Genomic DNA, 57,671 nt, shown 5'->3' with positions numbered 1-57,671 from the left:
CCCATGGGTAGACCTAGAGATCTGAAGTAAGCGTCCACTTCCTCATAATTAATACCCTTTTGTAAAACTAGGCAGATGAATAAGCTTTCAGCTGCATTGATCCTATTCACTATAAATCCTGGAGTATCTTTATTCACGATTACAGGTGTTTTACCGATCTGTTTAGTTATTTCGTAGAGCTTCTGAACCACTTCAGGACTGGTATCTGGTCCTTTTATTATTTCAACCAACTGCATAAGTACCGGTGGGTTGAAGAAGTGCATTCCAACTACTCTATCCTTCTTATTCACAAATTTAGAGATCTCACTAATCCTAATATTTGACGTATTAGTAGCGAGAATAGCATCTGGCTTTGTGAATTGATCTAGTCGCTTGAAAATGTTCTGTTTTAGGTCGACTATTTCAGGAACTGCCTCTATTACAAGATCAGCGTCTTTAACTGCTTCTTCAAGGTTTATTGACTTTGTTATCCTCTTTAGTATATCCTCGGGCTCCTCTTCAATTGAGCCCCTCTTCTTTAACCTATCTAAACTCTCCCTAATCTTAGAGATTGCCTTGTCCAGTATCTCGTCTTTTATATCCACTAGGGTAACTTCGTTTTTATATATCGCCATTACTTCAGCTATTCCATGTCCCATCTCTCCAGAACCTATTACAACTACTTTCACACTTATTCTACCTCTTTTCGATTTAAGGATGGTAAAATGGCTAATAACTTTAACTCCTTTAAAAAGTTGCTTTTTTCGTCAATAAATTAAAAAGAAGATAGGAATAAAAAACTGAGGAATTGGTATATAAAGCGTTTAAAGCACTTTTAGAAGTCTTCTAGCTGTCTCCTTTAATACGACTAATTTCTGTATATCGTTTGCCCCTTCATAAATCTTCATGACCTCAACGTCTCTAAGTAGTCTCTCGACACCAGTCGAAGTTGCTACACCATATCCACCGTGTACAGTTATAGCCCTTATGGCAGCCCTCTCTGCAACCTCAGTTGCAAAATACTTAGCCATAGATGCGGCAACTATTCCCTCGTCTACTTTGCGTTGGTCTATGAGAGACGCAGCCCAGTATGTTAATAGTCTTGCTGCGTTTACTTCTGTTAATGTTTCTGCTATTTTCTCTTGAACCATCTGGAATCCTAAAAGTGGAGAGCCGAAAGCACTTCTCTGCACTGAGTAGTTTGTCATCTTCTCCAATGCAGCTTGGGCAACACCTAAGGCTTGTCCAGCAACACCAACTCTCGAAACATCAAAGGTCGTCATTGCGTACTTAAATGCAGAGCCTTCCTCTCCTACTAAGTTTTCTTGGGGAACATAAACTTCCTCAAATGCTAGCTCAGCAGTATTAGATGCCCTTAAACCTAGGGTCTCAATTCTGTTTAGTACTTTTACTCCTTTCCATTCTCTCTCTACTATGAACATTGATATTCCCTTCCACCTCGCATTTGGTTCAGGTGGTGAAGTCCTTGCAGTGACAACATAGTAATCAGCAATACCACCATTGGTGATGAATATCTTCCTTGCGTTTAAAACATATCCACCATCTACTTTCTTTGCTGTGGACTGTATTCCTGCAACATCACTTCCTGCTTGTGGTTCAGTATTTGCAAATGCAGCTACCTTATCTCCCCTCGCAACAGGTGTAACATATTTCTTCCTCTGCTCCTCACTACCAAATAGTAGTATTGGAGTCATGAACAGGTTCCCTACTGTTACTCTCGCCGTAAAGGAAGGCCAGACCCTCGACATTTCCTCTACGGCTATTGTGCTCATTAACATGTCTCCACTTTGTCCTCCGTATTCCTGAGGAACGCTTATTCCAAACAATCCTAATTCCTTAGCTTTCTCTAAGACGTTCTCAGGAACTTTTCCTTCCTTTTCACCTTTTTCCACAATTGGCGCTACATCTCTTTCCATGAACTCTCTCACTGCCTTTCTGAAGAGTTCATGATTCTCTGAGACCTTTACATTGTACACTTCCAATGTGTTAAATGGTAAAACCATTTTTATCTTTTAATTCTTCATTACTGATCAAATATAAGCCTTTTGGTATCGTTATATCTACAAAGACAAATGAATTATAAGGCATAATTTTAATGTTTTTAGAAAAGATTTTTATATATATTTATTTATTGAAATCACACTGATATAATATGGGAGAGGAGAATAAACTTTTGTTTCCCAGCAAGGAATGGGCTCAAGAGTTTTGTAGGTCATTAAATGAAAATAAGCAATTTTTAGAGGGAGCAAGGAACATTAAATGGAACTCAATTCTGTTTGTCGGAGTAGAAGCGCCAGAGAATGTAAGGGCTGCTGTAGTAAAGGGTGTAGCTATTTCTCTAGGTGTTCTAAATGAAGACTTGATTAGGCAGGCAACTGAGTTACTGTCACCAACAGTACCACCTGAAGATAGGAAAATTGTTATGGAGGCATTGGAAAATATTACAGGAAGGAAATTACCAGAAGATATTAAGAACGGATATATTAATAATTCGAGCTCTGGAGCTGTAAAATTGATTCTAGATAAGGGAAAATGTGTCGCAACCGAATTCTATGTAGATATACTAAATGTAAGTGCAGATGTCATACTCGAGGCTAGATATCAAGATTGGGTTAAAATAATTGAGGGAAAACTGGACGCATCATTGGCGCTGTTAGGTGGTATAATAAAAATTAAGAAGGGCTCCCTGTCAGAACTAGGAAAATATACTAATACTGCTCTTATATTCGCAGACGTTGCAAGGAAAATAAATGCAAGAATTCAAGTTTAAAGGGTGCACAAGATAAGTTTAACAGTCTCTATAAGGTGTACATAACCTTCTGAGAATTGAAAAAATTTATTCAGTTAGTGAATGTACAATGTATAATATGTTTAAAATATTTAAGTAACGGATTTTGTCCCTTCTTAACTAATAGAATAAAGTAAAAGTATATTTCTAATAAAAAATAAAAGAATTAGGAACAGTAGTAAAATTTATAAGTTAAAAATAAGACCTAAAATCAGAAATGAACAAAATAAATAAATTAGGTTTAATTATAGGACTTATATTACTAATTACTCTAGTATCTGCCGGAACAATGACCACTGCTCAAACTCCCAAAAACACACCAATTACCATACTCTACATAAAGAACTCAGTCCAAAGGCTATACAACTCAACGTTAACTAATGCTATACTATATGTTTATAATTCAATACTCTACACATACAATAGCAGTTTTATAAATGTGAAAATTTACATCTACAACTCTAGTATATTCGCAGATGGCTTTGGGATTAGTAACTCTACTGCAGTCCAAGTAGGTTCATTAATATCAATTACTAGGGGTGTTTTCAATAACACTAAAGTCATTGCAAACTATTCAGTTTTTGCTAATTCACAGTTTAACTTGAACAACGATAGTCTGTTCTTGTATTATAGTTCAATAAGGAATTCAATACAAAACATCCAAAGATCCAACTTAACACTACAAAATACATCATTAATAGGAGATGCTTTTACGGTTTATAATAGCCAGTTAAAACTGTTCGGTTCCTCAATAAACTCGTCAGACCAGAAAGTTTACTCTTCAAAATTATACTTGACCAATACAATTAACTTCAATGACTCCATACAGATCACGTCTAGTGATATTTACCTAGTTAACGTTCCAAATATTAAGGACACGTTTAACTTAACAAATGATAATTTCTATATGTCTAATTTCCTGTTGCGGAATACTGTAAACTATCTAAATAATGTGGACTTCTACAATAGTTCCATCAGCATTATATCTTCGTCAGTATTAACGAACGGAGGGTTACTAGATGGAGACTCACTCTACTTGTCAAACACCACCCTAACTTCAGTAGGTACCACTGTACAAAACGTAAAACAGTATGCCAATGATTCCTCTACCCTAAACTTGGAAAAGACTAACATCATTAATACATTTGTCGGTGCGTCTAAATCTTTCATAAAACTTGATCACTCAACATTGATGAATGTTGTGCAGAATATAAGTTCGTCCACAGCTCAGGTGATATACTCTAACCTTCAGAATGCTGTTGCTGACCTATACGGTTCCACTTTTACTATAACTAATTCTGTGAATGATCTAGTTAACTCGAAAATATACAACTCTCAGATAACTCTTGAGAACTCCAATTTAAGTGCTGTGAATACTGTTATACAAAATTCCGTTCAAAATATATACAGTTCAGGAGTTAACCTAAAGAATACTGTTATATCTGGTTCAACTATAACAGCCCAGAGCACTGTTATAAATGCCAATAACGTGACTATTCTAAGTTCAACTCAGTCCCTCATAGGCTCAACAGCATATGTAAGTAATTCAAAATTCTCCCAAGTAGTTCTGAAGTCATCTAACTCAAACCTGTATACGTCAAACTCAAACATAGGCATAATCAACTCAAATATAGTGAACTCATTAATGCAAATCATAAACTCTCAGAGTAGTGTTGTGGATTCCACAATATCATCTACAAACATTTACCTCTCCAACTCTGTACTAAACGCTCAAGGGTCTTCCATAATAAACTGTAACCAAAATATTCAATCGTCAACAGTCTATTTGACCAATTCGCAATTATCTAGTAGTGGAAGTGGAGTAGCTAATATTACAGGGACTAATCTTTATCTGAGTGGTTCATCAATTACGGGAGTAACACAAAATATACGTAACTCAATGGTGTCATTAACTAATACCCAAATAAGCTCTTCGAACGTAAACATGGTAGGGTCTACTCTGTCTGCCTCAGGTTCAACAATAACCAATAGTAATCAGAACATTCAGGGCTCGACAATTTACCTCAGTAACTCTCAGATAAATGGCGGAAATGTTGTCTTTAGCAGTACAAAACTATATGTTACAGGCTCAACCATTTCAGGTGTAACTCAGACCGTAAGTGGAGGCTCATTCATATCCTTGTCTAGCTCGACAATAAGTTCGTCTACTGTTAGCATAAGCGATAGCACGTTAAACGCCACAGGTTCAACAATAACTAGTACTACACAGAACATTCAGGGCTCCACGTTATACATTTCAGGATCCACCACTGTATCAAACTCAAAGCAGACCTTAACAAACACTAACGCTTACATATCCAACTCGAAACTGTTAAATGTGGTTACAATAATATCAGGCTCCAAGATATACCTCTCAGGCTCCACTTTACAGGCTTACAATTCACAAATAACTAATTCACAACAATACATAACCAATTCGAATGTATACCTAACAAGCTCCTCCATTAGTGGGTCTACGATTAACGCTCAAGGTTCTACAATAAATATAGTCAGTTCAACTATATCTAACTCGAATCAGTTCGTATCTGGCTCTGTATTAAACGCCACAGGATCAACTATATCTAACTCCCAGCAGAATATAAGCAGTAGTCAGATCTACTTGATGAACAGTAACATAAATGGTGATACCATAGGCGTAAGTAATTCACAGTTGCATTCTCAAGGTACAACGATCTCGGGTTCTACTCAAACAATATCAGGGTCTGACGTATATCTATCTAGTACAACGGTCTATAACTCGAGGCTTACATTAATCAACTCGACTCTTAATGCCCTTGGACTATCATTACACGTACCATATCTGTCACTGTATATACCATACAGTTACTTCCCATAGCTAAAGGAACGTGTTTTTACTTTTTAAGTGAGAGTGTTTTTCTTCTTACTGTTTTTCCTGTCTCGAGCTTTTTATGAAACTAGTTAAAAAACTTCATTCTGGTGTAAAATTTATAAAGGTAATAAAATAGCGCAATATATTTTCACCAACATTTTTAAACTTATTTTTTAGTATGATATAAATGTGAAAGAAAGATTATCATCAGTGTTAGTGTTGGTAATTTCAATATCATTATTAGCAATCTCAATTTATCCGTATACAGTTTTCAATTCTGCAGTGGGATACTATCCTCAACTATTATACACATTTCAATTTCCCTTGAACTCTACAAGTAGTTATGGTATAACTTATTTCAACAATGGTCTTGTTATTCCTGCAGTATCTATTAAGGGCAGTTCTCCATATGATATCAACATAAGCTATATTTACCTTTCATCAGAGAATACTGAGAAGCTAATTTTGAATTACACACTTTCATCACCGGTGATGCCAACAGTTAGCGTATCTTCATTTACAGACGGTCACTATCTCGGAATGTATTACGGGATCAAGTACTATAACAATATACAGTCTGGGACTTTCGTGAACTCGTCGTTGTACAACAGACCGGGTCAATTCATAATGGTTAGCGACGCATATACTGAAAATGTTATACTTAATTATCCCAATGAAGGATTTAATCTCTCCATGGTCCTAATCTCTTATGAGCCCAATCAGTGGTGGTTTTACTATCCTCCCTATACCACTTTAACCCCTTTAACGGGAATGCCAACAGCTGCATATGGAATAGCAATCAACCATAACTACAAGGTAATTATTCTAGGCAACTCATATCAGGGTTCAAACCAACTTATTGCCTATTTAGCTACTAACCCATCAGACCCAGTATCTCTCAGTGTCATCGCCAACTTTACGTTACCCCAAGAGATAGATTGGATCGCCAGTGTAAATAACTTAGTGTACGTTGACCTGAAAAACACTGGGATAAATGTATATGATCTTAATTTATCCTCACCGAAACCATTAATGGAAATAGGTTCGATCCAATTTCCATTATCCTCAACTCCCCTGGGAGTCATTAATTCATCCTTGTATATAATTGGTAAAGGTAATGGGACGCTAGATTTAGTCTCTATTCATGATGAAAATATTAAAACGGTATCTCAGCTCCCCCTTATTTCCAATGACGTTCAGGCATTTATGGTATCACAAAACATCTCAATAGCAAACGGAAATAAGTTATACCTGGTGAATACCAAGACAGGATATATATTCAACATAACATTGAACAACCCGCTAATTATTATAGGAAACCAGGCGTATTCTGCATATACAGAAGGCTCTTCGTTAATTATTAACGTGTATGAAATTAAATACGGTGTGATACCTACTAGTACAACTTCTCAAAGTACCCCCACAAGTACTAGCAATACATCAACGTCTATAAGTACAACTTCAGTGTCCCAGACAACGTCCTCAAATCAAGCTACCACTAGCAGTCAAGTTTCAACTTCATTATCACAGGTAGGAGAGAGCTCTTCCACATCAGTTAGTAGTACTGAGCCTTTATCAAGTGGTCTCTCACAACCTCAAACAACAAGCAGTCCTTCAATTAGCCCATTCATTATCGTCGTTATAGTGGTCGTTATTATCATTGTTATAGTTGTCTTACTCCTGGTAAGGCGTAGGTAATACCCTGAATTTTTAAGTCAAATGAAATTATTTTACTAAATTCTGAAACTTTATGACAAAACTTTAAAAACTAGTTTAGATATATCTTTAATCAGCCATGAACAGGAGAGACGCTATTAAGATTTTAGGTGCTGGGGCTATAGCAGGCGCATTAGCTACGAGAATCCCGTTAAGTATATCACAGACACCGCCTCAAATAAATTACTCTAACTTGGTTCCCAAGGAGTTCGGCTGGGCTCCAGTAAACAATATACATATTTACTATGAGATATATGGGAGTGGAGAACCACTTATAATGATAATGGGATATTTGGGAAACTTAGAGAGTTGGGGACCTATAATTATAAATGGTTTAGCGTCGCAGTATGAGGTCATAATTTTCGATAATAGGGGTACAGGAAGGAGTGGTACAGTAGGTCAAGATCCTCTTCATGATGCATTAACTTATACAATTCCGTTATATGCCAGTGATACCATAGGTCTACTAAACTATCTAGGTTACTCTAACCTGAATGTTCTAGGCTGGTCAATGGGTGGTTTTGTAGCCCAACAGATAGCCATTGACTACCCGAGCTATGTAAATAAACTAGTATTGCTATGTACTGCACCTAATATTTACCTGTATCCTCCGAAAGTCTCCCCTCAATCTATTATAACTGGATTTACAGCTTCTGATCCAACTGTTACGGTCGAGACTATAATTCCTTATTTAGTGCCAAGTGATTGGTTACAGGCTCACCCAGACGTAGCAAAGTATGTCTTATTTACACTGGAGAAATACCCGATAAGTTATACAAGTGTTTTAAAGCAGACTAATGCTTTAGCTACGTTTAACTCAGTAGGGCAACTGCAAAACATCACAGCACCAACACTTGTTATCGGAGGTGACAGTGATCTTTTACTGCCTCCTCAGAATAGTCAGTATTTAGCTGAGAACATACCAAATGCGCAGTTATATATCTTTAGCCCTGATGCGGGTCATGGACTGATATACCAGTATCCTACTCAATTTATTAACTTAGTGACGTCCTTCCTAGGATAAGAGTAGATACTTAGAGATAAAAAATCATGAATAAAAAAGTTAAACCTATGTTTTTTATCTCAAAATCCGGTTATTCTTCTATACCTATATCTCTTAAATGTAGTCTCCTTACTTGTTCAGGTCTCATTTTCACTGCTCTCTCTATTACAGCATATCTCTGCTGGAACATCCTAGTGGCAAAACTCATCACGTCTTGAAAACCTTCTTCGCTTTCCACGAAGTATTTGTAGAGAGGTCCTTTGTCTTCTTCTTTCCAGTCATATGATAACTGGATCTTTCTATTAGCTTCGATTAAAGGAAATCCTATCTCTTGGGTTAACTGCCCGAAATACCTATTGAACTCATTTAACACACTGTCACCATGCATTGATATCATTAGTGCAGCCACATATGCACCAAACGAAATATGTCTAGCTTCATCCCTGGTGATTAACTTAACCATCTTATATAGTCCAGGTAAAGCAGGTAAGATTTTCTCATAACCCTTCACATAACCGTAATATCCTGTTTCTGCTAATATTCCTTCTGCAACAAAGTTATAGGAAACTACTGCCCTTACTATGTTTTCAGGTGAAGGATCATTATATAACCTTCTCATATCTGTTGGTATTATTTCGTAGAACAATCTCCTATACGGCTCATTTTTGTAGGTGAAGTCATATATTCCTTCTGTCTCACCTACACTCTCAAACCACTTTCTAAATGCTACAGTATGATTAGCTTCGTCTCTAGCAAACTGTGTAAGATACAGGGCTTCCTCAATTAACCCCAACTCCTCCATTGCGTTGGCTAAGGGTAATATATCCCTAGCTACACACTCCTCTCCTGCTAGGAAATAAGAAGATATAATTTTGTTTTGGGTTCTGTCAGATGGCTTTAACTTTTTCCAGTCCTCTCTATCCTTAGAAAAATCTAGCTCATATGCAGTCCACCTGAATTTCTCTCCAATTTCAAATAGTCTCATGGGAAATGTGTTCCAGTCAAGTCCCTCTACAGTTGATTTAAACTTATTGTGAAGTATTTTTCCTTCCTTGGTAGTATTTCCATACTCTGAATTAATCATATCTATTTCACCCTTGATTAATATAATAAGTAATACTTCCTATTAATAAATTTGCCTTTTATTTAAGTTATTTATTTTTCTTAAACGAAATCAACTCAACATATCTAATGGATAAGTGGAAATTAAACAGTTAATAACGTTATTAATGTCGAAAGTTATAAGTTGTATTTCAAGTTAAATATATAAAATTGCTAAATGTAGTATATATTATGATTGATGGAGCTAAATCCACTACAAACGATGATTGGCAATTAAGTGTTCATAAGGTTTTGGAATACGCAGGAAAGGTTCACCCTACGACTGAGATCATTTCCGATAGAAGACTTCAGGGTGGAGAACTGCATATTCTAAACTACGGAAAGGTATTAGATAGAGTGCGTAGTATGGCTAATGCTCTGGAAAAGGAACTTGATGTTAAGCCCAGTGATGTTGTGGGTATAATAGACTGGAACGACCATAGGTTTTTCGAGTCATATTTTTCAGTTCCTTCAATAGGAGGAGTCCTGTTAGAGCTTAATTTCAGGCTTCACCCATCTGATTTAGTTTATATTGTAAAACACACCAAGGCTAAAGGTCTGTTTATAGACGACTCACTGTTATTACTTGCACAGATCCTATCCAAGGAGTATAAATTTGATTTCATTGTGGTAATGAGTGATAAGTCACTTGAGGAGATAGAGCCCCTAAAGGGTATGAGTCTAGCATCAAAAGTTTACGGATATGAGGAATTGGTAAAATCCCACTCTCCAAATAGAAGATTTGAAGAAGTGAATGAAAAGAGCGCTGCTTATGCTGCTTTTACCTCAGGGACAACAGGTCTACCCAAGGGAGTTTTCTACTCTCACAGGTCAGTGGTGCTTCACGCAATGACCGTTGCCCATGATATGAGACCCACAGACACATTACTTCAAGTTGTTCCAATGTTTCACGCCAATGGATGGGGAACTCCATTTGCTGCTGCAATGCAGGGATGTAGACAGATATATCCTGGAAGACCTACACCTGAGAGTCTAACAGACTACATCTTAAATTACAAGGTCACTAGAACTGCAGCAGTGCCCACTATAATAATTGAGCTTCTTAAAAGATTGGAAAAGATGGATCCTAAACCAGACCTTAAGGGCTTAAAGATCTCTATGGGAGGTCAGGAACCACCATCTAAACTAGTATCAGAACTGGCTAAATATGGTGTGGAAGTTTATCAGGGGTATGGTGCAACTGAGACTAGTCCAGTGGTATCTGTGGGTTTCTCCAAGTCAGAGATAGATAATTTACCTGCTGAGGATAAGTTCCTTAAAATGAAGCAGGGATTGATTGTTTTCGGTGTTGAAGTTAAGGTTGTTGACCCAATTACTAATCAGGAGTTGCCATGGGATGGTAAGAGTGTTGGTGAGATTTGGATAAGAGGACCGTGGATAACTAGAGAGTATTACAACGACCCCAGGACATCACAGTCCTTTACCCCTGATGGTTGGTGGAGGAGTGGTGATGTTGGTGTTGTTGATCCTCTGGGTTATATTAGGCTTGTTGATAGGTTGAAGGATGTGATTAAGAGTGGTGGTGAGTGGATTAGTAGTATTGATTTGGAGAACTTTTTGATGGCTCATCCTTATGTTAGGGAGGCTAGTGTTGTTGGTGTTCCTCACCCTAAGTGGGGTGAGAGACCATTGGCTATTGTAGTGCTCAAGTCGGATTACGAGAATTTGCCTAAGGACGAGGTAAAGAAGTCATTGCTTGATCACTTGTCCAAGAAGTTTGCCAAGTGGCAGTTACCAGATGATATTGTCTTTGTTGATGAGATACCTAAAACAAGTACAGGAAAGTTTGATAAGAAATTACTGAGGGACAAATATAAAAACTTATTTACTTCTTCTTAATATTATTCCTTTTTAGATAGATAAAAAGTGATAATTTAGTTTTTTTATTATTCATAGCTCCTTAAACCTAAGCTTTCCTTAACTCATATGTAATATAACCCTCAGGTTCCCTCTTTACCACTGACAGCTTAACTTTCATTCCAACCTGGATATTCTTAGGATCCTCATTCACCCATGCTAAGACATTAATCCCTTCCTTTAGTCTAGCTATACCCACTATGTAATCTTGATAATGCATAAAACTTAGAGGTTTAACTGTTATAATTGTGTATGTTAACAATTCTCCCTCTCCAGATAATTCTACGGTTGTTAGTCCAGATAATCTACAACTTGTACAATCATCTTGTGGGGGAAAATATATGGTACCGCATTTTGGGCACTTTGTCCCTATTAACTTCCCTTGGTTCAAGTACTCAAAAAACTTGTATATTTTCCCAATTGGAATAACGTAACGTTGTGTTAAATCCCTAACATCAACCCACAATGGGTTATTTGTTTTTGGTTCTCTCATTATTGGCATTCCATATATTTTAATAAGTTGATCAATCTGCTCTAAGACTCTCTTATCTATTTCATTGAATTGCTTTTCCTTAATCTCTAAGGTTCCCATCCTAATCACGCATTTGGTTTTCTGGTTGAGTATATTGTTATGTATGCGTAGTGTCCTGTTCCTCCTACGTTGTGTGTTATTCCCATCCCGTTCCTTATGTCTGCCTGTGTCCCCTTGTGTGCCCTGTATAGTAGTTGTCTTGTTATTGACACTGCCATGCTTACTCCTGTTGCCCCTATTGGGTGTCCTTTAGCCTTTAAACCACCATCAACGTTTACTGGTATTTTTCCACCAATATATGTCTCACCATTCCTAGCCATCAAGTGTCCTTCTCCCCTCTTTGCAAACCCTAAGTCCTCATATGCCATTATCTCAGCTATTGTGAAACAGTCATGTACATCTGCAACATCAAAATACCTCCATGCATCACTGAAATCAATTTTAGCCCTCTTATAAGCTTCCTCTGTGGCAACTCGTGAAGCATCTATAGTCAGAAACTCCTCTCTTTTAGACAAATTTATAGTACCTGAGGCAAACCCTTGTGATACTATCCATACTGGTGAGTCTGTTATCTTTCTTGCTACTTCCTCAGAGGCTAAAATAAGTGCAGCTGCACCATCAGTAATTGGGCATGCATCATATAATTTTAATGGATATGCGACAACTCTTGATTTCAAATAGTCCTCCATCTTTATCTGCTTTTGGAATGTGGCATAGGGGTTATAACTTCCATAATAGTGGTTCTTCACAGCAACACTACCTAAATCCTCTTCTTTCATTCCATACTTAGCCATTCTACGGGTTGCATATAGTGCATAGTAACCTGGGAATGTTAAGCCGAAGTTTTCGAATTCCCAGAAGTAGTTCCCTGCCCTTCCCATCATCTCTACCGCTACAGGATGAGGTGACTGATTCATTTGCTCCACACCAATTACTAAGGCTACTTTAGCCTCACCAGACTTAATTGCCTGATAAGCTATTCTTATGGCAGCACTCCCTGTAGCACATGCAGCTTCAACCCTCATGGTTCCCTTTGGGGCTAAATTGCAGTATTCTCCTATTGCTATTGCTGAGAGGGGCTCAGAACTCCATCCACCTGCGTTACCCACTACAAACATCTCTATGTCCTTTTGTTCTAAGTTAGCTTCCTCAAGAGCTTGCTTAACTGCTTCCCAAGTAAGCTCTTGAAGGTTGACGTCCGTTCTTACTCCAAATTTTGTATGTCCTGTACCTACTATAGCAACATTGGACATAATTAATATTTTCTGCTTAACTTAATTAGTTTTGTGGTTCAAACTAAACTTTAATATCTTATTTATTTATTTAATAATAATGTCACAAATCTCAAGAGTAGGTGTAGTCGGAGCAGGAACTATGGGTCATGGGATAGCTGAAGTTGTAGCTATAGCAGGCTTTAACGTGGTTTTAACAGACGTCAATGAAGATATCTTGAGGAACGCATTGGAAAAAATAAGATGGTCATTGGAGAAGTTAAGGGAAAAAAGACAAATTAAGGAGAACCCAAACACAGTGTTATCAAGAATTAAAACAACTGTTAGCTTTGGGGATTTTTCAGATGTAGACTTTATCATTGAAGCAGCCATAGAAAGATCAGATGTTAAAAGAAAGATTTTTTCAGAATTGGACAGAGTTGTAAAGAAAGATGCCATATTCGCAACTAATACATCAACAATTCCAATAAGTTATCTAGCAGAAGTTACTGGAAGGCAAGAAAAGTTCATAGGTTTACACTTTATGAATCCACCCGTATTAATGCCCCTTGTGGAGATAATTATGGGGAATAAGACTGCAGAAGAGACCTTGAAGACCACTATTGACCTTGCTAAGAAGATCAACAAAGACTATGTAGTCGTTAAGAAAGACGTGCCTGGATTCTTAATTAACAGAATAAATGGTCGAACTTTCCCCGAGGCAGTATTACTCTATGACGAGGGATATTCAAAGGAGGATATTGACGCAATGAGCAGGTTTAGATTAGGTATGCCCATGGGGTTTTTGGAGCTCATGGACTTTACAGGTATAGACGTAGCATATAACGCAGGGTTAGAGGCTATAAAAAGGGGTGAAGGAGAACCTCCACACTTCAAGGTATTGAAGAAGTTAGTTGAAGAAGGCAGATTAGGGATAAAGAGCGGTAAAGGTTTCTACACTTACACAAGTAAGACTTACGAAAGAGCAAGAGTAGTCCCCACAGACAACATGTATTATGTTAACCCTTTGAGGATTATTGCGCCTGCTGTTAATGAGGCAGCTTGGATACTCAGGAACGATGTCTCTTCAGCTCAGGACATTGAAAAGGGTATGGTCAAAGGTATGAATTGGCCACAGGGTCCACTGACCTTTGCAGACAAATACGGGATTGATAATGTGTTGAAGTTCTTAGAGGAGAGGTATGAGGTGACAAAGAACGAGTACTATAAGCCTGATCCCCTTTTAACCGAGATGGTCAGTAAGGGAAAGTTGGGTGTGAAGAGTGGGGAGGGGTTTTTTAAGTGGAACTATGAGAAGGCTAACTTTGGTCCTGTTAAGTACGAGAAATTACATGATTACGCTAAAATAACCATGTCAAGAGCTGATAAGCTTAACGCATTGAATGAAGCCATGTGGAGTGGTTTAACTGAAGCCTTTAAGAAGGCTAAGGACGACTCTGAGATAAGGGCTGTGGTAATCACAGGAGAGGGAAGGGCGTTCTGCGCAGGAGACGATATCGAGATGATGAATTACTGGGGGAGTGTGGCAGGCGCTATGGAATGGAACGAGAAGTTCTCTTCTCCGTTGATAAATCTACTTCTGAACTACCCTAAACCTGTAATTTCAGCAGTTAACGGTTTGGCATTTGGAGGCGGAATGGAGCTTAACATATTATTCGATATAATAGTGGCAAGTGACGATGCTATGTTTGCTATACCAGAGGGTTTAATCGGTGCGTTGCCACCTTTAGCTTCCTCCATGGGTGTAGGTTTTATAAGTAGGAAGATCGCTAGATATGCATTAACCGGAGATTGGATGAGTGCTAAACAGGCTAAAGAGTTAGGTTTAGTCGACATTGTAGTACCCCATGACCAATTGGAGATTGCAACTGTGGAGATAGTTGAAAAGGCTAAGAAGATTGCGCCATTATCAAGTATGGCAATAAAGAGAGCTGTAAATTCCATAAGGAACAGCTATCTTCAGCAATTACAGTCTGCCTCTCAAGACCTTCTAATATTGTCAGCTACTGAGGACTTTAAAGAGGGAATGAGGGCGTTTGTGGAAAGAAGACAACCGAAGTACAAGGGGAAATAATTTTTTCAATACTCCGCATAAAGACTTTTTAATTTTTTATAAAAAATAATATTATGGATATATGGTCAAAGTTTTACCCTGAAAACCTGAGTGATCTTAACATCCCTGAGATTCCAATTCATGAGGTGTTGAATAAGTCTGTGAAGGAAAAAGGTGATTTAACACTCTTGGTCTTTGAGGGGAAAGAATTCAGTTACTCGAGTTTATACTCCTTCGCTAAACGCTTCGCAAGTTACCTAAAGGAACATGGACTGAAAAAGGGAGACGCTATTTCACTTATTATGTCTAATGCTCCACAGGTTATTCCAGTGTTTTTTGGCTCCTCCATGTTAGGAGTAAGGGTAGCCTTAATTGATCCATTGTCATCAGGCAAGGACCTTGAATACCAACTTTCGTTGACTGACCCAAAGATGATAGTTACTGAGGAGGAAATATACAAGAGAGAGAAAGAGGTGATGTCACGTTACAATGTCTTTTCATTTAATAGCCTAAATGATTTAGATTCTTCCCCTAATGTTGACGAGGTAGAGATTAACCCCAAGGAAGATATAGCGGTGTCTATGCATTATGCAGGAATTATAGGGAGAACATATGAAGTTTATCATACCCATTACGGACTAATTTCCTCAAACTATGTCAGTTCCTTGGTCAGAGCTGGTGAAATAGGAGAGGAGAACACAATTCTAATATCTCTCCCCATCTCCCACATATTTGGGCTTGACGCTCTGTTAGAAACTATTATGGAGAGGGGAAAAATTGTTTTAATGAGGAGATATGATCCAAATAGGGCTCTAGATCTAATTCGAGAATATAAGGTTACTACGTGGCCTGCCCCTCCTATGGTGTTTAAGGAAATATTACCAAATCTCAAGAAGGAAAAGTTTTCGCTTAAGTTATGTATAACCGGAGCAGCCCCTGTACCTCCAGACCTACAAAAGGCTTACTTTGAGGAGTTAAACCTCCCATTAGTACAAACTTATGGTCTTACAGAGGGACTAATTGTTACATACCAACCTGCAAACCTCAAGGTATATGGTAGTGTAGGAATTCCTCTTCCTGGAGTTAAGATAAGAATTGTTGATAAGGAGACAGGTACAAAGGATGTGCCCATAGGTCAGGATGGCGAGTTGATAGTCAAATCTCCTTGGAATATGAAGGGTTATGGTAGTCACGGTATCCTAGATATTCAAGAGAGTTCTAAGGCTATCAAGGACGGTTGGCTTTATACAGGGGATATCTTTATGATGGACCAGAACGGTCTCCTATACTTTAGAGGTTTAAAGAAAAGGTTCCTGAAATACAAAGCTTATCCAATATTTCCAAGAGATCTGGAGCTACTCCTTGAGGAACATCCGGCTGTAAAGAGAGCCTATGTTGATGGTGAATGGGACCCGGAGGTCGGTCACAAGGTCTTTGCTAAGGTCTTACTAAAGGAAGAATATAAGGGAAAGGTTAGTGAAGAGGAGATCATGAACTTTGTTAATGATAAGGTAGCCTTCTATAAAAAAATAAGAAAAATAATCTTTGTGGATAGTCTTTAGCTAAAGCTAAAAATCAAACTTTCCTTTTCATCTGTGTAGTTGTTGTTTAGCATTATCTATGGCTCTAGTGATCGACTCCACTATGTCTTCTCCTTTGACCATTGGCATCTCGAAATTCTTCCTGGCGAACATACTATTCACAATATTTGAAATCTTTTCCTTATCGTCTAAGGGGACTCCCTTAAGTTTTTGTTCAAGTTCGAATAAGTACTCCGATGGAGAGCAGTAAAAATCTCCACTTATCATGATGTCTTTAATCTCTTTACCATCTGTCAGCAAATGCGTAACTATCAACTTCCTAGCCTTATATCTGGAGAAGCCTACGGCATACCCTTGAGGGATATTAGAGAATCTCTTTCCACTGGATCTAAGGAATAGGTTTTGGTCTGATTTAGCCATCTCCTTATACTTGTTAAATATTGCTTTAGCCTGATCCGAGAACTCATGGGGTTCTAACTTTATCCTTAAGGTCTCCTCTAAACTGGTTTTAAAGGCTTCATACACTTCCTCGTCGGAGGGCTTTCTTCCCGTATCTTCCTCTACAGATGTTAAGTAATCTTGGACGTTCTTTGAGGTTTTATCCGAGAACTTTTCTGGAGGGACTTTAATCACATTTATCATCTCCTGTACGTCTATTTTGCCTACACCTATCACCATGTTAAGTACCAGTATATCCTCTATTGTGGTAAATCCAAATCCTGTAATTTTCCTATAGGCTCTTGGGGATCCTACCCTAACATCGCCGATATGATCGTACCAAGCACCCTTCACACCTAACTTGAAATACGCATGAACGGCTGCTGATCCTATTTGGCAGAAGGCTTTCTCCATATTGGTGAAGAAGTCCTTTGGGAATGTCATGAACATTGCCATGCTGGATCCCTTAGAGGCATATATTGTACCACCTCCTACACCTAATCTCCTTATTACATCTACTCCCCTTCTCCTCGCCTCATCTAAGTTCACTTCAGTGTCAACATCTTGAAAGTAGCCTAAACTAATTCCACTTTTACCTGTGCTTGTGACTACTAAAATAGGTTCATTTAGCTGTTTTGTTTCATAAATTATGGCTGCTGGTATTGCAACTGTGTCAGCTAGCTCACCTTGGCTTATGAACATTGTTTTTCCTATTACACTGCTTAGAGATGCCATATATAATATAATATTTACTCTAACTATAATAACTTTGTATAATAACTTAGAGTACTAAATAATTAGTCAAATGCATGAAAAAACCAATATTCAAGTAATTTAGTGCTAAATAAAAACAAGCCATAGAGATGTTGGAAAAATTATCAGAATTTTCATTGAATGAAAAAATACATCATTTTCATGACAACGAGAAGGAGGTAGTTAAGTATTATCTTAGTTTCAACACTGCCCTTCCAAATATCTCCCTATTGGCTAGCTTTCTATAAGCTTCGTTGATCCTTTCCAGTTCATAACTCTCATATATTATTTTAATCTTGTTCTCACCAATTATCCTTATTGCCTCTTCATATTCTTCCTTAGTATATGCTGCTGATCCTACTATTTTCTGCTGTCTCATAACTGTTAAGGCTGGTCGCAGTAATGTTATTGGCTCTCCCTCGACATTCCCAATTAACACTAAAGTTCCCTCTTTCTTTAGGGATCTAAGAGAGTCATTTATAGTCTTTGAGCCCACAAGTTCAAATACCGCATCAAACTTCTCGTTCTTTATCTGTGTTATTGGAGTTGCTCCAAGTTCTTTAAGTTTGTCAACCTTGGAAGTTAATCCGTAAACCTCCTTTATACCTATGTGCTTCAGATACTGAACTAAGTGAACTCCCACTCCTCCTCCTGCTCCTGTTACTAATACTTTACTGTCCTTGTTTAGATTCGCTAGCTTAGCTGAATGTATGGCAGTAGCTACAGGGTCCAATGCAGCAGCATACTTCTCCATCTCTTCAGTTGGCAAAGGTATTAAGTTCTTTTCTGGTGCAATTACTTTTTCTCCATAACCACCCGTAATCTCTCCTTCCCCTATTATTTTTGCGTTTTCACACAAGTTTTCTTTTCCAGCTTTACAATATTCACAATTTCCACAGGATAAGTTAGGATAGACAGCTACCGGTTTTCCCTTATAATAACCTACTATCTCGTGACCTAATATCAGTGGTAATTTCAGATTTCTGAACCCTCCCTTCCATACCACTAAATCTCGTCCACAAATACCTGTAGCCGCTACATCAACTACAACTCCTGATCCATTCGGCTCTACATCTTTTCTGATTTCAAAAGGCGAGTTATATGCTGTAAGAACAGCTGCCTTCATACAATCTTATACTCCTAACAAGTTAATAAACTATTTATAGAGTTTTAAGAAGTTAGATGATAAAAATAGTCTAATTGTGGATCCTATGTTATTAAAATATTTTTAAACCTAATAATTTTTCTTCTAACAAAGGCGAGTCTTTGAAATATTTTTGAAATTACTTGCTGTAAATAAAAATAATATTTACTAACTTAGCCTCAATATTATCAATTTTTAAAAGCCATGACGATTCTCAAAAACTAGATTGCTTAAGATTGTTTTTGTTTAGCGTATATGTTCAGTGCCTCTATTAAGGCATCCTTTGGATCGGTTCCCCTGTTCAGAAGTAGTTGTATGACCTTCTCTTTAAAGTGCTTAGGAAGAAGTTCTATGGAATTGGTTGTGCTCCTATCCACTTTAGCATTTGGAAACACTTCAACAATTCTCTTCACTATTTCCTCCTCTACCTCGATCTCTAACCTCTTCATACCTCCAAGAACCTCTTTACCGTATCTTAGACCAAGATCCTCTAACTTTTTGGCAACCTCTTCACTCAGCCAAATGTACACCTTCATTGTAGATCACCTAATTCAAATATACTCTCTCTCCTATTCAGGTATTCCTCAGTAACGAACGGTGTTCCGAATCCATATTTTTTAGCTGACTCCATGAGTACATCATAAACTTCAGGTCTCATAACCATTTTAGTGGGTCTGACCTCGTCTAGTATTATGCTCCTTATTAGGCTTCCGCTAAACTCCTGCTTGTCTGAATCATGATCACATAAGATATCATTTTCTATTGTTCCACACTTTGGACAGTAGTAATTCTCCCTTATGAAAACAGGTTTGATAAGAAGATCATCCTCATTTATTTTACTGAATATTTCATGAGCCTCATAAGGTGAATAATAATTCCCTACCCCTGCATGGTCCCTTCCAAATACGTGATGTGTACAGCCCAGGTTAGTCCTAATAATTGCGTGAAGTAGAGCCTCCCTGGGTCCAGCATATCTCATATCCCATAACGTGAACGAGAGCTTATGAACTCTTTTGCTGATGTAACCCGCATCAACAAGTGCTTTATGTGTTAATAGTATTGCCTCGTCAATGTAGTCACCTATCCTCTTCTCGCCTATCACCACATTCACCAATATTCCAGTTCTAGGCTCATCAACTCTCAATCCATCATTTGCTGCAAACCAAGCGAACTTCATTAAGTACTCATGTCCAGTGTGAGGTACATTTCTGGTCTGAAACGCAACTACTTTTTTCCATCCCATCCTTTCGAATAACTCTCTGTGTTGTCTAGGTGTCAACCAAAAATCTGAATAAACTGAGGTAAACTTAGGCACGTTAACAAGGTAAACTTCACCTGAAACGAATTTCTCCTTGTATGAGAGGGTTCTTTTTACCCCCGGGTGCTTTACATCTCTGGTTTTGTAGACTTTCTCAGCCATCTTTCCCTTATCGTAACTGAATTTCTCCTCAACCCTCATTACAGCTAAAGGTTTACCCATATACGTGAATCCAATTACATCACCCTCCTTTACTTCCTCCGCTTCGCTCTCGTTTAGGTCTAGAACTATTGGTATAGGCCAAAGAACACCATTTGGTAACCTCATCTCCTCTACCACATTGTCTACTTCCTCATAATTCATGAAACCTCTCAATGGCGATAAAAAGCCGTAACTGATGCTTATAATTTCATGGGCTAACTGTCGCTTCACTTCAACTAATTTTAATTCCTTAAAATCATTAATTTTTGTAATTCTCTCACTAATTTCAATCTTTCCGTGCCCTATCATTACACTAAAACTACACTACATATATATTTATATTTCTAGTTATTTGTGCAAAAGTTGCATATATCGAAATACTAAAATTTAAACTACACTATTTTATCAGTGGTCGTTGGCAGTTATGCTTAGCCAGAAGGAGATTGAGGAACTAAATAACCACTTCGAGAATAGGGAGCCTTTAGAGGTATTGAGATGGGGTGTTCAGAAGTTTTACCCGAGGATTGCCTTAGCCTGTAGCTTACAGGCAGAGGATATTGTAATTCTGGACATGATGAATCAAGTTGTAGACAAGCCCATAATTTTCGTTATAGATACGGGGAGACTGAACCAAGAGACGTATAATCTCATTGACGAATTAAGAACTAAGTACCCAAAGACCGAAATCAGGATATATTTTCCTGATAAAGAAGAAGTTGAAGATATGGTGAATAGATATGGCGTTAACTTATTTTACAAGAGTGTGGAGTTTAGGAAGCTCTGCTGTGAGATAAGAAAGGTCAAGCCTTTACAGAGGGCTTTGAAGGGTTTAGATGCTTGGATAACTGGGCTTAGGAGGGAGCAGAATGTGACCAGAACTAAAATCAAGAAGATAGAAGTAGATCAGGTGAACGGTGGTATAATAAAAATCAATCCTTTAGCTGACTGGACATGGGAGCAAGTGTGGGATTACATTAAGAGGAATAATTTGCCCTATAACAAGCTTTATGACATGGGCTATAAGAGCATAGGTTGTGAACCCTGTACCAGGGCTGTCAAGTCATGGGAGCATCCCAGAGCAGGAAGGTGGTGGTGGGAACAGTCAGGAGATAAGGAATGTGGTTTACATTTCAGGGAGAGGTGAACTGACGTTCCTATCGAACCCCAATTTAAAACAGATCCAGGGAACTACACTGAAGAAGAGAAGATAAAAGCTAAAACTAGAGGTCTAAAAGAAGATACCGTAAACGTTAAGAACTCTCTTAAAAATTTGACAAGAGAGGATCTAGAGAACGAAGTGTCCCTAATAGCCAAAAGCTTTGGCATTTATGTGGAGTTCCACAGGGAGAAGGCTAGGGTCAGTCAGGTCAAAGACTGGATCTACATGATAAGGGTTTCAATACCTGGAGGAGGTCCAATATCTTCTAGGCAATGGAGAATGTTCGATGACATAGCAAATAAGTATACTATTAGTGATGCTTACACTGGGTTCAACCAACCCAGTATAAAGTTAACAACTAGGCAAGATATACAGTTTCATCACGTCAAGAAGAGAGATCTAGTAAATGCGATTAGGGAGATAGCAGAGACGGGATACTTTACGCTTAACGGCTGTGGAGATAACGTAAGAAACACTGTGGGTTGCCCAATATCTAGTTATTACGGCATATTCAACTCGAACGGGTTAGCAAGTAAGATAGCCAGATATTTTAGACTTCCGTCTAATCTATACATTCAAGTTTTTGAATTAAGTGAAGAAGCATCATCAACTTTACGAGAGGAAAATCCTGAGGGGCACTACGAATATGCAGACAACTTGCTACCTAGGAAGTTCAAAATAGGAATTGCTGGAGTAATGAAAATAGGAGAAGATTATTACGTGGACGACTGCATAGAAGCTAGATCCAATGACATTGGGATAGTCCCCCTGGTCTCCAGAAATGGAAAGATAGAGAAATATCAGTTGTATGTTGGTGGAGGAATGGGCGAGAATAATGGTTATCCGACATTTTCTGCTTTAGCACTTCCTTTGGGTACAGTAAGTGAGGACGACCTATTGAAAGTTTTAGACTCTATAGTCAGGATACAACAAGATTGGGGGGATAGGAAGAACAGGCATTGGGCTAGGTTGAAATACGTTGTTCATAAATTTGGGATTATCTGGATGAGAGAGAAAATAAAGGAATATAGTGGTGTGGAATTAGGTCCAGTAGTTAAGGTGAATCTAATAAGGGATTTACACTTGGGTTGGCAAAAATTTGGGGATAAGTGGGTTTTTGGTATCTTTGTAGAGAATGGTAGACTCATAGATAACCAAAACGGCAGAATTAAATCAATGGCAAGATATATCGCTGATAAATTCGAGAACCTTAAGTTCTTTATTACTCCAAACCAGCATTTAATTATTTCGGAGATATCAGATGAGGACAAACACGAAATAGAAAACATTTTGAGGGAATTTGGTTATGGTTTAAGGAATGGTAAACACTACTCTAGGTTAAGAACTATTTCAAGTGCATGTGTAGGTTTTCCGACGTGTAAGATGTCCTTTACAGATTCTGAGAGATTTCTACCCAAACTTATTGATGAATTAGAGGGAAGGGGATGGGGGAATAGTGATGTATCCATTGGTGTCTCTGGTTGTGTAGCACAATGTTCAAGACCTGCATTACATCCAATAGGATGGGTTGGTAGTGGGTATGAGTTATATATGCTTAAGATCGGTGGCGACAAGGAAAGAGTTGGGGAACCTCTAATTGACTACAACGAGAACGTAATTTACCTATATCAAGTTCCAGCAAGTAGATTAGCAGATGTTAACGAGGCGTTATTCCAGCTCTATGAGATGAATAAAGATTTAGGAAAGACTCCTGGTGAGGTATTTAGGAAATTAGGTAACAATAAAATAATTGAGTGGTTAAAGTCTCATGAAAAGGTCAAAGACCTAATGAAACCACATAAGTTTGATAAAAAAGTTGAAGGATATACTGAGTACCATAGGCTCTTGTCCATGAGACTTGAGGAGGTGGACAAGTTCAGTGAGTCTTAAAAAGAAAGTAATTGTAATTGGTGCAGGTCCCGGAGATCCTGAGCTATTAACCTTGAAAGGTTTAAAGTATTTACAGGTTGCAGACGTTGTAATATATGATAAGTTGACAGCTCAGGCTGTAGTTTATGCCAGGGAAAACAGCGTAAAGTACATGTTGTCTTCTGACGAGGATGAAATTGAAGTGATTAGAAGGTATCTAAGAGGATATGACGTTATTGTAAGGCTGAAAAATGGAGATCCATACGTATTTGGTAGGGGTCCTCAATTATGTTACAACATGATTGCTGAGGGAATTCAGTGTGAAGTTATACCTGGCGTTTCCGCAGTAAACTCAGTTCCAGCTTATGCTGGTATACCTTTAACCTCAAACGGTTTCTCTGACATGGTTACTGTTGTTTCAGGGGTCACAGAGGGAGGAAAGTTATTTGATTTCAGTAAAGTCCCAGATAAAGGGACATTAGTTGTATTAATGGCTGGTAAAAGATTGGAAGAGGTAAGTAAGGGTCTAATGTCGAGGAGATCACCTTTAGATGATGTTGCAGTAGTAGAGCATGGAACCTATGTTGACCAAAGGGTCAGTGTGATGAAGTTGAAGGATTTAGTTAATGTTAGACCTTCTTCTCCGTCAATGTTGATATTAGGAGACGTTGTTAAAATGAGAAGCTTATTATGGAAATTTTCTTAGAATGAAGTCTAAAATCAAAAGATATTTAGTCTCTCCAGACAAGTTACTAGTATGACATGGAAATTAAAGGATAATAAAATCCTTTCTACCCCGACTGAGAGTAAAGGGTGTACCGTAGACGAGGTAATTGATAAGTTGAGGATGAAGTATAAGGGAAAGATAGACGACCAAATCCTTGTTAGTATTACTTATGATGTCCTTATTAAACATATGACCGAGAAAAAGATCAGTTTGGATGAGATAAGGAGAAAGTATAGTAGTGTTAGTAATATTGACGAGGTAATTAATGAAGTTCTGGTTTTAGCCAAAGGCAGATAATACCATAAGATTACTTTACACGGTTAATGTAGGTAAAGGCTAAAATTTTTAGAAAAGACACAATATTTCCTAGACTTGCACATTTCTTAAAGGATTTAAACTCAGGGCTAAATATTTATACTTGATCAGTATGACACAAACTACAACACAAGTAATAGTAGATTATAAATGGGTTTTAGATCATCAAAAGGATCCTAAAGTTAGGATAGTAGAGGTAGACTATGATCCAAGTACTGCCTACAATGTTTGGCACATTCCTGGAGCTGTACTAATTAGGTGGAGGGAGGATCTCAGACACCCAGTTGTAAGAGACTTTATTGAGCCCTCTCAATTTGAAAAACTAATGGAATCAAAAGGGATAAACAACGACACAACTATTGTGCTTTACGGGGACTACAACAACTGGTTTGCTGTTTACGCGTTCTGGCTATTCAAGGCTTACGGTCATGATGATGTGAGAGTGCTTAACGGAGGGAGAACCAAATGGGCGAAAGAGGGCTTACCTACTGAGCAAGGACCTAAGGAGCCACAATATCCTAAAGGTAGTTACAAGGTGAAGAAAGTCGATTGGGGTAGCCATAGAGCGTTCTTCTGGGAACTGTTACAGAGATTGAACAAAGGTGAGATTGGTAAATCATTAGTGTTGGTAGATGTTAGATCTCCAAAGGAATTTACAGGTGAGGTAAGGGCACCACCAGAGTACGCTGATGAGCAGACCCAAGTTGGAGGTCACATACCAGGTGCTGCAAATATTCCATGGGCTCAGGCTGTGAATCCTGAGACTGGTGAGTTTAAGTCAGTGGACGAGCTAAAGAAAATATATGAAAACGCTGGCATAACACCTGAGAAGGAAGTTATAACTTACTGTAGAATAGGTGAAAGAGCTGCCCACACTTGGTTTGTGTTAAAGTATATACTTGGATATCCAGCAGTCAGAGTATATGATGGGTCATGGGCTGAATGGGGTAATGTTGTCGGCTCACCAGTGAAGAAAGGATCTGAACCATGAAAATAATAGAGACCGTAAAGTTGGATAAAATAGACAGTTGTGGGAGTAAAAGCCCCTTAATGATAATGTTGACAGCTATAAAAAAGATCCAGGAGTGTGGAGAGGCAGTAGAGATACTTATGAACGACTATGACTGGTATGTTAGCCTGAAATACATCTTACAGGTAAATGACCTTAACCTCAAGATAGAGGATAAAGGTAAAGAAAACGGTTTCATGAAGGTCGATGTAGTAAAAGAATGTTAATTTTTTCTTCTCCCTTTTTCCTTTAGACTACTTCTCTACATTATGTATTTATGATCCTCTCTACTAGTATCATTCTACTTCATATTTTTTAATCGCCTCATCACTTACCTCTAGTCCTAGACCTGCATCCTCTGGTAGAATAGCGTAACCATCTTCTACTATTATCTTGTTCTTTGTAATAGCGAAGAGTACATCATTGAACCACCATAATGGATCCAAGGGAGTTTCTATATACTTTGTCAGAGATTCAGGTAGAGAGGCTGATAAGTGAAGATTAGCTACCCAACCCATTCCTGGATCCCATGCATGTGGTAAGAATTCCAAGTTATGACTCTCAGCTAAAGAGGCAATAACTCTACATTCTCTTATACCGTTTGAGTAAACGGCATCAGCCTGAACTATGTCGAGAGCCTTAGAATCCACAAATGCCTTAAACCTACTCAAATCGTATTCCAGTTCTCCTCCACTGATCTTAATATTGCTTCTCTCTCTAAGCCACCTATATCCCTCTATGTCCTCTCTATAAAGGGGCTCCTCTAACCACTCCACATCGTATTGCTCTAGCTCTTTAGCGACCTTAAGCGCGGTCATTCTATCCCAGTATGGTGGTGTGAAAGTCCACGCTTGATTAGCGTCTACAGCTACTCTTATACTATCTCCAAAGGTCTTCCTTATTTCTCTCAGGAGTGCCAGATCGTCCTTTATAGAATTTCTCCTAAACCTTATTTTCACAATGTCAATTCCCTTACTATAATAATCATTTATCAAGTCAATAGTTTCCTTTACATCCATTAATCTCCCAGTACTGGCATATACCTTTACTTTCTTCCTCTTTCCTCCTAGCATTTTATATAGAGGTAACTGATTACTTTTAGCTATTAAGTCCCAAATGGCAACTTCTAATGCACCAGTCCTTTGTATTAACCATGAGCCTATTTGTAGGAATCTATCAGGTATTAATTCAAGGTCTATCTGAAGATTAATCAAAAGTGGTCTCACATACGTGTTTATAAATGCTTTGTACGTGCTTCCAAGCTCTATGGCTGAATAACCTTTTACTCCATTTTCTCCTTCTAGCTCTATTAGACTGAACGTATAATCTTGATGGGGTAAAGGCTCCCATGAAAACTGTATTGGTTCAGGCAAGGGTACCTTAAGTACGTGAACCTTGACATCTTTTACCTTCATAATTTAAGATCAATTTTTAACATATTTATGTTTATGACCACACGTGATAATGTAGGTTTATGTCACCATAATTTACAAATGGTAATATGGATATTACTGATTTATGTTGATGAAAAATATAGTTACTGTATTTTTATTTACTTTGGTAATGGATCCGTTGTTTGACATAGGCGAGTGGAAAAACAAATAAGTTACCTAGGTATACAACTTCAAATGCCATGGGCGAATGCGGTTTTAGAAGTACATATGATACATACACCAATACCGTAAGATGTAATTTATAATTTGCAAAGTATATAATAATAGTTGATGGAGTGAGAATACTATGCTAAAGCTAAGAACGTCAGCTGATGTATACTTGGAGGAGGCTGATGAGTTGTTGTCTAGGGGTGATGTTGTTCAGGCTTCTGAGAAGTATTATAAGGCTTCTGAGGAGTCAATAAAAATCCTATCAAGTGTTTTAGAGCTCGAAGTCATTAATAAGATCAGTAATGAAGGATGGAGTGGAGAGCTACTGAACAAGTGTGTTTTCTCGTTATCGTCAATTTTTGGGAAGTGGATTATTGAGAGCTGGGGATCTGCAATCGCGCTTATAACTGTAAACATGGACAGCCAACAGGTTAACGCTTATAGAGAAAATATTTTAAAATTAGTACAGGTTGCTGATGAAAGACTCAATAACAAAGTTACTAAAAGAGGCTGATGAGTTGTTGTTTAGGGGTTTTGTTGTTGTTCATGTTTATTATCTGGAGAAATCTTTGAGCTAGGTCACTTATTTGTAAGTCAACTATAAAGTCCTCATACGAGATTTCGTTGATTTCCTTGAACATTGGCTAATACGAGTAGTTTTATCTCGTCACACACCTGTCATCTAAAAATCTATTTTATGGATCACAAGGAAAAGAACATCTCTTATTGTTCCATATTCTCCACCACAGCCATAATAGCGTCATCAGATGACATTCTATACACCTTTAGTTCAGCATTACCTGTCAATGTAAATAGTTTTGCTATTGCCTCCCTATATACATAGACCTTACCTGACATGGTCAACTTAGCGTTCACAATGTCCCCGTTACTTATCTTTCCTACCATCTTGAAGTCATCTCCCTTTAAGACAAAGAATGTATTATTGAATTTCATTAAACCTCTAAGTTTCCCTATCAGCTCATTAACGTCACCACTTGCCTTAGAGATCTCAACAAGGTTGTTGCTCACTGATGGACCTAACTTACTAAGGTACCATGAGTAGTGTTTAACTAATATATGCTCTGCCATATTGCCGTACCATTTAGCCTTTTTATTGAAGGATTTCCTCTTAAATAGGTCAAAGAAACCAGAACTATACTCTATGCTCATTTTCCCTACTACGTTATCATCTTTAACATCGAAGTTGATCTCCAAGCTTAACTGTTTATCGTCTGTATGTCCTGAGTAGGTTACACTGTTTGAATTAACTTGAGGACCTTGAAGAACACCATCTAAACAATATAATATGCCTGACTCATCTTGGTAAAGAAAAGCTATCTTATATTTATCTCCAGGGTTATTAGCATCAGCCTGGGGGACAAAATCATTTAAAGTTGTATCAAAGAGCTTGTATATTGAAATGTGACCAGATATACCCGCAAAAAGATGTGCATCAGTTAATAAGTTCATTATTGTAGACCTGTCAGCCTTTATCGGAATCTCTTTTACGTACTCTTCTCTCATAGGAGTAGGATAATTTTCACTCTTATAAACTTTTTTTAAAAAAAGTTGAACATATGGATTTTTCTGAATTTTTTAGAATTGTGTTTGATCTTCTTGCTTTTTGTTCTACTTGGACGAATTGTTCTGCTTCAGTTGATCCTTTAGCATGTTGTCTATACAAAATTAGATTATATATTGCTATATACAATACTTTACGTCTCAGACAAGTTTACCTAATTTGTTAGTTAATTACTACATGGTGTATTCATACAAAAGTGAAGCCTACGAAATCTTCCTTAGGCACTCTTGCCCACATACCTCGTATCACCATTAAGTGTGTGAAATATATACTACTAACCAACACTCAGTTAGGCAACGAGTAAGGTTTTTCAGTCTCACTGATCCGTGCGGTCAGATAATGCTTATTAGTAAGATTTACCAGAATGATCACATGGCAAAAGTTCTAAGAGTGGGGAAGAAATATGCAATATACATACCTAAAGATATCGTTGAAGAAATGAAGATAAAGGAGGGAGATTTATTAATGGTTACAAGAGAAGGCGATAAAATTACCTTAGTTCCCCTTAGGAAGCCAACGGGATATTGGGCAGAAATAGACGCTGATGAGGTAGAAAAGGTTGGAGAAGAAATTACTAGATCATTCAGAATTAATGGTTGATACATCACTTTTACTCCCCTTCTTAGGTATTAAAGTTAGAGGAGTTGACGAAAATTTACTGGAAGGCAAGAACGTATACTACCCTTCCTTGATGTTGGTAGAGCTTATTGCAGTTGTAATAAAGGAGGCGAGGAAACTCGGGTTAGGACTAATACCGCAGGACGCAATTAAAGGTTTATCTTATATAAACCATACTGTGAACCTTGTTCCGATGGAGGAACTAGATTTAAATCTTGTATACGATATTATAAGTAAAGGTTGGAATGATATATTTGACGCTATATTATATTCATCCCACAACTTTACTAAAATACCGTTAGTTACTTTAGATCGAGCATTTTACGAATTTCTTAAGGCGAATAGGTTCGATACCAGTGGAATAATACTCATAACCAGATAAACATGTTACTGACATATATTAAATTAGTTTAGGTCAGTTGAAATAACAACCCTAAAATTCTTTATGAAAGATTATAAAAATGTAGGGATAGAATATTGTAGAAAAAGACTAAAAACTAGTTAGACTTTTCATTTTCTTGCTTTTTGTTCTACTTGAACGAACTGCTCTGCTTCAGTTGATCCTTTCATTGCTGTGGTTGATGCGTTTCCTCCGGAGGCTATTGTTAGTACTAGGTCGAAGTATTCGGTTCCTACTTCTCTTTGGTGGCTGACTGCGGTGTATCCTTCGCGTTGAGCCTGGAACTCCAGCTCCTGTAACCTCACGTAACCTAGCATTCCTTCGTTCTTGTAGGCTTTTGCTAGTGTAAATGTGTGGTAGTTTATCAAGTGCCAGCCTGCTAGGGTTATGAACTGGAACTTGTAACCCATGTCACCCAATTCCTCTATGAACTTACCAATCTTAGAGTCGTCCATAAATTTCTTCCAGTTGAAAGAGGGGGACAGGTTATAGGCCAACATTTTTCCTGGGAAATGGGCGTGTATAGCGTCTGCAAATTGCTTAGCCTCATCTAAGTCTGGGCGTGATGTCTCAAACCACAGTAAATCAGCATAAGGCGCATAGGCTAATCCCCTCGCGATTGTGTATTCTATGCCACCTTTAACCTCATAATAACCTTCGGGAGTTCTTTTTCCAGTCAAGAAGGCAGTATCTCTCTCATCAATATCGTTAGATAAGTATGCAGCGTTTAACGCATCTGTTCTTGCAATTAATATTGTCGGTACACCTAAGACATCTGAAGCTAGTCTAGCTGCATTTAGTACTCTTATGAATGCACCTGTGGGAATCAGTACTTTTCCACCCAAATGACCACATTTCTTTTCGGAAGCTAACTGATCCTCAAAGTGTACACCAGCTGCACCGGCTTCAATCATAGCCTTTGTTAGTTCAAATGCATGAATAGGACCACCAAAGCCAGCCTCTGCATCAGCTACAATAGGTAATAGGTAATCTACATCTCGTTTTCCTTCACTCCAAGATATTTGGTCTGCTCTTAATAACGCATTGTTTAACCTCCTTACCAGGTTCGGTACACTATTAGAGGGGTATAAGCTTAAATCAGGATAAGTCTGATTTGATAAGTTATTATCTGCAGCCACTTGCCATCCGCTTACGTATATAGCCTTTAATCCTGCTTTTGCCATCTCCACCGCTTGGGAGCCTGTTAAGGCACCAAAGGTGGCAACATAGGGCTCAGTGTTTAATAACTTCCACAACTTTTGAGCCCCTAATCTTGCTAAAGTATATTCAATTCTAACAGATCCTCTTAACTTTACCACATCAGAAGCTGTGTAATTTCTCTTAATTCCTTTCCATCTAGGGTCTTCTGACCACTCCTGTTCAATTCTCCTTGTTTCCTCATTCCATATATCTCTTATATTCAAATTTTGAACCCCAACTATTATATCAATATTTTAATATATAAGTTTTAATTCAAAATGTTTAGATATAAAAGGTATTAAAGTGGTTATATTTCAGCAATATAAGGTATATTAATAAAAACTTACTAATATTTTACGTATTTATAATTGTAGTGTCAAATTCACTTTACGCAAAAATTATTTTTCAAAGACCATCTACTAAATTGGGTCTTATGAGCATTTTTAAGGTAATTTTCCGTTTAATTAGATATATCTATCGAGTAATTTTATACTTTTTAATACGCTCTAAAGTAGGGCTATTTACATTCTTAGTCTATGCTTGCACTTACCTTAAAATCAACTTTAGGGAGAAAAGTGAAAACTTTTCAATTTAAAATCTTTACTTAAAAAATAATTTTGTACTATATTTACAAGTTCATTGAAAAACTATTTAGAATTGTTTTCATTTACAAGTTAAAAAAGAATTACAGAGAGACTTTATCTCAACTCATTTATAATCATCGTATATGTAGTCATATAGTTCCAACACTGTTGGATCAAGCTCTCCTCTTTTTACCTTATCTTGAACCATCTCCCTGAACGAGAATATACTGTCCATTACCTTCAACCTCTTCTCTGGATCTAATGGCGAGAGCACAAATAGTATCTTTCCGCTATTCATTATGTATTTAGGATATAGAAATTGTCTCATTAAAATTTCCATTATAACTGGTGCCATCTCCCTGTCAAATCTGGGTGCAAGCTTTATCAATTCCTCTTCAATCTTTGAAGGTTGAGTGTTAAGCAGTTTACCGATTTTCTCTGCAGCTTCCTTTGCCGACATCTGTCTAAAGGGTCCTGCGTTATATGCCTTTGATATTATATTGTATATCTCTTCAACTACTGAGTTATTATTAGTCTTTCCAAACGTCTCTGCCAGTCTATTGGCAACTCTCATGTCCTGCTCCTTGTAAAATTCATTAGTCCAATCGAAATGTAACTTCCATATTTCCTCAAATATATCCTTTACCTTAGTACCTTTAGCAACTTTTAGTACGTTCTCTGCAGGTATGACCCCGTCCCTTGTTAGTTTAGGAGCTTTAATATATCCTTCTTTCGTGATCACTGCATCCCTGTTCACCAGGCTCCACAGCCAAGAAGTAAATATCCTATAAGTAGCTAAGTCGTTCATGAACCTCTGCTTAAGCTCATAATCATCTATTGCTGCTGCTAAATTACCATTTAATAACTGGAAACCATAATTTGCTGCCATGTAAAATGCGTGTTGGACATGCTCAGGTGTAATCTCCCCGTCTGGTATGTCATAAAGGGCATTCCATATACTCTTTCCTCCCCATAACTCCTTATTATGAAGTAACTTCTCTGGTGTATCAATCATATCTTTAGTTATAACCCAGGGTGTTATTTTGCCATTTTCATCTATTAAACCTAGTCTCTGGAATAAAGACCTCTCCTCAGGTGTGAGTCCACTGTCAACAGTGGGCATCTTAGTACCCTCTACTGTGACGTACTCAACAGGAGCATCTATCATTTTTTGTAACTCCTCTAAGCTAGCCTTTAAGGGTTTATTTCCAGCCTCAACATAAGCCTCTTCCTTTGTAGCTACCCAACTTTGCCTAAACATGTCATATAGTTTACCTTGGACTTTCCCTTTTAAGATGTCTTCAAGTGTTACCTTCCCTTTAACGTCTCCTATAAAGATAAGTCCTATTAGTCTTTCTCTAAGTTTATCCAGTTTAATTCCTCTTAATGCCTTTAAGTTATATCTGTGTCTTTCAAAAGCGTCACTTTGAGGATAGAGCATTACGGCAGCCATTCCTCCAACCGGTGCAGCGTCAGCCTCACCATTTTTTGCTCCTGCCAGTAACATTATCAACGCATTATATTTCTGGTAAGCCATCATGTTCGGCGAAGTCATTGTTATATTTTGTGGGTCAGGAAGAACCCTCTCCTGTAACCACATCTCGATGAGACTACCTAGGTAATCCCATCTACCGTTATTCGACTTTATCAGTCTCTCCCTAAATATCCACAATATAACTGGAAAGTATCTTCCGGCATTAACTTCTTCATATAATAGCGCTAATTTAAGTGTTCCAATAGGTAACCCTAACTTCTCCTCAATTCTTCTTAGTATTTTTTCCACGATTAGAGCTTCTTCGGGTGTCTGTGTTTTGGGTAAGTAGAAGTAGACTCCCGAGCCTGCGTTCCTAAGGCTTATGTAATTATTAAGTGTATAGATTACAGCTGAGACTATGATTGCAGGTACTGGTTTTCCGTCCAGTGTAATATCAAAGTCAAGTAGATGTAGTCCTGGGAGCCTGTGGAATATAGTAGGCCACTTATCTCTGGGCTTATTCAAAGTGTATGTTTTACCCTTTTCGTAATAAGGATTTGGTGCCTTCCCTGAAAGGAAAAGTTTAACGTTCTTTCTGGCGTCCCAAACATCAGCGATACTCTTTCCTGATCCATAGGGAGTGTACCAGGCGGGTGAGGCGTCCTCTTCATCTTCCATTGCTGATGTTACATCAGTGTTTACCTGGTTGTAAGCCCTACTTAAAGGATACCAAGGTCCAGTGATTTCTAGTCCAGGGTTCTTGATCGGATGGGCATCATTTGGTATAGGCACATGATCATTTAACCTCCAGCTTAAACTAGATTGTCTCTGGAGGAAATTGTCTATCATTCCTTGGACTATCTCTCTAAAAGTCCTCCTATTACCATCTGCGTCCACAAAAACTTCGTCCCATGAGGGAAATGACCCCTTTGATGATACTGAATCCTTTGACTCTAACCATTTCCTCCTCTTACTAATTACTCTCTTTATCTCGTCGGAAAACTCTACAGAAAGTTCCTCTATTAGTCCTTCAACGCTTACAATTCTGTCATTTATAACTTTTTCACCGAAGAGGTCTTTGTAGTTATGATATATTTCATCTGGAATTTTTAATTTGGAGGGCAAAACTATACACCAAGTTTATATTTTATTCCATGTTTTTAAAACTTTACAATACAGTTTTAATCTCACATATACATTTATTGTTTTACTCTTTATCTTATGGGGTTAGAATATTTTAGTGTTTTTAAATTAATAACGATATATCTTAAGATACTGATATTTCCTGTTAAGTGTATAAGACGAATCTACTGAATTCTTACACATAACAGGATAAATTGTGAAATGACCCGAAGAAACATGAATGTAGAAATTTTTTAGAGAAATAGATTTAAACTATACTCTTGAGTTAATTGAAATAGTACAGAATCGATACCAATTTCATTGTCTGAATATTGTCATAAAAAACAGATGTAGAGGATTGAATATTTAACCGGTTTTAGGGCGTTATGATAAGAATCGAACCACTTGATTTCAGATAATTTTAAAAAAATTTTTACCATGTTAAAAACTTATGGGAGAGGAGAAGACCCTTAATACAGATAAACAACTTAGAAGAGAGCTAACCTTAATTGATCTAGTATCATTGGCGTTAGGAGGGATCATAGGATCTGCTTGGTTATTTTCAGCGTTAAGTGCAGCGTCTATCGCTGGACCTTCAGCTGTACTTTCCTGGGTAATTGGCGGTATACTAATAATATTCATTGGTCTGGCTTATGCTGAATTAGGTACTGCTGTTCCGAGAAGTGGAGGAATTGTAAGATATCCTCATTATAGCCATGGAAGTTACGCTGGTTATATGTTAGCTGTACTGTACCTGATATCTGCAGTGACTACTCCTTCAATAGAGGCTGAAGCCGTTGTTGAATATCTAGCCTCAATTAGCCCACTTAACTTTCTAACCACATCTGTTAACGGTGTGAATGTACTCACAGTATATGGAATTCTTTTGGCTATTTGTCTAATGGTGGTCTTCTTTCTTGTTAACTATTTTGGGATAAAAGCACTTGGTAAAACTAACACTGGTATAACAATATGGAAGTTAGTAGTTCCAACTGTAACTTTTATATTACTATTTTTTGCGTTTAATTCAAAGAATTTCACATCTTATGGTTTCCTACCAACCGGTAATTCAAATGGCTTAATAGATGTATTTTATGCAATACCTGCTAGTGGTATAGTATATGCTTATCTAGGATTTAGGCAACCAGTGGAGTATGCCGGAGAGGCAAAAAATCCTCAAAGGGACATCGGAAGGGCAATAGTTATCTCACTAGCAATAGCCATCATAATTTATACACTACTTCAAATAGCTTTTATTGGAGCGTTAGACTGGACCTCAGCAGGTATTTCAACACCTGGTAACTGGACCGCTCTTACTTCTAGCTCATGGGCAAGTGGACCCTTCTATAACGAACTAGAGAATAGTGGAAAAGCTTTAGGTTTAGCGTTATTAGTATATTGGGGTTATGCTTTACTCGTAGACGCGGTAATTTCTCCCAGTGGTACTGGTCTAGTGTACATTGGTACCACCACAAGGACTTTCTACGGAATAGCCGCAGATAGGTACTTTCCTGAGTTCTTCCTGAGACTTAATAAATACAAAATACCAATCTTCTCCCTCATTGCAACACTCGTCGTAGGAATACTGTTCTTACTACCATTCCCTAGTTGGTATTTATTTGTGAATTTTAGTTCATTGGCTACAGTTTTCACTTACGTAATGGGTGGCATAGGTCTACAGACATTGAGAAGAACTGCTCCTGATCTTAGGAGACCAGTGAAGCTAGCAGGAAGTAAGGTTATTGCACCCATAGCTACTGTGTCGGCAATGCTGGTAGCATACTGGTCAGGTTTTACGACCATATTTTATGTGCTGACATCCCTGTTCATTCTAGTGCCAATATTCTGGATATATTACGCAGTTAAGGAATTAAATATGAATAGAGCACTTGGAGTAACTTTAGGATTGCTTCAACTCTTATCCAACATACTCTTAGCTTATTTTGCATACGTAAATATTTTGAATTCCTCTTATAATTTGATTGGGAGCTTTATAATGTATTTCTTAGGCTTTCTTGGAATGTCAATAATTCCTAGCCTGATTGGATATTTGGCTGTTAACGAGACGGGCAGAAAGTACATAAAGAGTGGTCTTTGGCTTATAGGCTTGATTCTGGCAACATATGTGATGAGTTTCATTGGCAATTTTGGACTACTTAGTAGCCCTATAGTACCTTTCCCCTATGATACCATACTAGTGGTTATTATAGGTCTAGTGTTCCATTACTTAGCAGTTTACAGTGGCTTCAGGACTGAGGAAATTGAAAATATAGTGAGAGAACAGGCACAACAGGACTGATGTAAAAACGTTTTCATCAAAAATAACTGAAGATAAGGAAAAAATCTTTTGTCTTTATCATTTCTTATTTGTCCAGCTTAATCTCCTCTATGACCCCTAAGTCTTTTGGCGAAAAACTTTTGACCTGCTCAGGAGTCATCTTAAGAGCTCTCTCAATTACCGTTAACCTTGCGTTCACTAATTGTTTCCTATTTTCTATGGTGAAATCAGGGGTCAATCCAAAAGGTAATTTAGCTAGTGGTCTGGTTAGAGATTGAACTATCCCAACAAGTTTGTTGAATTGCTCTATTGCCTTTCTGTAGATACTCTCACCGTTCTCCACTATAAGCCTGGTTATCAAATAAGTTCCGTAAGCTATATGCCTAGATTCGTCTGTGGCAATTAGATTTACGGTCTTTGATAGCCCAGGCATTATATTTAGGCTATTAAATATGTGCTTAAAGGTCTTATACCCACTTTCAGCGGCCACTCCTTCAACATAAAGGTTATAAGTTGTAACTGCTACTGCTAAATTCTCAGGGGATGGATCTACTCTTAATTTCCACATTACGCTTGGTAGTTCCTCATAGAAAATTTTCTGATACCACGGATTGTACTCTGTGGTAAAGATTGTCAAGTCGTCATTTATCTCTAATGAATCACAAAATCTTCTAAATGCCTCTGCATGCTTAGCCTCCTCAAAGGCAAACTGTTCTAGATATATTACATCTTCGACCCTTCCCTCATTAATCATCGTTGATATTAAGGGAGTAATATCAACTGCCACTGCTTCTTCCCCTGCCATGAAGAGTGAGACTATGTTCAGAAGGTAATTCTTCTCATCTTTACTTAGTTTTTTCCAGTCCTCCTTGTCTTTTGAGAAATCTATCTTTGCTGGATCCCAGAATAGCCTCTTGCCTATTTGGTAAAGTTTCATGGGGAATGTGTTCCAGTCATATCCTACTGAGGTTGCCTTGAACTTCTTATGGATTACTCCTTCACTTCTGAATTCAAGTAATTTTTCCTTCAAACCCTCTCATTATATTATTTAAAAACCTAAAATATTAAAACCTTAAGTATTTAGTTATTTTTATATAAAAAAATTATATAATCATTAATACAGACGGCTACGTGCAAAATTATATATGATCAGCTACTATCATAAGGTAATGTTAAAATAAATATTGTAATAAGTAAAATATCTCTGTTCCTTTAAACATGAGGTTTTCAGTAAGAGCTATTGTCTGCTTTAGTCCATTCCTTTTTATCTCGTTCATTTCCTCCTCCTTTTATTTTCCTCAGGATAAGTTTGCGTTGATCTTAGATCTCAGGATTTTTTAATAAGAGTCTGCATTACTTATAATTTGGATCATAACGACGGTAATTCAGAATGGAAGCAGGTTGTTGTCTTTGTGTAAATCTATTGAATAATAGAGTATTAACCCATGAGAGTGTGGATAAATTCACCTAATGTTATTCCTGCACTAGCCAATCGTGTAAGATAATAATGGCTATATATATTATCTTTTATCTAGATGACTATTAAAGTATATCTATCCCTTACGAGTATTAATTACTTCAATGTAAAATGATTTTTATTAGTTAGATTAGGATATAGTCACTATGAAAATTGATACACATCAGCATCTCGGTATATACGGTGTAAATGCTAAAGAGATTAGGGACAACTTCGATTACGTTGTTTTAAACCCATCATATAAGTACTCATGTAATTGCTGTGTTGACGGTTTCTATCAGCAATACCTCTGGAATAAAGGTAGAGATTACCTTCAACTAGGAATATATAATTTAAAGTGCAGAGTTCCTGCAGGGGTTGAACTTGGGAGACAACTAGATAAGGGAATAGTGGGAATTGTCTTAAATCCAATCAATCATGACTTTGATCTTGATAAAGCTGATGACGTTTATCAGTTCGCTGAAGACCACGATCTACCCCTATTTATTTACACAGGTAGAGGTAAGGGAGATCCCTCTAAACTAACTGAAGTTCTCAAGAATTTCAGGTTAAAAGTAGTCTTGATAAGTCTAGGTTATCCAAATTATGTTAATGAGGCAAGAGAACTCCTTAAACTGAATAATGTGTACGGTGACATCTCCTCTGTTCCACAGAATGTAATTAAAACATTTCCTAGAGAAAAATTGATATTTGGGAGCCATTATCCTTATGTCCCCTTTCAAGAGATTATGGATAAGGAAATACTAAGTAATGCGGTCAAAATCCTCAGCATTTAACATATGTTAGACGGGCTTAACTGTTATCTTTGGTGTTTCACTCTCTTAAGTTCATTAACAATTGTCGTAATTACCTTTTTAAAGCACAATAATTTAAGGTCCGAATAAGTTAACTATCTAGTATTTGACTTAATGAGGTTTTTATGGCATCTCATACTTAAGGTATAAGAAAACGTGAGGACACTTTTAAAAATAAAGCGCCAGGCTAAACTTAAGGTCTAGCCTTGTTTAAACAGGTTATGTAAAGGTAGTATAAATTGCTCATTAGGGGAAATCCGTTCCAGTTATCCTAAGATAGTAATTGTCTTTATTTGTTAAACTGGAAGAAAGTCATAAGAGTGATTGGCTTTATAAGGCATGAGTTAAAGTACATTTCTAATACATGTGAATCATAATTTCATTCATAAAATTCAATTTAGTTTTCACTTATACTCATACATTTTGAATAAATTATATTTTTTATATAATACAAAGAAGCTTTTTAGTAATCTTGTTACTGTCTTTCTTGCTTCATAAGAGGTGAGGTCACATTTGCTAATCTGGGATTCAAGCTTTTTTAATACTAGTCATGTATTTTTATTTACGTATCACTGAATTAGCTTGTTAACTTCCTTGAATTTGGACGGGTCACCTAAAACAAATAGAACTTGTCCCTCTTTAACTTCAGTATCTTTTTCAAAATAAGGATCCAGTTTACCATCCTTTAATATCGCTATTGGTATAACATCGTTAGGTAAATCTTTAAGTTTTATAATTCTTTTAACTTCAAAAACTCCTATTGCAAATTCCCTGCCATTTGTAGGATAAATCATACCAGCGAATTGCTTAGATACCGAGGCTGAAGCCATCATCCTCCCTAAAACTTCCTCAAACGGAATGATAATATCAGCTCCGGCTGTCCTCATGATATCCATCATTGAGGAGTCCTTAACGACTGTAACTATTGTTAGTGGTGGATTCATTTTCTGTACTTTCAAGGTTAGTAGAAGGGTCTCTGAGTCATCATCCATAGCTATTATAGCTGACTCAGCATTATTGATGCCTACACTTAGTAAATTATCCTCATTTTTAGGATCTCCCAAGATTACCTTATCTCCCTTTAATAATTTGTAAATTTCTTGACTATTTGTGACTACAACATAGTCCTTGTCTAATTCCTCTAGCTTCTTCACAGCAGACAATACACTTCTTGAATTCCCTAGTACTATAACATGACCTCTCATATGTTTACCTCTCCATCTAGCCCTAGCGTCAATCCAAGTATTTCTATTCACAATTGTTAGAATTAAAGTTTGTGCAATACTCGCAAATAGTCCTACACTGAAGATAATGCTCAAAGTTAGGAATAGCTTCTCTTGGGACGGCATAGAGTAGATATTCGGAGCGTAAAGTCCGACAGTTGTTATAACATTAACTGCGGCATAAATTGCAGATATCCAATCTAAATGCTGATAATAAACAAATATTAAGGCTATAATATATACTACAATACTTAGCATTAATAATTGTAAGTATATTTTTCTAATAACTGAGTAAGGCGAAGCGAAAATTTCTATAATAGGTATTATTCTTCTATTCCATATCTCGTTTTTATTCACAATATACGTATTACAAATGCATATTAAATAAGCTTATGTGTGAACAATAATTTGATTATTTTGATATAAATTGAATTTTCTTTACATTAAATAAAGTATTTTTAGGGTGAGGCTATTTATAGGGACAAGAAGGTGAAGCGATCTTCTCGCCTCCATTTTTTATATTTTCAACTTTATGTAATTCATTCTTTTATACTAGTGAGCTATAATTCATATGTTTCTTGATATTAATTTCCTATATGACAAGAGAGAAACTTCCATGAAATAAAAATTTACAATTTACTACTTAGATGTTTATTAAGGATAAAATCTCACTTCATAAGAGAATTCGTGTTTTTGTGCTGGTTTAATTACCTTAATACCCATCTTATTATGGAAAGCGTCTGGAGCTCCACTCATTGGCTCAATGGCAACAGCTCCTTTAACGCCAGTATATATTTGAATGTAATTTAGGTTTTTCCTCCTAGTTATTTTCACTGTGGAATAAGACGATTTCAAAATTATATCTCCTCTCACGATAAAACAGTCATCGTATTCCCCGTGACTTAGCTTAACCTGTTTTATTTCCCCTGTTGGTATATTGTCAATACTCTCTAGTTTCCTTACTTCTCTCTGTGTAATTATTTCCCAGTCACTGGAAACCACAAAATATGGATGTGTTCCCACTGTTAAGGGTGCTCTTTTGTCTCCAACATTCTGAACTACTATCTTATTCATAAAACCATTCTGGAACAGCTTATACAGGACTAGGCAATTCAACTTTGTAGGATAACCCTTATCCTCCAAGAGATAGTTTAGGATCACGAAGTCCCTTTCCTTATGTATAACTGAAAACTCTTTATCTAAGACCAGTCCATGAATGGCATTTCCTTCTTTGTTCTTGGGTAACTCATACTTAATCCCATCGAATATGTACTCTCCACCCTTTATCCTGTTAGCAAAGGGTATTAGGACTGCCATGCCACCTCTTGTAACTCTATCAGTATTTCCCTGGAGAACTAGATCTTTCCCATTGATTTTAAATGAGTAAAGGTAGGCTCCCTTATTTAGAATCTCAGCCTCAGCACGTCCCTTTTTTAAAATCATGTTCTTATTCTCTTTAATTTTCTAATTTATTATTTTCCTGTGTTAATTTAATACTACTTTATTTTGCATTGAAGTAGTTGTCACGATTGTGTCATGTTAACGATAAATCAGCTAGACCTACTGCTTGTTTAAGATTGAATAGTGCGTACCTCCATTGCTTATAAGATATTTGTAGGCTCTACAAAAACCATGTTCTGAGTCGAGTTTTAACGTCCTTAAACGAACATGGAGACTAAACTTCAAGTGGGAAGACCTAAACACTCAGGGTAATTGTTTATTAATTTTGTTTTCTAATAGGAAATATGATGATTAAGGTCAAGCGAGTTTATGACGCACCTGAATCTGATGATGGGGTCAGAATATTGATTGACCGATTATGGCCTAGAGGAGTAAAGAAAGATCTAGTGGATATTTGGATGAAAGATATTGCTCCATCAGATGAGTTAAGGAAATGGTTTAATCATGAACCTGAAAAGTGGGAAGAGTTTAAGCACAAGTATATGGAGGAGCTTAGAAGTAACCCTAAGGTCAAAGTCTTAATCGAGGTAATAAGGAGAAGCGAAAATGTTACATTCCTATATGCCACTAAATCGCCTTACAATAATGCGGTAGTTTTAAAGGAGTATATTGAAAGTTTGTTAACAAAATAATCTTTTTTAGAAAGAGTTGTTACATATGGTCTTTGCCTCAAAGAGACCCATTGAAGTTACACTCCTAGTGGATAAACACCCATGCGAAGTCTTAGACATATTTAGAAAATATGAAATTAAGGCTCAGATAACTAATGTTAAGCTAAGGGATCAGGTTACTGACCATATTGCATTCCTTAAGATAAACGATGATATACTCAAGGAATTAAAGAGAAGGTCTCTTAAAACTTTAAGGATAAATGAAAATACCATTTGGATAAGGACAAACGGTTGCGGCGTTTGTAAACTACTCTATCACTCTGACCTAATTGTGGAAAAGGTAAAGGTGTTAAGTAAAGCTACTGTTATGTATAAACTTCTATTACCAAATCTTTCTGCATTGAAACAGTTTTTAGAAGAACTGAACAGCATAAGAGTAGAGGCTACAGTTGCCAATGTATCAGAAATTGACGAGAGCGAGTTAACAGATAGACAATTGGAAATCCTGAGATTGGCTTACAAATCAGGCTATTTTGATGTCGATAGGAAAATCTCGATGAAGGAATTAGCCAATAAATTGGGGATAAAGGCATCTACGCTAGAGGAGATACTGAGGAGGGCTCTAAAAAAGGCTGTAAAATATTATTTGGACAGAAAGAGCTAAATTATGTTGTGGAGGAAAAACGCTTTAGAGCTAGGGCTAAACTGATTATCCTCTACACAAACCTAATTAAATTCAAAAAACTTTACAAACGATTAAACAAGAATAGAATTATTATCGCAGAAGATATTATCATCAGTATAATATGATAAAAAAGGAGAATTCTCTTATACCTCTTTACACTCTCATGGGAGGGCACCAGTAATCCCTCAATGGCTTCCGTGAGTATGTTTCATTCTATATTTATTCTCGTTATTAGATGGTAACTCTCTTGGCAAATCTATGCATGGATTTTCGTCAAAGAATCCGTCGGGTCTTAACATAAATCCAGCCATTTCTACGGGCATTACTGGCCAGTCTTCAACTCTCACTACATGCTCAACTCCCAATGTGTACCACAATACGATATCCTTATCCACTATGCTCCTGTTCTTTTCCACATACTTAGGTAATCCTTCGCCAATCCTTTCATAGGGATAATCTCCAGTAGCATATCTTTCATTTGGGTCATATGGAGTCACCCATAAATGATAATTTATATAGCCCCCTCTCTTCCTTACAAAGGACTCGTCTGGTAATGGACATGCTACATTTTCTCTAGGAATAAATCTATATGCAACAGGTTCACCTAGATAATTCGACTTTTTCAGATTAACTATTTTCCAGTATCTACCACTTTGCGGATTTACGTGTCTTCTAGCCTCTAGTTCATTTTTTAATAGAGTTTCCTCTGCATAGAAGGCGTTACCTAACGGGTTTTCAGGACCTATACTCTCTGGTTTTAGATTGACTTCATATACCCTATTTATTTGTCCGTCGATATCTAAATCCAATCTAATGTTAAACCAGTGTATGTGAATAGGTCCATAAACCTCTGGGGTAACAAGTGTACCATACTTTCTCTTTTGTCCTTTAGGTGCGGCGTCGTCATTTATTATACCAGTTAATTTAACCATCAGTTCAATGCTACCGTCTTGGTAAAAATGCCAGAAGAATCCATAGTCATAATTAGCCAACGTTGCCCAAAATGATACTACAAGCCTCCTATTTCGCCTTACCTCAGAATCTCCGCTTCTCAAATCAGTGTGTCTCCATATTACATTAAAATCCTCTTCATGTACACATATAGCCTTTTTCACCTTCACAGGTTTACCATCGGAACTTGCCCTAACTACATCGAAATGGTAAATACCTTCACCCAAACAATCACAATCGTAGAGTTCACCATTACCATGTTTCAGTGGAACTATAAAGTTTCCTAGACCGTAATCTCCTGCGTCAAGAACCATTTTTCTGTAATGAAACGGAGATGGATCTCCGTAAGGAACCATTAAATCTACAACTGATGCTCTGTAAATAATTTGTCTCTCTCTTCCTTTATAGTTATATCTTACGTCATATATTACGAGCCCCTCCCTCGGTGTATAACCAATCCTCAACCTCCATCTATACCATTTTATTTCGTAACCATTAACCTCTACACTGCTCCCTTGAGGTTGAAGTATTTCGATGGGTTTAAGGCTGTCTACTTGTATGTCTTTCCTTCTCTCAGGTGTGTAATCACTGCTAAGTTCAGGAAGAGGCGCCTCACCGAAATCGTCAATTCTAACTACCTCCATTTTATTTAGGTCAACCCATGGCATAAGTCCGTGTACTGGACGAGCATAATTATTGTCTTTTAGGTCTTTTTTAATCCACATGTATCCTATAGCTAACCTTTTATTACGTTCAGCCTCATTTACATACCCTGGGGACCAACAGTCAACTATCAAAAGATTGAGATCATTAGGAAGTATACCACGTTTTTGTAGAGCCTCTTGAACGCGCTTATCATTTCTTACAGCTTTTTCACATTCTCCAAATTCGTCCAAGGTTATAGGTGCGTGGACATTCTTTATTTCATGAACTGAAACAATTGAACGAGACTCAATGGAAACTATTGCTTCATATACTTTCCCCTCTTCTGCAGGATTATAAAACTTGACTAATGCTTGTCTCTCTACACTTTTCTCTCCTCTTTTCCATTTCAGATAATCATCTTTCTCTGGCTCATTTAGCATTATGGCAATGAATTTTATGCTCTCTCCCTTCTCTAGGACTATTTTTTCCCTTATTACCTGAGCTGCTATCTCTATTTCGTTCTCGTCAAGTGGATCTAGTGGAGACTTGACTAACCTAGAATTTACTTTACTTTCTTCAACCACTCCTTCTCACCTAAGCTTATATGATCAATATTACATAAGAAAATATAACTATAAATATATATTTTGTATTATAAAGTAATACATTATAATACATTATCTTACAAAATATGATTAAATATTAGTTCTACATAATAGTAGTTTCGAACTAAAATGGATGAAACTAAGGGCAAAAAGGAAGAGCAAACTGAACAAGGAGAGGGTTTAGCTAAAGGTGTAGCCCGATATAGAGAGGTTTTAGCACAAGGTATAGCTTCCGCAGCTCCTGCAGCTGCTACAATAGGGACATTAACCGGTGCAGCTGCTTTCGTATATGGAGGCTTACCATTAGCTGTATTAATAGCCTTAGTTGCTATACTGCTTGATGCTACAAGGATAAGTATAATATCTAGATACATTCAAAGTGCAGGTGGAATATATACATTTATAGAGAGGGGGTTAGGGAAAAAAGTAGCCTTCATAGCCAGTATGTCTTACATCGTTTACATATTTGCAGTTATAATATTTGTCTATCTAATAATGGGGCTAATGGTTCCTACAGGACTTCAAGAGTTAGGATTAAGTTTGCCAGATTGGATATGGATTCCATTTGGTCTTGCAAATGCAGCCATTGCGGTTTTTATATCATATATGGGAATAAGACCGTCTCTAAAATTCACACTGACTATGAGCTTAGCGGAAATTACTGTTTTAATTGCGACTTCGCTCCTGATATTTTCCAAAGTGCCTCCTGACCCACAAACATTTACTCTTGCGTATGTGCCACAACCTCAAATACTTAATCTTGGTCTTGGTGTTTCGTTCGGTATTTTGGCTTTCACTGGATATGAAACTGTCTCTGTGCTCGGAGAAGAAGCTCAAGATCCAAAAAATACGATAACTAAGGGCGTGTTTACAGCTGCATTGATAGTGGGTATTGTATATCTGATAGGCTCTGAGGCATTCACTGTAGGATGGGGTGTCAATAACATGAGCTCTTATTTCAACTATCTTGCCCCAGGTCTAATAGAAGCATATAATTTTGGTGGTCCCATATTAGCCATAATTTTAACAGCCCTTCTTATCAACAGTAATATAGCTTGTGCATGTGGATTTACAAATGCAGTGACCAGGGTTATGTACGCAATGAGTAGAGACGGATTATTGCCGTCCAGAATTGGGGATATACATAAGAGGAGAAGAACTCCCCATATTGCTGCATTATTCACATTCATATTTACAGCTGTCTATTTCGTTATAATGTCTCTTATTTTTACTCCGGCAAATATATTCATTGCTACTGGTGTCACTACCACGTTTGGTTTCCTAATAGCTATATTTACAGTAAATATAAGCATGTTAATTGTTGTAAAGAGAAATAACGCATTGACCATAGGTAATATATTACTTGTAGCCATAATTGAGACTATAATAGGCTTCGTGTTTTACAGTCAAATAATCACTAGTGCAATAAATATACCAGTTCTCATCGGCGTGTTAACTTTAGTATTGTGGGTCGTAGGAGGAGCAATTTACTTGGCAATAGCAAGACAACTTAAAAGATGAAAACTTAGCGAACCAATCAGATTAGTTCGAGAAACATTTGACATCTTTTAGCTAATCTCTATTAAAGGTAAAGACTATACTTTTTTCCATCGGTTCTATCTTACATTTTTTATCAGCTAACTCGTGGATATTTTCCATCAACCCTTTATAATAATTCGCTATTAATACAGAATATTTGTAGTTATAATTGTGAGATAATATAATTGTAATACTCTCTTTATCCTCTACGATATCATATTTAAACAAGTTGGAATACTTCGAAATAATATCTAAGAATCCAATGAAAGTCATCAACTTTCCATATTTCGCATATTTTTTACTGTGTAATTCTTTACTCCAAATGAACAGGTACTCTTTACCCCATTTTTTCCCTGCCTGATAGGCATTCTCCTCTATCAAGTGTAAATCATCGGTCATACAATTTAGTACGAGCTCAAAAAATCTACTAGATATTGTAATTTCTTTCTCTTTATCGAATTTGCGGATTTTGTATGTAAATAACATGTATTTTTCTAGTTCCCTCGTTATAATACTGTTAAATTTTGTATCTTCCTCTAGTGAAACTTTATCTAAAAATTCCTCCATCTTCTTAGGTATCCTAATGGTCTTAACTACACTCAGGTCGCTGCTCTCATAGTCCTTTCGTTTTTCCATAACAGAATAATTGTTTTGGCTTCTATTTATCCTTTAAGATAAGAATACAAAAGATATTAAAATTGAATTCATAAAATTAAGATTATTTACTAGATAAGGTCCAATTTTAGCAGTACATGATATAGATATTGTTTAAATATATAGTTTATCCTTGTATAAAATAAATTACAATAAAAATAGTTTTAATTTATTCCTTATCTTTACTCTTTTCTATCATCAGGGATAAGCTTTCCTCTTCTATATTTATATGTGGATATTTGCTCTAACGAGAGTCCTTTTGTTTCAGGGGTGAATATCAGGGTAAACACAAATGCTGCAGCACTAACTATTACCAGAAGTTCAAAGAATGGTAATTTTCCGAAGGAAGACACGATGAAGGGAAACTCGAAGGCACTTAAAAATGACACAAACCTAGTAATAGCAGTGGCTGAACCCATAGACACAGACCTTAACTTAGTAGGGAATAATTCTATAGCATAAAGACCCATAGTGTTTCCAGGTCCAAGGTTTCCCATTCCATACTAAAATATTAACCCTATTATACCCAAGGCGATAGCAAATAGTCCACCTATTGTGGCTCCTAATGCTACAAAGATCATACCAAGTGTTGCAAAACCAAAGCCTAATAACTGTAGAATTCGCCTTCCCACAGTATCATTAAGATATGCTGCACCCAGTGCACCTAAAAACCCTGGTACATACAATAATGCGGAGAACAATATGGCTAAAGCACCCTTAATACCTAATAAACTCAAAATACTAGGTGAATAGAGACCAAATCCATAGGCACCGATATCATAGAGAATCCATTGGGTCCATACAACTGCGGTCCTCTTAGCCCACTCACCTTTAAATAGGGCTGTTATTGAGCCCGCACTTATTTTCTCGTACTTTTGCTTCTCCTTAATAAGATTATTGATATCCTCATCAGTCATACCAGTCTCTCTCCTTAATAACCTAGCTTCTTCGATAGCTTTCTCTCCTTTTTGAGCAATATTCCACCTTGTAGACTCAGGGAGATTAGTCCTCAGAAGTATAGTTATTATTGCAGGAATAGCACCTAGACCTAGTGCCCACCTCCAGGCGGTTATGGGGTCGATTAAGTAAAACAGGTATCCAACTGAAAACGCAACTGCTGCTCCAATACTCCAGAACGACCATACCCATCCATATCCCTTGCCTCTCTCCATATTTGGGTACATTTCCGAAGCGTATACTGGACTTAGTGCATAATCAGCACCAACGCCCCATCCTATGAAGAACCTGAAAATTATCATTTGGATAAGGTTAGTAGAGAGGGCAGATAACACAGCAAAGACTACAAAAAATATCAGATCGAAAACGTAGAGATACCTTCTGCCAATTCTGTCAGAGTAATGCCCAAATAAAATTGCTCCTACCATAGCACCTAAAAGCGCCGATCCGCTGACCCAACCTAGGGTAAATGAGTCATAAGGAAATATCTTGTAGGTCTGTAAGATGAATGTGAACACCGATATTACACTGAGGTCATATCCGTCTAAGAAATAACCCATAGCAGATAGGACAGTATATGTAGATCTTTTAGGTGTAGATTTTTGAATATAAGTCTTGTCCATATAATTAATAATGTAAAATTCTTATATAGGCTTTTTCTAATTAGAAACTAGAGTACTATATATTTTAAGGTTTCCTGCCATTATCACTTAAATATTTAGAATCATCATCCGTTCAGTTAGATTTCGTTGCTTCCTGTAATTTAGAGAAAAAACAGAGACCATGATGTCTATTCTACGCGGTTGAGGATATTGTTTATTCTCGAAGGTTGAATATGAGTTAAAACTCATTGCCTAAAGGAATGATAAAGAGTTTATGTTAATGTAAAGTTGAATTTAGACTGGGAGAGAAACCAATACTTGCGGAAAGATTAAAAAATATTGTAATTTTCTCCTCTCCTTGTGTTTCATTCCATGAGATCTATTCCTACCTTATCTAGCTTATCTAGCCAGTTAATGAACTTCTTTACATTATCTCCTTCAAATATGGAACCGTGTTGCGGTGCAATAATCTTTATGTCCAACTCTTTCACCCTTTTGAGCCAAACATCTAAAGCCTTTCTTGTAGGTAAGTATCTCCTATGGAACCACTCCATGTATTTTACATGTTCATCGAAGTTCTGGACATATAGACTCCATTTCCCTTTAGGGAATATCGCTGCTCCTATATCTCCTGAGAAATAAACCTTAGATTTAACGTCGTAAAGATGGAAGTTTCCTTCAGAATGGAGGAAGTGTGCAGGGACAGCTCTCACTTGGTTTTTCTCTATTTTAAACTCCATTCCTCTATCAGGTATTTTAACTATTCTTTCTGAACTACTAGGATCTGACATACCTAGATGAGGTATAAATCTTTCCCATATCTCTGATATGTACACCTTAGCGTTAGGGCAGGTATCTAGCCAGAGGTTCATTGCGCCTATCACATCCGGATCTTGGTGAGAGTAAAATAACCCCACAATGTTTTCAGGCTTCACAAAATCCTTCAAGTTTTTGAACACTCTTTCAAATACAAAATACCCACCTGGATCCAATAGAATACCTTTATCTCCATCGACTATCAAATACTGGTTTGTCAGAACACCCCTTTCATAGTCAGACTCGTCAAGTCCCAACCAAACAAATTTATGGTCTCTATCCTCATGAATGACATATGGCTTGTGGATCTTCATTCTCTTATTCCCTCCAGAAGTTTCGGTGAAACCATTACGTACACCTGGGTCTTATAATTACCCGAGAGAGTGTTTAAAACGTCTTCCTTTCCAAAGTACTCCTTTCCGTCTTTCATTACATACACTCCTTTAACCTCTCCGTTTATGTATAATACCCTAAAGGCTGACGGTCCACTTCCTGAGATATATACTACAGGATATTCTGATAACTGTGATACCACCTCTTGCAAGTAGTCTACAACACCACCTACATTTAGAGCCACGTTCTGAGTTCTCACCATCTTAGATTTCATTACTAGTTTAGATAGATAAGATAGCTTTGAGAGGTTTTGTGAGTAATCAGCTGCATTTTCACCATTTTCATCTACCTCATATATCTCAGTCTTATCTAAGTCATTCAGCATACCCTTTCTTATCTCTTCTAATACCTTATTCAGGTTCCTTCCTACAATCCATTCCTTTTCCCCTTTATAAGTTAATGTAACTCTTAACATGTCCTCTGTCTCATGATAAAATCCTATCCCAAAAGTGTTTCCCTTGTCATCTACTGCAGACCATTCCACTGAGTCTGATGAGATCTTCGGACTTTGAATCTTAAATCTAGAGGTTAATCTGAAGAACCACAGTATTCTAAACCTCAATACCATGTATCCATCCTCAACACCAACAACACTAGGAATGACACCTAGAACGTTATCAGGATTTTTTGCCCAATCCAAAGCGTAATTTATATTATTCACGCCAATTACTACTGACTCTGACCTCATGTAGAGAAAACTATATTTGATGGTATATAAGGATATTTATACTCATGTTATGAAAAGTTTTAGATATATCTTGATAAGAATTAAGAAGGATAAAAGAATCGCGTTAGGTAAAATTTAATTAATTTCTTGAAAAAGAAACATAATGTCCTTTTCTCTACCTATGAGAATAGAGAAATCCTAGGTCGAAAATATACAATACTTTCGTTCTTGGAATAAAATCCTAATTGTTTTCCAGAAGTCTGAAAGATTAATATGAATTATCTAAATCATAGTTTATCACTTAAAGTCGGACAGTAAGTTTTTGAATTACTTACGTAAATTTAAAATAAAAGTAATGGATTCATATAGCAAAGATAAACCTTTATGTGTTAAAATAATGTCCCGAACTGCTTTAAATATACATGGCTGTTTAAGGAGAAGGTAGATATCGAGAAATAGTTTGATTTTTTCGAACACATTTTTATATTGATTATAGCAGTAAATATTCACCGGACATTACAAATACTTCATAACATATATAATTGAACATGAGTAATTTTCTAAATATGTTGAGAATGTAATATAATTAAAATTGTAATAGTATTACTGTGGTAGGAAGGTAATACTCAACTGGGTCAAATTTTTGATAACCATTTGACACGTCTTGTCTTAAATCAGAGAAGAATAATAAAGTAAAGATGTACTCATATTAACTATCATTCTTCACAAACTAACATATTATATGTTAACTGCATAAATGGCATGAAGTACTGTAACTACTCTTAATTTTCATTAACGTCTGATATTCAGTTTCCCATGTATGCCAATTTTTCCTCATTCTCTTTCCTTTAAAGACCTTAAATAGATTATTAAAGCTCACAAAACCTCTATTAAGTTGGTGCACTTTTATAGAATTCTGAAATATATTAAGTATGTCGTTAAGGAATATAATATGTATGAGGCTAAGAATATCACCACTCCGCTTGTCCAAGCCAAGATAGCATTTTTACATTTAACGCATATCCTTCCTGCAAGTGTAGTTATGACGTAAATAACCAATATACTAAGTATCTTTATTGTAAATAACATCATTATACCAACAGAATATCCATTAATGTTATCATATGGTTGAAGGAACACATTATACTCAGACGCATCGAAATTAATCCATGCGATACTTGAGACTACAGCATCTATTAAGTTACCACCTATAATAATCAGCCATAAGATTCTACTGAACGTGAACTTTCCTTTGAAAACTTCTGATATACCTCTCCTAACTCCACTGTCAAAATATAATACTAGACCAGTAAATATTAGGGAAAACGAGAAGACTAAGAACTCATATGGGAATTCCCTGATTACGTAAAGGAAAGAATTGAATGGATAATTGATAATTATTATTTCGTCACTATTATAGGCGTATATGTTGTAGGTTTCTATATATGAAAGCTGACCATTCATTAAATTCCTTTGAGTATACAACAGATGGATATTTAAAATCTGCACCTAAAATATTAGGGTATAATATTAAATACTTGAAAAGCAAATTTAGGTAATTTGAAAAGGATAGATAGAAAATTTCTATTTAATTTTGTGCTATATGTTAAAAATGAAAAATTTTAATGTTTTCTCCCAAAGTTTGAAAGATAAAATTTTGTATATATACGTGAACGGCTAAAATATTTTCAGATTTCCAAGTGTTTTATATAAATTTTTTTCAATATATTTAAGTAATATAAAGGCTACTCATATGAAAGCGGCACTGAAAACTCTGATCTATAGGAGTCCACAACTAAAACTATCATTTTTAAAGGGGAGGAACAGAGAATAAGATGCTTTTGTAAGCTCGAGAAGTTTTATCCTTTCAACACTAACTAAGAAAACTTGAAAATGAATGTGTTTGATATTTTCCTTGCATAGAATAGAACCTGATATACTCCCGCCTTGAGAGGCTAGGCTCGTCTTCATTTTTCATCTCTCCTTTACACATTCTTCCATGAAGGCTAAAAGGTAACTGTATTCCAATGCCAAGGATTCAGGGTCAGCAACAGCATGACCAGTATCATTTACAAATAACAGAACATTGTTTCCCATACTCCTGGATTTAGCGACATACTTTAATGCGTGACCAGGATGTACCCTATCATCACTAATTCCAGTGTAAACGAATGTATTGGGCAAGCCGGGTTTTATGTTGTGATAAGGACTATAAGATGCCAAGTAATCTCTAAATTCGGGTTTATCAGGATCTCCATACTCCGAAATCCAATATTTACCTACATATAGCTTATGATATCTTAACATATCTAACACGGGATGTCCAATCACTGCACAGTCTACTAGGTTAGGGATATCGTTTATTGTGGCACCCACCAATAGCCCACCGTTGCTTGAACCCATTGTTATAACTTTACCTCCAAATCCCTTAACAAACCTTACAAACTCCTCAAAGTCCTTAAATACATTTTTCTTATTGAGCAACATTCCCTGTCTATGCCATTCCTCACCGTTCTCATTACCTCCTCTTAAATTTGTTACAAGTATCGAGAATCCTAATCGTGAAAGAGGAAGTCTATGAATTATATTGTGTCCTGGAAGTATGGGAATTCTGAATCCACCATAACCGTAAACGACTACAGCCTTAGGTCTGTCACTCTTTGTCAGGAGGAAAGCATGTAAAGTTACGTTGTCTTCGCCTTTGATATAAACATCTTTTACTTTAACTTGATCCTCCTTGTCTTCTTTTATCTCCTCTATGATATTTGTGCTAAAACCGATTGATGGATCATAAACTTCTCTTATGATCTTATACCTTGTGTTAAATGACGTCTCAGCTATATATAATACATTGTCTTTAGAGTCCATTAAAATGACGTTCTCCAGAGTTTTTTCATGTATTTTTCTTCCCTTTAGATCATAAAAGATTACTGGTGTTCTATAATCTCTTATTACTTCCACACTCAAAAAGTCAATACCCAGACTAGCTTTAATTATAGGTAAGTCCGACCTTATCATACTATCTGGTAATATTATAGTTTCATTTTTTTTTGGTATACCAACTCACCTTTAACTACTCCCAAGACATCAATAACCTCACCTTCATCTATTTTTCTTAAGCCTTCAAAGGACTCCCCTATAAACAGTTCTCCATAACTCCAGCCTCTGTGTTTAACAATTGCTAACAGGTCTTCAAACACATTGACCTGAATGAATTCACCTGGTTTAAGGTCTTTCCCCCAAACCATAGTGTCGTTGCAGATAACTCTTTGAGTTGGGTAATCACCACCATCAGGAGGAGCAGAATCCCTATAGACCTTAACGTAACATAGTTGACCTAAGTAATAGAATGGGTTTTGAATGTTCTCTCCAATTTTCTTAGCTTCCCCTTGTGAAATAATCAAGGTCGTGGTCTTATCGCTTCCCTTCCTTCCCATACTAATTCCAATTTGTTCCTCTGAATTGTAAATTTTCCACATCTGGTATATTACATACCCTTGGGGTGCGACAAAAACAGTCTTATCACCTATCCTTACCTTGCTCTGTCCATCTAAGGTTAGAATAGTAGGATTTGTTGTATCATATGCAACAAGACCTACAATCTGAGGTTCTTTTAGTTTTTGTAAAATAATTGGATATAATTCTTTAGCTTTCCTTTCCAGTTTCTCCCTTGTTAATGAGTTCATCTCGTCGATGAACTTTTTACTCCGTTCATCACTCAAGTCCTCTAGATATTCATACTCGTCCATAAGTGAATTCTTTAAGTATATAATAAAAACTCGAAGGATACTAAGATTTTACAAAACATAGAATCAAGGAGGATGTAGTCGTAGATATAGCTACATCTAAGAGATAGACTTAAAGTTCTACGTATTTTATTCTATCCGAAGTGAAGTATTAGCTTATGTAATAATGTGAATACCTTGCTAAGGGATTAATGATCGAGGACCTATACATTATGGTGAGTCCTCTATACACTTCTTATGGAGTACATAAAAGTTTTTACTTATTATGATCAAGAAATGTTCTTTCAATTTATAAATCAATTATGTTTATTCCATATGTTTAGGAGTATGGATCAAAATTCTTTTATTCTGGGTACTAATTATTTTAAATAATGCCTAGAGGAAGATTTTATGGACCTAAGGAAATACAAACAGGGTTATTTAGAGTAGGACTCTTTTATGTTTTCTTCATAATATTTTCGATTTATTATACTTATTTAATAGTTCAGGGCGGATATCAGTACATATTATTAAGTTCCCTGTCAAACCCCCTATCAGTCACGATTCTGGTATGCTTTGAGACAGGTGGAATAATAGGTATGGAAACATCATTGCTCTTTGTTGCAACCATACCAGATAAAAACGGAAACCCATATGGGCTCTACTTTAGTAGCATAGTTCTTATAACCTATCTAGTGTTAGCGTTTTACGTAGTACCCGGAATTGTTAAAATTAGGAGAGGATTCAGTAACTATCCTAAAGAAGTCAGAATTGGGAGACTCGGTGCAAGCTTAATATTGGTTTGTATTCTCCTCTATATGATATCCTTTGGATATCTAGTACTCTCCCTGAATTACATTGTTCCCCCAGTCGACTTTTCCCTCTTTGCATACTCATTTTTATTAATTACCTTACTTTACACGATAGGTCAATTGCTTCTTGGCATAGGCATCTATAGACTAGGGAGACTCTACAGAAGCGGTTTATTAAAGGTAGGGGGAGCCCTTATAGCTATGCCTGTTACGCACTTTATTCCTTTTATAGGATACATTTTATCGAGACTTGGAATGGAAGAAGTAACAGGTTATAGAGATAAGGACACGACTCGTTACGGAGGACGTCGAAAGAGATTTTTCCATAAACGTAATTTACTTTTATTGAAATAAGCGGTAGAGAGAAAGAGCAAGATATCCGTTATTTTATACCTGAAAATTTTTGGTATATTGAGCTCAACAGGCTAAATTGGGTATTCATTACTGTGTGATCTTTCCTGCTCTTGGGTTATATATGGATAAAGTTTATCCTCAATACCCAGAGATCATTCTCTCTCGAAGGAAGTTCATTCTTCTTCAAGGCAACTACTTATTCTTTAATTTCCTCTAATATTTTTGGCGAGGGTATAGCGTAAATCTGAACCTTAAAAGCTCCAGATAAGGTGTTTAAAATATCTTCATTACCAAAGTACTCTTTTCCTTCCTTTAGGACATAAATACCCTTAACCTCATTATCTATAAATAAAATCCTGAACGCGGCTCCCCCGCTTCCAGATATATATATAACAGGGTACTCTGAGTATTGTTTTACTATGTCTTGTAAATAGTCTACCAATCCTCCTACATTGATTGCAACAGTCTGAGTCTTAGTGAACTTACTCTTCACTGTGAGCTTTGAAAGATACGACAGTCTTGAAAGGTTTTTAGAATAGTCATTTGGAATAGTAGAAGTTTCATTATTATTTCCTAATTGGGGACGTATTTCAGGTATATCTGGTACATCTCTCAATATCCCTGCTCTTATTTCCTCTAAAATACTGTCAAATTCTCCTTCCACTACCCATTCTCTTTCCCCAAAGTAGGTTATAACTACTCTTATTGTGCTCTTCCCCTCAGCTACAAAAGTAACTCTAAAGTTATTTCCTTTATTATCTCTGAAATTATACTCTACAACATCATCTGAGATCAAAGATGGTTCGATGAGAAATTCAGACTCAAAGTTAAGCATAAGCCGTGAGAATTTCATTTTCACTGTAGTACCATTTGACTCAACGATATTAGGTATAAGGGGAAGGACATTATCCAAATTTTTAACCCATTGTATCACGGCATAATTGTTCTTAACTGCAATAGTAATTGACTCTGATGCCATAATTCTTCTTAACACCAAAAACTAATAAAAAGTTTATTATTGAAATAGCGAGTTATAGCTTATGTTGAATAAAATTTAGTTTTACTGATACATAAAATAAATTGATTTCAAGTTTATCATCAAGTATTTTATATCTAAATATTCGTCAAATAATCAGGAGAGTCTTATCTGAATAATTTATGTAGAAGAATAAGTGAAAAATTAACTTAAACTTCTCCCAAATAACGTTAATCATACGTAAATTTATGATACGAGGAAAGCCTCGCCATTTATGGCCGGGAGGATGTCAGATTTAATTAGTTAGTTTTGATTTCACTATAATAATTATGTCAAAACTTCTACGGAGAATCCTTTAAAATGTAGTATATGTATGCATACAGTTGATGCTAAAAGTTAGAATTGCAGTCCTATCATTCCTTCTGTTAACATTATTACCAGTGATAGGTTTTGCGGTAACAGCTCCTGTGGGTATATCAAGTTATAGTCCTACTGTCACGACTACATCGATATTAGGATATGCTAACATCTCATCATTATTAGCCTATAATTCAACTTTCTTTCAGCCATATGGTGCATCTCTTCAACTAAATGCAATACTTGAGGTCGACACTCCCAGTAATACATATTACTTCTGGGTTCAAAACGTGGCAGGGTTTATAACAAGTAATAATACACTATTCTTCAATGACAACATATGGAACGCAACTGGAATGGACTCAAACATAACAGAGGTCATAGGCGATGGAAATATTTCAACGTGCGACTCATGCCAGGCTCCTCAGACGTTTTACGGTGCCTCCTCCCAGCAGACTATATACTATCACTTTCCGCTGTCTTTTTATATGTTCATAAACGTAACCCCCACTGTAAGAGGACCCCTAGTTACATTTGGATATGTTATACTCCAGAACGGAAAAATAACATCGCCTAAGGTCCAGGTTTATGATAATGCAATAATTCCAGTTCAGGGAGCCATCTCTGCTCAAATTGTAGTGCAAAATTCCTACACGTACGTATACAACCAGGGTTTGTATTCATATTATGGTCTAAAGAAGGACGTAGAATTGGTTTGGGGAGGACTTAGTAATGGAGAACATACTACATTTAAAGAGATGTCGAGCCTTCTAGCTATATACTATTTACGAAATGGGCAATGGTTATCATTTAACGAGATCTATAACTATGGTTTTGATACTGCTGAGTCTGCAAATAACCTAACTGTATATGTGGATAAACAGGGTTTTGCTCATGTTATAACAGGTAATCTATACAAGGGAGAATTAACGAGTGA

47 protein-coding genes and 1 pseudogene (2 of these 48 running past the window's edge) are annotated in these 57,671 nt (G+C 36.7%); 23 read left to right on the top strand and 25 right to left on the bottom strand.

Going from position 1 to position 57,671, the window contains the following annotated elements; translation table 11 throughout:
• Together SACI_RS10725 and SACI_RS10720 are read right to left on the bottom strand one after the other, a co-directional pair.
• Positions 1-668: the 5' end (the start) of a 3-hydroxyacyl-CoA dehydrogenase/enoyl-CoA hydratase family protein gene (locus tag SACI_RS10725; RefSeq protein ID WP_011279006.1), read on the bottom strand. The gene continues 1,252 nt to the left of window position 1, outside the view; 668 of the gene's 1,920 nt are visible here — the first part of the coding sequence; its start codon is at positions 666-668; its stop codon lies off the left edge, out of view.
• 135 nt (positions 669-803) lie between these two features.
• Positions 804-2,003, bottom strand: a complete 1,200-nt coding sequence (locus SACI_RS10720) for an acyl-CoA dehydrogenase family protein (RefSeq protein WP_011279005.1) — start codon at positions 2,001-2,003, stop codon at positions 804-806.
• Between the two features lie 149 nt (positions 2,004-2,152).
• Here SACI_RS10720 and SACI_RS10715 point away from each other — a divergent pair, with 149 nt between their 5' ends.
• From SACI_RS10715 to SACI_RS10700, 4 genes are all read left to right on the top strand, one after another.
• Positions 2,153-2,770: an SCP2 sterol-binding domain-containing protein gene (locus SACI_RS10715; RefSeq protein ID WP_011279004.1), complete on the top strand. Its 618-nt coding sequence runs from the start codon at positions 2,153-2,155 to the stop codon at positions 2,768-2,770.
• Positions 2,771-3,005: 235 nt separating this feature from the next.
• Positions 3,006-5,645 (top strand): beta strand repeat-containing protein, encoded by a 2,640-nt coding sequence (locus SACI_RS10710; protein WP_011279003.1) that lies wholly within the window; start codon positions 3,006-3,008, stop codon positions 5,643-5,645.
• A gap of 183 nt (positions 5,646-5,828) precedes the next feature.
• Entirely contained in the window at positions 5,829-7,337 is a 1,509-nt protein-coding gene (locus tag SACI_RS10705; RefSeq protein ID WP_011279002.1) for a hypothetical protein, read from the top strand.
• 97 nt (positions 7,338-7,434) lie between these two features.
• The gene (locus tag SACI_RS10700) at positions 7,435-8,379 is read left to right on the top strand and encodes an alpha/beta fold hydrolase (RefSeq protein WP_011279001.1); all 945 of its coding nucleotides are present in this window, start codon (positions 7,435-7,437) and stop codon (positions 8,377-8,379) included.
• A gap of 70 nt (positions 8,380-8,449) precedes the next feature.
• Here SACI_RS10700 and SACI_RS10695 read toward each other — a convergent pair whose 3' ends face one another.
• A complete protein-coding gene (locus tag SACI_RS10695; protein WP_011279000.1) occupies positions 8,450-9,442 on the bottom strand; it encodes a R2-like ligand-binding oxidase in 993 nt (330 codons plus the stop codon).
• A gap of 209 nt (positions 9,443-9,651) precedes the next feature.
• Between SACI_RS10695 and SACI_RS10690 the strand changes: the two genes are divergently transcribed.
• The gene (locus SACI_RS10690) at positions 9,652-11,319 is read left to right on the top strand and encodes a long-chain-fatty-acid--CoA ligase (RefSeq protein ID WP_011278999.1); all 1,668 of its coding nucleotides are present in this window, start codon (positions 9,652-9,654) and stop codon (positions 11,317-11,319) included.
• 67 nt (positions 11,320-11,386) lie between these two features.
• Here the strand turns inward: SACI_RS10690 and SACI_RS10685 are convergent, their stop codons facing one another.
• Together SACI_RS10685 and SACI_RS10680 are read right to left on the bottom strand one after the other, a co-directional pair.
• On the bottom strand, positions 11,387-11,929 hold the full coding sequence (locus SACI_RS10685; protein ID WP_011278998.1) for a Zn-ribbon domain-containing OB-fold protein: 543 nt from the start codon (positions 11,927-11,929) through the stop codon (positions 11,387-11,389).
• A 5-nt stretch (positions 11,930-11,934) separates the two neighbouring features.
• Complete coding sequence (locus tag SACI_RS10680; RefSeq protein ID WP_011278997.1) at positions 11,935-13,122, bottom strand: thiolase domain-containing protein; 1,188 nt, start codon at positions 13,120-13,122, stop codon at positions 11,935-11,937.
• Between the two features lie 79 nt (positions 13,123-13,201).
• Here SACI_RS10680 and SACI_RS10675 point away from each other — a divergent pair, with 79 nt between their 5' ends.
• Both SACI_RS10675 and SACI_RS10670 read left to right on the top strand, forming a co-directional pair.
• The gene (locus SACI_RS10675; RefSeq protein WP_011278996.1) at positions 13,202-15,175 is read left to right on the top strand and encodes a 3-hydroxyacyl-CoA dehydrogenase/enoyl-CoA hydratase family protein; all 1,974 of its coding nucleotides are present in this window, start codon (positions 13,202-13,204) and stop codon (positions 15,173-15,175) included.
• A gap of 53 nt (positions 15,176-15,228) precedes the next feature.
• Positions 15,229-16,716, top strand: coding sequence for a class I adenylate-forming enzyme family protein (locus tag SACI_RS10670; protein WP_011278995.1), 1,488 nt, complete (start codon positions 15,229-15,231; stop codon positions 16,714-16,716).
• Positions 16,717-16,743: 27 nt separating this feature from the next.
• Here SACI_RS10670 and SACI_RS10665 read toward each other — a convergent pair whose 3' ends face one another.
• The 4 genes from SACI_RS10665 to sat form a co-directional block, all read right to left on the bottom strand.
• Entirely contained in the window at positions 16,744-17,868 is a 1,125-nt protein-coding gene (locus tag SACI_RS10665) for a lipoate--protein ligase family protein (protein ID WP_011278994.1), read from the bottom strand.
• 208 nt (positions 17,869-18,076) lie between these two features.
• Entirely contained in the window at positions 18,077-19,012 is a 936-nt protein-coding gene (locus SACI_RS10660; RefSeq protein ID WP_011278993.1) for an alcohol dehydrogenase catalytic domain-containing protein, read from the bottom strand.
• Between the two features lie 248 nt (positions 19,013-19,260).
• The gene (locus SACI_RS10655) at positions 19,261-19,566 is read right to left on the bottom strand and encodes a DUF6955 family protein (RefSeq protein WP_011278992.1); all 306 of its coding nucleotides are present in this window, start codon (positions 19,564-19,566) and stop codon (positions 19,261-19,263) included.
• Positions 19,563-20,798, bottom strand: a complete 1,236-nt coding sequence (gene sat / locus SACI_RS10650; protein ID WP_011278991.1) for a sulfate adenylyltransferase — start codon at positions 20,796-20,798, stop codon at positions 19,563-19,565. The genes SACI_RS10655 and sat overlap by 4 nt, the downstream gene beginning before the upstream one ends.
• Before the next feature lie 115 nt (positions 20,799-20,913).
• On the opposite strand from sat, the gene SACI_RS10645 reads away from it, so the two are divergent.
• From SACI_RS10645 to SACI_RS10620, 6 genes are all read left to right on the top strand, one after another.
• Positions 20,914-21,633, top strand: a complete 720-nt coding sequence (locus tag SACI_RS10645; RefSeq protein ID WP_011278990.1) for a phosphoadenylyl-sulfate reductase — start codon at positions 20,914-20,916, stop codon at positions 21,631-21,633.
• A 12-nt stretch (positions 21,634-21,645) separates the two neighbouring features.
• A complete protein-coding gene (locus tag SACI_RS10640) occupies positions 21,646-23,538 on the top strand; it encodes a nitrite/sulfite reductase (protein ID WP_176586704.1) in 1,893 nt (630 codons plus the stop codon).
• A gap of 16 nt (positions 23,539-23,554) precedes the next feature.
• On the top strand, positions 23,555-24,223 hold the full coding sequence (locus tag SACI_RS10635) for a uroporphyrinogen-III C-methyltransferase (protein ID WP_176586705.1): 669 nt from the start codon (positions 23,555-23,557) through the stop codon (positions 24,221-24,223).
• A gap of 51 nt (positions 24,224-24,274) precedes the next feature.
• Positions 24,275-24,541 carry a hypothetical protein gene (locus SACI_RS10630; protein WP_011278987.1) on the top strand — a complete coding sequence of 89 codons (267 nt, stop codon included), beginning with the start codon at positions 24,275-24,277 and terminating at the stop codon, positions 24,539-24,541.
• Between the two features lie 130 nt (positions 24,542-24,671).
• Positions 24,672-25,550 carry a sulfurtransferase gene (locus SACI_RS10625; protein ID WP_011278986.1) on the top strand — a complete coding sequence of 293 codons (879 nt, stop codon included), beginning with the start codon at positions 24,672-24,674 and terminating at the stop codon, positions 25,548-25,550.
• On the top strand, positions 25,547-25,795 hold the full coding sequence (locus SACI_RS10620; RefSeq protein WP_011278985.1) for a hypothetical protein: 249 nt from the start codon (positions 25,547-25,549) through the stop codon (positions 25,793-25,795). The genes SACI_RS10625 and SACI_RS10620 overlap by 4 nt, the downstream gene beginning before the upstream one ends.
• Positions 25,796-25,864: 69 nt before the next feature.
• Here the strand turns inward: SACI_RS10620 and SACI_RS10615 are convergent, their stop codons facing one another.
• Entirely contained in the window at positions 25,865-26,983 is a 1,119-nt protein-coding gene (locus SACI_RS10615; protein ID WP_011278984.1) for a mandelate racemase/muconate lactonizing enzyme family protein, read from the bottom strand.
• A gap of 325 nt (positions 26,984-27,308) precedes the next feature.
• On the opposite strand from SACI_RS10615, the gene SACI_RS10610 reads away from it, so the two are divergent.
• Positions 27,309-27,686, top strand: coding sequence for a PaREP1 family protein (locus tag SACI_RS10610; RefSeq protein ID WP_011278983.1), 378 nt, complete (start codon positions 27,309-27,311; stop codon positions 27,684-27,686).
• A gap of 209 nt (positions 27,687-27,895) precedes the next feature.
• Here the strand turns inward: SACI_RS10610 and SACI_RS10605 are convergent, their stop codons facing one another.
• On the bottom strand, positions 27,896-28,696 hold the full coding sequence (locus SACI_RS10605) for a hypothetical protein (RefSeq protein WP_011278982.1): 801 nt from the start codon (positions 28,694-28,696) through the stop codon (positions 27,896-27,898).
• Between the two features lie 430 nt (positions 28,697-29,126).
• Here SACI_RS10605 and SACI_RS10600 point away from each other — a divergent pair, with 430 nt between their 5' ends.
• Together SACI_RS10600 and SACI_RS10595 are read left to right on the top strand one after the other, a co-directional pair.
• Positions 29,127-29,354 (top strand): AbrB/MazE/SpoVT family DNA-binding domain-containing protein, encoded by a 228-nt coding sequence (locus SACI_RS10600; RefSeq protein ID WP_015385789.1) that lies wholly within the window; start codon positions 29,127-29,129, stop codon positions 29,352-29,354.
• Entirely contained in the window at positions 29,314-29,754 is a 441-nt protein-coding gene (locus tag SACI_RS10595) for a PIN domain-containing protein (protein ID WP_011278980.1), read from the top strand. The genes SACI_RS10600 and SACI_RS10595 overlap by 41 nt, the downstream gene beginning before the upstream one ends.
• 128 nt (positions 29,755-29,882) lie before the next feature.
• Here the strand turns inward: SACI_RS10595 and aceA are convergent, their stop codons facing one another.
• Positions 29,883-31,196, bottom strand: coding sequence for an isocitrate lyase (aceA, locus tag SACI_RS10590; RefSeq protein WP_011278979.1), 1,314 nt, complete (start codon positions 31,194-31,196; stop codon positions 29,883-29,885).
• Positions 31,197-31,680: 484 nt separating this feature from the next.
• Positions 31,681-34,155, bottom strand: a complete 2,475-nt coding sequence (locus SACI_RS10585) for a malate synthase (RefSeq protein WP_011278978.1) — start codon at positions 34,153-34,155, stop codon at positions 31,681-31,683.
• 448 nt (positions 34,156-34,603) lie between these two features.
• On the opposite strand from SACI_RS10585, the gene SACI_RS10580 reads away from it, so the two are divergent.
• Positions 34,604-36,451 (top strand): APC family permease, encoded by a 1,848-nt coding sequence (locus SACI_RS10580; RefSeq protein ID WP_011278977.1) that lies wholly within the window; start codon positions 34,604-34,606, stop codon positions 36,449-36,451.
• Positions 36,452-36,515: 64 nt separating this feature from the next.
• Here the strand turns inward: SACI_RS10580 and SACI_RS10575 are convergent, their stop codons facing one another.
• On the bottom strand, positions 36,516-37,460 hold the full coding sequence (locus SACI_RS10575; RefSeq protein WP_011278976.1) for a R2-like ligand-binding oxidase: 945 nt from the start codon (positions 37,458-37,460) through the stop codon (positions 36,516-36,518).
• 593 nt (positions 37,461-38,053) lie between these two features.
• On the opposite strand from SACI_RS10575, the gene SACI_RS10570 reads away from it, so the two are divergent.
• The gene (locus tag SACI_RS10570; protein ID WP_011278975.1) at positions 38,054-38,683 is read left to right on the top strand and encodes an amidohydrolase family protein; all 630 of its coding nucleotides are present in this window, start codon (positions 38,054-38,056) and stop codon (positions 38,681-38,683) included.
• Positions 38,684-39,270: 587 nt separating this feature from the next.
• Here the strand turns inward: SACI_RS10570 and SACI_RS10565 are convergent.
• Positions 39,271-40,281 (bottom strand): potassium channel family protein, encoded by a 1,011-nt coding sequence (locus tag SACI_RS10565; RefSeq protein ID WP_011278974.1) that lies wholly within the window; start codon positions 40,279-40,281, stop codon positions 39,271-39,273.
• Positions 40,282-40,578: 297 nt separating this feature from the next.
• A complete protein-coding gene (locus SACI_RS10560; protein ID WP_011278973.1) occupies positions 40,579-41,367 on the bottom strand; it encodes an aldose 1-epimerase in 789 nt (262 codons plus the stop codon).
• Between the two features lie 305 nt (positions 41,368-41,672).
• Between SACI_RS10560 and SACI_RS10555 the strand changes: the two genes are divergently transcribed.
• Together SACI_RS10555 and SACI_RS10550 are read left to right on the top strand one after the other, a co-directional pair.
• Positions 41,673-42,017, top strand: coding sequence for a DUF488 domain-containing protein (locus SACI_RS10555; RefSeq protein WP_011278972.1), 345 nt, complete (start codon positions 41,673-41,675; stop codon positions 42,015-42,017).
• Between the two features lie 25 nt (positions 42,018-42,042).
• A complete protein-coding gene (locus SACI_RS10550; protein WP_011278971.1) occupies positions 42,043-42,660 on the top strand; it encodes a helix-turn-helix domain-containing protein in 618 nt (205 codons plus the stop codon).
• Between the two features lie 206 nt (positions 42,661-42,866).
• On the opposite strand, the gene SACI_RS10545 is transcribed toward SACI_RS10550, so the two are convergent.
• On the bottom strand, positions 42,867-44,861 hold the full coding sequence (locus SACI_RS10545) for a primary-amine oxidase (RefSeq protein WP_011278970.1): 1,995 nt from the start codon (positions 44,859-44,861) through the stop codon (positions 42,867-42,869).
• 150 nt (positions 44,862-45,011) lie between these two features.
• Between SACI_RS10545 and SACI_RS10540 the strand changes: the two genes are divergently transcribed.
• Positions 45,012-46,403, top strand: a complete 1,392-nt coding sequence (locus SACI_RS10540) for an APC family permease (RefSeq protein WP_011278969.1) — start codon at positions 45,012-45,014, stop codon at positions 46,401-46,403.
• A 51-nt stretch (positions 46,404-46,454) separates the two neighbouring features.
• Here SACI_RS10540 and SACI_RS10535 read toward each other — a convergent pair whose 3' ends face one another.
• From SACI_RS10535 to SACI_RS12300, 7 genes and pseudogenes are all read right to left on the bottom strand, one after another.
• On the bottom strand, positions 46,455-47,057 hold the full coding sequence (locus tag SACI_RS10535) for a hypothetical protein (protein ID WP_011278968.1): 603 nt from the start codon (positions 47,055-47,057) through the stop codon (positions 46,455-46,457).
• Positions 47,058-47,257: 200 nt separating this feature from the next.
• Positions 47,258-48,592: pseudogene (locus SACI_RS10530) on the bottom strand (MFS transporter).
• Between the two features lie 407 nt (positions 48,593-48,999).
• On the bottom strand, positions 49,000-49,764 hold the full coding sequence (locus SACI_RS10525; RefSeq protein WP_011278967.1) for an MBL fold metallo-hydrolase: 765 nt from the start codon (positions 49,762-49,764) through the stop codon (positions 49,000-49,002).
• A complete protein-coding gene (locus SACI_RS10520) occupies positions 49,761-50,531 on the bottom strand; it encodes a hypothetical protein (RefSeq protein ID WP_015385786.1) in 771 nt (256 codons plus the stop codon). Before SACI_RS10520 ends, SACI_RS10525 begins: the two co-directional genes overlap by 4 nt.
• 885 nt (positions 50,532-51,416) lie before the next feature.
• On the bottom strand, positions 51,417-51,974 hold the full coding sequence (locus SACI_RS10515; RefSeq protein ID WP_011278965.1) for a hypothetical protein: 558 nt from the start codon (positions 51,972-51,974) through the stop codon (positions 51,417-51,419).
• 510 nt (positions 51,975-52,484) lie between these two features.
• On the bottom strand, positions 52,485-53,471 hold the full coding sequence (locus SACI_RS12305; protein WP_230949790.1) for a prolyl oligopeptidase family serine peptidase: 987 nt from the start codon (positions 53,469-53,471) through the stop codon (positions 52,485-52,487).
• Positions 53,472-53,542: 71 nt separating this feature from the next.
• On the bottom strand, positions 53,543-54,259 hold the full coding sequence (locus tag SACI_RS12300; RefSeq protein WP_230937909.1) for a hypothetical protein: 717 nt from the start codon (positions 54,257-54,259) through the stop codon (positions 53,543-53,545).
• Between the two features lie 368 nt (positions 54,260-54,627).
• Between SACI_RS12300 and SACI_RS10505 the strand changes: the two genes are divergently transcribed.
• Positions 54,628-55,401 carry a DUF973 family protein gene (locus tag SACI_RS10505; RefSeq protein ID WP_011278964.1) on the top strand — a complete coding sequence of 258 codons (774 nt, stop codon included), beginning with the start codon at positions 54,628-54,630 and terminating at the stop codon, positions 55,399-55,401.
• 196 nt (positions 55,402-55,597) lie between these two features.
• Here the strand turns inward: SACI_RS10505 and SACI_RS10500 are convergent, their stop codons facing one another.
• The gene (locus tag SACI_RS10500; protein WP_011278963.1) at positions 55,598-56,380 is read right to left on the bottom strand and encodes a hypothetical protein; all 783 of its coding nucleotides are present in this window, start codon (positions 56,378-56,380) and stop codon (positions 55,598-55,600) included.
• Positions 56,381-56,763: 383 nt separating this feature from the next.
• On the opposite strand from SACI_RS10500, the gene SACI_RS10495 reads away from it, so the two are divergent.
• Positions 56,764-57,671: the 5' portion of a thermopsin family protease gene (locus SACI_RS10495; RefSeq protein WP_011278962.1), read on the top strand. Its footprint extends 739 nt past the window's final position; 908 of the gene's 1,647 nt are visible here — the first part of the coding sequence; it begins with the start codon at positions 56,764-56,766; the stop codon falls past the right edge of the window.

The sequence above is a fragment of the Sulfolobus acidocaldarius DSM 639 genome, assembly GCF_000012285.1.
GTDB lineage: Archaea > Thermoproteota > Thermoprotei_A > Sulfolobales > Sulfolobaceae > Sulfolobus > Sulfolobus acidocaldarius.
This window is presented reverse-complemented; position numbering and strand designations above follow the sequence as displayed.

Bases quoted from the DNA above. Each gene is read 5' to 3' on its own strand.
- SACI_RS10715 (WP_011279004.1), top strand. From the start codon at position 2,153: ATGGGAGAGGAGAATAAACTTTTGTTTCCCAGCAAGGAATGGGCTCAA.
- SACI_RS10500 (WP_011278963.1), bottom strand. From the start codon at position 56,380: ATGGCATCAGAGTCAATTACTATTGCAGTTAAGAACAATTATGCCGTG.
- SACI_RS10720 (WP_011279005.1), bottom strand. From the start codon at position 2,003: ATGGTTTTACCATTTAACACATTGGAAGTGTACAATGTAAAGGTCTCA.
- sat (WP_011278991.1), bottom strand. From the start codon at position 20,798: ATGATAGGGCACGGAAAGATTGAAATTAGTGAGAGAATTACAAAAATT.
- SACI_RS10520 (WP_015385786.1), bottom strand. From the start codon at position 50,531: ATGAGGTCAGAGTCAGTAGTAATTGGCGTGAATAATATAAATTACGCT.
- SACI_RS10615 (WP_011278984.1), bottom strand. From the start codon at position 26,983: ATGAAGGTAAAAGATGTCAAGGTTCACGTACTTAAGGTACCCTTGCCT.
- SACI_RS10700 (WP_011279001.1), top strand. From the start codon at position 7,435: ATGAACAGGAGAGACGCTATTAAGATTTTAGGTGCTGGGGCTATAGCA.
- SACI_RS10605 (WP_011278982.1), bottom strand. From the start codon at position 28,696: ATGAGAGAAGAGTACGTAAAAGAGATTCCGATAAAGGCTGACAGGTCT.
- SACI_RS10645 (WP_011278990.1), top strand. From the start codon at position 20,914: ATGCTTAGCCAGAAGGAGATTGAGGAACTAAATAACCACTTCGAGAAT.
- SACI_RS10570 (WP_011278975.1), top strand. From the start codon at position 38,054: ATGAAAATTGATACACATCAGCATCTCGGTATATACGGTGTAAATGCT.
- SACI_RS10550 (WP_011278971.1), top strand. From the start codon at position 42,043: ATGGTCTTTGCCTCAAAGAGACCCATTGAAGTTACACTCCTAGTGGAT.
- SACI_RS10710 (WP_011279003.1), top strand. From the start codon at position 3,006: ATGAACAAAATAAATAAATTAGGTTTAATTATAGGACTTATATTACTA.
- SACI_RS12300 (WP_230937909.1), bottom strand. From the start codon at position 54,259: ATGGACGAGTATGAATATCTAGAGGACTTGAGTGATGAACGGAGTAAA.
- SACI_RS10580 (WP_011278977.1), top strand. From the start codon at position 34,604: ATGGGAGAGGAGAAGACCCTTAATACAGATAAACAACTTAGAAGAGAG.
- SACI_RS10660 (WP_011278993.1), bottom strand. From the start codon at position 19,012: ATGAAGGCAGCTGTTCTTACAGCATATAACTCGCCTTTTGAAATCAGA.
- SACI_RS10670 (WP_011278995.1), top strand. From the start codon at position 15,229: ATGGATATATGGTCAAAGTTTTACCCTGAAAACCTGAGTGATCTTAAC.
- SACI_RS10535 (WP_011278968.1), bottom strand. From the start codon at position 47,057: ATGGAAAAACGAAAGGACTATGAGAGCAGCGACCTGAGTGTAGTTAAG.
- SACI_RS10505 (WP_011278964.1), top strand. From the start codon at position 54,628: ATGCCTAGAGGAAGATTTTATGGACCTAAGGAAATACAAACAGGGTTA.
- SACI_RS10695 (WP_011279000.1), bottom strand. From the start codon at position 9,442: ATGATTAATTCAGAGTATGGAAATACTACCAAGGAAGGAAAAATACTT.
- SACI_RS10685 (WP_011278998.1), bottom strand. From the start codon at position 11,929: ATGGGAACCTTAGAGATTAAGGAAAAGCAATTCAATGAAATAGATAAG.
- SACI_RS10620 (WP_011278985.1), top strand. From the start codon at position 25,547: ATGAAAATAATAGAGACCGTAAAGTTGGATAAAATAGACAGTTGTGGG.
- SACI_RS10525 (WP_011278967.1), bottom strand. From the start codon at position 49,764: ATGAAGATCCACAAGCCATATGTCATTCATGAGGATAGAGACCATAAA.
- SACI_RS10680 (WP_011278997.1), bottom strand. From the start codon at position 13,122: ATGTCCAATGTTGCTATAGTAGGTACAGGACATACAAAATTTGGAGTA.
- SACI_RS10690 (WP_011278999.1), top strand. From the start codon at position 9,652: ATGATTGATGGAGCTAAATCCACTACAAACGATGATTGGCAATTAAGT.
- SACI_RS10610 (WP_011278983.1), top strand. From the start codon at position 27,309: ATGCTAAAGCTAAGAACGTCAGCTGATGTATACTTGGAGGAGGCTGAT.
- SACI_RS10630 (WP_011278987.1), top strand. From the start codon at position 24,275: ATGACATGGAAATTAAAGGATAATAAAATCCTTTCTACCCCGACTGAG.
- SACI_RS10555 (WP_011278972.1), top strand. From the start codon at position 41,673: ATGATTAAGGTCAAGCGAGTTTATGACGCACCTGAATCTGATGATGGG.
- SACI_RS10560 (WP_011278973.1), bottom strand. From the start codon at position 41,367: ATGATTTTAAAAAAGGGACGTGCTGAGGCTGAGATTCTAAATAAGGGA.
- SACI_RS10540 (WP_011278969.1), top strand. From the start codon at position 45,012: ATGGATGAAACTAAGGGCAAAAAGGAAGAGCAAACTGAACAAGGAGAG.
- SACI_RS10515 (WP_011278965.1), bottom strand. From the start codon at position 51,974: ATGAATGGTCAGCTTTCATATATAGAAACCTACAACATATACGCCTAT.
- SACI_RS10655 (WP_011278992.1), bottom strand. From the start codon at position 19,566: ATGAAGGTGTACATTTGGCTGAGTGAAGAGGTTGCCAAAAAGTTAGAG.
- SACI_RS10625 (WP_011278986.1), top strand. From the start codon at position 24,672: ATGACACAAACTACAACACAAGTAATAGTAGATTATAAATGGGTTTTA.
- SACI_RS10675 (WP_011278996.1), top strand. From the start codon at position 13,202: ATGTCACAAATCTCAAGAGTAGGTGTAGTCGGAGCAGGAACTATGGGT.
- SACI_RS10600 (WP_015385789.1), top strand. From the start codon at position 29,127: ATGGCAAAAGTTCTAAGAGTGGGGAAGAAATATGCAATATACATACCT.
- SACI_RS10665 (WP_011278994.1), bottom strand. From the start codon at position 17,868: ATGGCATCTCTAAGCAGTGTAATAGGAAAAACAATGTTCATAAGCCAA.